The 57671-nt window shown below is 72.2% G+C and carries 47 protein-coding genes (2 of these 47 cut by a window edge); 22 read left to right on the top strand and 25 right to left on the bottom strand.

What is annotated here, in order from left to right; genetic code table 11:
- On the top strand, positions 1 to 333 hold the final stretch of the coding sequence (locus tag ACFZBU_RS30980; RefSeq protein ID WP_391586999.1) for an amidohydrolase. 1260 nt of this gene lie to the left of the window's left edge; only the last 333 of its 1593 coding nucleotides appear in the window; its start codon lies beyond the left edge, outside the window; its stop codon occupies positions 331 to 333.
- Positions 334 to 486: 153 nt separating this feature from the next.
- Here ACFZBU_RS30980 and ACFZBU_RS30975 read toward each other — a convergent pair whose 3' ends face one another.
- Positions 487 to 1146 carry an HAD family hydrolase gene (locus ACFZBU_RS30975; RefSeq protein WP_391586998.1) on the bottom strand — a complete coding sequence of 220 codons (660 nt, stop codon included), beginning with the start codon at positions 1144 to 1146 and terminating at the stop codon, positions 487 to 489.
- A 63-nt stretch (positions 1147 to 1209) separates the two neighbouring features.
- Entirely contained in the window at positions 1210 to 1857 is a 648-nt protein-coding gene (locus ACFZBU_RS30970; RefSeq protein ID WP_391586997.1) for a VOC family protein, read from the bottom strand.
- A gap of 41 nt (positions 1858 to 1898) precedes the next feature.
- Here ACFZBU_RS30970 and ACFZBU_RS30965 point away from each other — a divergent pair, with 41 nt between their 5' ends.
- Positions 1899 to 2987, top strand: a complete 1089-nt coding sequence (locus ACFZBU_RS30965; RefSeq protein ID WP_391586996.1) for a helix-turn-helix transcriptional regulator — start codon at positions 1899 to 1901, stop codon at positions 2985 to 2987.
- On the opposite strand, the gene ACFZBU_RS30960 is transcribed toward ACFZBU_RS30965, so the two are convergent.
- The gene (locus ACFZBU_RS30960) at positions 2936 to 3445 is read right to left on the bottom strand and encodes an inorganic diphosphatase (RefSeq protein ID WP_391586995.1); all 510 of its coding nucleotides are present in this window, start codon (positions 3443 to 3445) and stop codon (positions 2936 to 2938) included. The genes ACFZBU_RS30965 and ACFZBU_RS30960 overlap by 52 nt on opposite strands.
- A gap of 263 nt (positions 3446 to 3708) precedes the next feature.
- Here ACFZBU_RS30960 and ACFZBU_RS30955 point away from each other — a divergent pair, with 263 nt between their 5' ends.
- Together ACFZBU_RS30955 and ACFZBU_RS30950 are read left to right on the top strand one after the other, a co-directional pair.
- Positions 3709 to 4491: an enoyl-CoA hydratase/isomerase family protein gene (locus ACFZBU_RS30955; RefSeq protein ID WP_391586994.1), complete on the top strand. Its 783-nt coding sequence runs from the start codon at positions 3709 to 3711 to the stop codon at positions 4489 to 4491.
- A 202-nt stretch (positions 4492 to 4693) separates the two neighbouring features.
- Positions 4694 to 6172: an amino acid permease gene (locus ACFZBU_RS30950; protein WP_391586993.1), complete on the top strand. Its 1479-nt coding sequence runs from the start codon at positions 4694 to 4696 to the stop codon at positions 6170 to 6172.
- Positions 6173 to 6202: 30 nt separating this feature from the next.
- Here ACFZBU_RS30950 and ACFZBU_RS30945 read toward each other — a convergent pair whose 3' ends face one another.
- Positions 6203 to 7195, bottom strand: coding sequence for a DUF5996 family protein (locus ACFZBU_RS30945; RefSeq protein WP_391586992.1), 993 nt, complete (start codon positions 7193 to 7195; stop codon positions 6203 to 6205).
- 154 nt (positions 7196 to 7349) lie between these two features.
- Here ACFZBU_RS30945 and ACFZBU_RS30940 point away from each other — a divergent pair, with 154 nt between their 5' ends.
- Complete coding sequence (locus tag ACFZBU_RS30940) at positions 7350 to 8477, top strand: FAD-dependent monooxygenase (RefSeq protein WP_391586991.1); 1128 nt, start codon at positions 7350 to 7352, stop codon at positions 8475 to 8477.
- 85 nt (positions 8478 to 8562) lie between these two features.
- On the opposite strand, the gene ACFZBU_RS30935 is transcribed toward ACFZBU_RS30940, so the two are convergent.
- A complete protein-coding gene (locus ACFZBU_RS30935) occupies positions 8563 to 9543 on the bottom strand; it encodes a zinc-binding dehydrogenase (RefSeq protein ID WP_391586990.1) in 981 nt (326 codons plus the stop codon).
- Between the two features lie 437 nt (positions 9544 to 9980).
- On the opposite strand from ACFZBU_RS30935, the gene ACFZBU_RS30930 reads away from it, so the two are divergent.
- From ACFZBU_RS30930 to ACFZBU_RS30920, 3 genes are all read left to right on the top strand, one after another.
- Positions 9981 to 10700, top strand: a complete 720-nt coding sequence (locus ACFZBU_RS30930) for a DNA alkylation repair protein (RefSeq protein WP_391586989.1) — start codon at positions 9981 to 9983, stop codon at positions 10698 to 10700.
- Between the two features lie 40 nt (positions 10701 to 10740).
- A complete protein-coding gene (locus ACFZBU_RS30925) occupies positions 10741 to 11442 on the top strand; it encodes a Type 1 glutamine amidotransferase-like domain-containing protein (RefSeq protein WP_391586988.1) in 702 nt (233 codons plus the stop codon).
- Between the two features lie 298 nt (positions 11443 to 11740).
- Entirely contained in the window at positions 11741 to 12643 is a 903-nt protein-coding gene (locus ACFZBU_RS30920; protein WP_391586987.1) for an NAD(P)-dependent oxidoreductase, read from the top strand.
- Between the two features lie 32 nt (positions 12644 to 12675).
- Here ACFZBU_RS30920 and ACFZBU_RS30915 read toward each other — a convergent pair whose 3' ends face one another.
- The 4 genes from ACFZBU_RS30915 to ACFZBU_RS30900 form a co-directional block, all read right to left on the bottom strand.
- On the bottom strand, positions 12676 to 13320 hold the full coding sequence (locus tag ACFZBU_RS30915) for an SAV_915 family protein (protein WP_391586986.1): 645 nt from the start codon (positions 13318 to 13320) through the stop codon (positions 12676 to 12678).
- A gap of 534 nt (positions 13321 to 13854) precedes the next feature.
- Positions 13855 to 14670: an aldose 1-epimerase gene (locus tag ACFZBU_RS30910; RefSeq protein WP_391586985.1), complete on the bottom strand. Its 816-nt coding sequence runs from the start codon at positions 14668 to 14670 to the stop codon at positions 13855 to 13857.
- 9 nt (positions 14671 to 14679) lie between these two features.
- A complete protein-coding gene (locus tag ACFZBU_RS30905) occupies positions 14680 to 16221 on the bottom strand; it encodes a class I adenylate-forming enzyme family protein (RefSeq protein WP_391586984.1) in 1542 nt (513 codons plus the stop codon).
- Between the two features lie 265 nt (positions 16222 to 16486).
- Complete coding sequence (locus tag ACFZBU_RS30900) at positions 16487 to 17446, bottom strand: hypothetical protein (protein ID WP_391586983.1); 960 nt, start codon at positions 17444 to 17446, stop codon at positions 16487 to 16489.
- Positions 17447 to 17693: 247 nt separating this feature from the next.
- Between ACFZBU_RS30900 and ACFZBU_RS30895 the strand changes: the two genes are divergently transcribed.
- Positions 17694 to 18122, top strand: coding sequence for an SRPBCC family protein (locus ACFZBU_RS30895; protein ID WP_391586982.1), 429 nt, complete (start codon positions 17694 to 17696; stop codon positions 18120 to 18122).
- 329 nt (positions 18123 to 18451) lie between these two features.
- On the opposite strand, the gene ACFZBU_RS30890 is transcribed toward ACFZBU_RS30895, so the two are convergent.
- The gene (locus ACFZBU_RS30890) at positions 18452 to 20656 is read right to left on the bottom strand and encodes a hypothetical protein (RefSeq protein ID WP_391586981.1); all 2205 of its coding nucleotides are present in this window, start codon (positions 20654 to 20656) and stop codon (positions 18452 to 18454) included.
- Between the two features lie 186 nt (positions 20657 to 20842).
- On the opposite strand from ACFZBU_RS30890, the gene ACFZBU_RS30885 reads away from it, so the two are divergent.
- Both ACFZBU_RS30885 and ACFZBU_RS30880 read left to right on the top strand, forming a co-directional pair.
- Positions 20843 to 23218 carry a pyruvate dehydrogenase gene (locus ACFZBU_RS30885; RefSeq protein WP_391586980.1) on the top strand — a complete coding sequence of 792 codons (2376 nt, stop codon included), beginning with the start codon at positions 20843 to 20845 and terminating at the stop codon, positions 23216 to 23218.
- A gap of 167 nt (positions 23219 to 23385) precedes the next feature.
- On the top strand, positions 23386 to 24387 hold the full coding sequence (locus ACFZBU_RS30880) for a hypothetical protein (protein WP_391586979.1): 1002 nt from the start codon (positions 23386 to 23388) through the stop codon (positions 24385 to 24387).
- 60 nt (positions 24388 to 24447) lie between these two features.
- Here the strand turns inward: ACFZBU_RS30880 and idi are convergent, their stop codons facing one another.
- Positions 24448 to 24999, bottom strand: a complete 552-nt coding sequence (idi, locus tag ACFZBU_RS30875; protein WP_391586978.1) for an isopentenyl-diphosphate Delta-isomerase — start codon at positions 24997 to 24999, stop codon at positions 24448 to 24450.
- Between the two features lie 258 nt (positions 25000 to 25257).
- Between idi and ACFZBU_RS30870 the strand changes: the two genes are divergently transcribed.
- Positions 25258 to 25839 carry a hypothetical protein gene (locus ACFZBU_RS30870; protein ID WP_391586977.1) on the top strand — a complete coding sequence of 194 codons (582 nt, stop codon included), beginning with the start codon at positions 25258 to 25260 and terminating at the stop codon, positions 25837 to 25839.
- 130 nt (positions 25840 to 25969) lie between these two features.
- On the opposite strand, the gene ACFZBU_RS30865 is transcribed toward ACFZBU_RS30870, so the two are convergent.
- A complete protein-coding gene (locus ACFZBU_RS30865; RefSeq protein WP_391586976.1) occupies positions 25970 to 26473 on the bottom strand; it encodes a chaplin in 504 nt (167 codons plus the stop codon).
- A 202-nt stretch (positions 26474 to 26675) separates the two neighbouring features.
- The gene (locus ACFZBU_RS30860; RefSeq protein WP_355542352.1) at positions 26676 to 26999 is read right to left on the bottom strand and encodes a chorismate mutase; all 324 of its coding nucleotides are present in this window, start codon (positions 26997 to 26999) and stop codon (positions 26676 to 26678) included.
- Between the two features lie 274 nt (positions 27000 to 27273).
- On the opposite strand from ACFZBU_RS30860, the gene ACFZBU_RS30855 reads away from it, so the two are divergent.
- Positions 27274 to 27669 carry a hypothetical protein gene (locus ACFZBU_RS30855; protein ID WP_391586975.1) on the top strand — a complete coding sequence of 132 codons (396 nt, stop codon included), beginning with the start codon at positions 27274 to 27276 and terminating at the stop codon, positions 27667 to 27669.
- 27 nt (positions 27670 to 27696) lie between these two features.
- On the opposite strand, the gene ACFZBU_RS30850 is transcribed toward ACFZBU_RS30855, so the two are convergent.
- The gene (locus ACFZBU_RS30850; RefSeq protein WP_391586974.1) at positions 27697 to 27996 is read right to left on the bottom strand and encodes a hypothetical protein; all 300 of its coding nucleotides are present in this window, start codon (positions 27994 to 27996) and stop codon (positions 27697 to 27699) included.
- 140 nt (positions 27997 to 28136) lie between these two features.
- On the opposite strand from ACFZBU_RS30850, the gene ACFZBU_RS30845 reads away from it, so the two are divergent.
- Positions 28137 to 28268 carry a hypothetical protein gene (locus ACFZBU_RS30845; RefSeq protein WP_391586973.1) on the top strand — a complete coding sequence of 44 codons (132 nt, stop codon included), beginning with the start codon at positions 28137 to 28139 and terminating at the stop codon, positions 28266 to 28268.
- A gap of 220 nt (positions 28269 to 28488) precedes the next feature.
- Here the strand turns inward: ACFZBU_RS30845 and ACFZBU_RS30840 are convergent, their stop codons facing one another.
- On the bottom strand, positions 28489 to 28899 hold the full coding sequence (locus ACFZBU_RS30840; protein WP_391586972.1) for a Zn-ribbon domain-containing OB-fold protein: 411 nt from the start codon (positions 28897 to 28899) through the stop codon (positions 28489 to 28491).
- 360 nt (positions 28900 to 29259) lie between these two features.
- Here ACFZBU_RS30840 and ACFZBU_RS30835 point away from each other — a divergent pair, with 360 nt between their 5' ends.
- Entirely contained in the window at positions 29260 to 32145 is a 2886-nt protein-coding gene (locus tag ACFZBU_RS30835; protein WP_391586971.1) for an ATP-binding protein, read from the top strand.
- A 101-nt stretch (positions 32146 to 32246) separates the two neighbouring features.
- Positions 32247 to 33242, top strand: coding sequence for a 2,3,4,5-tetrahydropyridine-2,6-dicarboxylate N-succinyltransferase (dapD, locus tag ACFZBU_RS30830; RefSeq protein WP_391586970.1), 996 nt, complete (start codon positions 32247 to 32249; stop codon positions 33240 to 33242).
- Positions 33243 to 33367: 125 nt separating this feature from the next.
- Here dapD and ACFZBU_RS30825 read toward each other — a convergent pair whose 3' ends face one another.
- Both ACFZBU_RS30825 and ACFZBU_RS30820 read right to left on the bottom strand, forming a co-directional pair.
- Positions 33368 to 35068: a class I adenylate-forming enzyme family protein gene (locus tag ACFZBU_RS30825; protein ID WP_391586969.1), complete on the bottom strand. Its 1701-nt coding sequence runs from the start codon at positions 35066 to 35068 to the stop codon at positions 33368 to 33370.
- Positions 35069 to 35348: 280 nt separating this feature from the next.
- Positions 35349 to 35984, bottom strand: a complete 636-nt coding sequence (locus ACFZBU_RS30820; RefSeq protein WP_391586968.1) for a TetR/AcrR family transcriptional regulator — start codon at positions 35982 to 35984, stop codon at positions 35349 to 35351.
- A 106-nt stretch (positions 35985 to 36090) separates the two neighbouring features.
- On the opposite strand from ACFZBU_RS30820, the gene ACFZBU_RS30815 reads away from it, so the two are divergent.
- Positions 36091 to 37620, top strand: coding sequence for an MFS transporter (locus tag ACFZBU_RS30815; protein WP_391586967.1), 1530 nt, complete (start codon positions 36091 to 36093; stop codon positions 37618 to 37620).
- Positions 37621 to 37996: 376 nt separating this feature from the next.
- Positions 37997 to 40321, top strand: coding sequence for a PQQ-binding-like beta-propeller repeat protein (locus tag ACFZBU_RS30810; protein WP_391586966.1), 2325 nt, complete (start codon positions 37997 to 37999; stop codon positions 40319 to 40321).
- A 476-nt stretch (positions 40322 to 40797) separates the two neighbouring features.
- Here the strand turns inward: ACFZBU_RS30810 and ACFZBU_RS30805 are convergent, their stop codons facing one another.
- Positions 40798 to 42087: a citrate synthase gene (locus tag ACFZBU_RS30805; protein WP_020555562.1), complete on the bottom strand. Its 1290-nt coding sequence runs from the start codon at positions 42085 to 42087 to the stop codon at positions 40798 to 40800.
- A 294-nt stretch (positions 42088 to 42381) separates the two neighbouring features.
- Between ACFZBU_RS30805 and ACFZBU_RS30800 the strand changes: the two genes are divergently transcribed.
- On the top strand, positions 42382 to 44343 hold the full coding sequence (locus tag ACFZBU_RS30800) for a protein kinase (protein ID WP_391586965.1): 1962 nt from the start codon (positions 42382 to 42384) through the stop codon (positions 44341 to 44343).
- Between the two features lie 31 nt (positions 44344 to 44374).
- On the opposite strand, the gene ACFZBU_RS30795 is transcribed toward ACFZBU_RS30800, so the two are convergent.
- The gene (locus tag ACFZBU_RS30795; RefSeq protein WP_391586964.1) at positions 44375 to 46312 is read right to left on the bottom strand and encodes an N-6 DNA methylase; all 1938 of its coding nucleotides are present in this window, start codon (positions 46310 to 46312) and stop codon (positions 44375 to 44377) included.
- A gap of 264 nt (positions 46313 to 46576) precedes the next feature.
- On the opposite strand from ACFZBU_RS30795, the gene ACFZBU_RS30790 reads away from it, so the two are divergent.
- Positions 46577 to 47488 carry a hypothetical protein gene (locus tag ACFZBU_RS30790; RefSeq protein ID WP_391586963.1) on the top strand — a complete coding sequence of 304 codons (912 nt, stop codon included), beginning with the start codon at positions 46577 to 46579 and terminating at the stop codon, positions 47486 to 47488.
- A 221-nt stretch (positions 47489 to 47709) separates the two neighbouring features.
- Here ACFZBU_RS30790 and pucL read toward each other — a convergent pair whose 3' ends face one another.
- On the bottom strand, positions 47710 to 48600 hold the full coding sequence (pucL, locus tag ACFZBU_RS30785) for a factor-independent urate hydroxylase (RefSeq protein ID WP_391586962.1): 891 nt from the start codon (positions 48598 to 48600) through the stop codon (positions 47710 to 47712).
- 321 nt (positions 48601 to 48921) lie between these two features.
- On the opposite strand from pucL, the gene ACFZBU_RS30780 reads away from it, so the two are divergent.
- Positions 48922 to 51249, top strand: a complete 2328-nt coding sequence (locus tag ACFZBU_RS30780) for a serine/threonine-protein kinase (protein ID WP_391586961.1) — start codon at positions 48922 to 48924, stop codon at positions 51247 to 51249.
- Between the two features lie 220 nt (positions 51250 to 51469).
- Here the strand turns inward: ACFZBU_RS30780 and ACFZBU_RS30775 are convergent, their stop codons facing one another.
- Both ACFZBU_RS30775 and ACFZBU_RS30770 read right to left on the bottom strand, forming a co-directional pair.
- On the bottom strand, positions 51470 to 52390 hold the full coding sequence (locus tag ACFZBU_RS30775; RefSeq protein ID WP_391586960.1) for a TIGR04222 domain-containing membrane protein: 921 nt from the start codon (positions 52388 to 52390) through the stop codon (positions 51470 to 51472).
- A 162-nt stretch (positions 52391 to 52552) separates the two neighbouring features.
- On the bottom strand, positions 52553 to 53035 hold the full coding sequence (locus ACFZBU_RS30770) for a hypothetical protein (protein ID WP_391586959.1): 483 nt from the start codon (positions 53033 to 53035) through the stop codon (positions 52553 to 52555).
- A gap of 191 nt (positions 53036 to 53226) precedes the next feature.
- Here ACFZBU_RS30770 and ACFZBU_RS30765 point away from each other — a divergent pair, with 191 nt between their 5' ends.
- Positions 53227 to 54228: a glutamate ABC transporter substrate-binding protein gene (locus ACFZBU_RS30765; protein WP_391586958.1), complete on the top strand. Its 1002-nt coding sequence runs from the start codon at positions 53227 to 53229 to the stop codon at positions 54226 to 54228.
- An 81-nt stretch (positions 54229 to 54309) separates the two neighbouring features.
- Here ACFZBU_RS30765 and ACFZBU_RS30760 read toward each other — a convergent pair whose 3' ends face one another.
- The 3 genes from ACFZBU_RS30760 to ACFZBU_RS30750 all read right to left on the bottom strand — a co-directional run.
- On the bottom strand, positions 54310 to 56214 hold the full coding sequence (locus tag ACFZBU_RS30760) for a propionyl-CoA synthetase (RefSeq protein ID WP_391586957.1): 1905 nt from the start codon (positions 56212 to 56214) through the stop codon (positions 54310 to 54312).
- Between the two features lie 121 nt (positions 56215 to 56335).
- Positions 56336 to 57022 (bottom strand): WXG100 family type VII secretion target, encoded by a 687-nt coding sequence (locus ACFZBU_RS30755; protein WP_391586956.1) that lies wholly within the window; start codon positions 57020 to 57022, stop codon positions 56336 to 56338.
- Between the two features lie 129 nt (positions 57023 to 57151).
- Positions 57152 to 57671, bottom strand: the end of a protein-coding gene (locus ACFZBU_RS30750; protein WP_391586955.1) for a hypothetical protein. It continues 1700 nt past the right edge of the window; the window shows 520 of its 2220 coding nt (coding positions 1701-2220); the start codon falls outside the window, past its right edge — the gene reads right to left on this strand; the stop codon is at positions 57152 to 57154.

Genomic DNA, 57671 nt, shown 5'->3' with positions numbered 1-57671 from the left:
GGCCACGTCGCACTCGGTTCGGACTGGCCGGTCGCCGCGTTCGATCCCAGGCGCACCCTGGCCGGCGCGCAACTGCGGCGCCCGGCAGGCGAGATCGGCCGCGCGGCGTACGGCGCCTCGGCCGGCATCTCGGCCCGACGCGCGCTGGCCGGGTACACCACGGAGGCGGCGTACTCGGTGGGCGAGGAGACCGTGGCCGGCCGGATCGCGGTGGGCTGCCACGCCGACCTGGCCGTGTTCGGCGGCGACCCGCTCACCTGCCCGCCGGACGACCTGCCGCAACTCCCGGTCACCGCGACGGTGGTGGCCGGACGGGTGGTACATCGGGCCTGACCGCACGAACGGGACCGCGTCGACCCGGCGCGGTCCCGACAGGGCGGCGGTGCCGGACCGGTGGCGGTCCCGATGCGGGGCCTGCGCGGGACCGGCACGATCCGGATGCCCTCCCGTACCGACGCGATCTCCCCGTGTCGTCCCGGCGCGGGCTCAGGCTCCACCCGTGCGCAGCAGTTCCGGCAGGGCACGCATGTCGTCGAAGAGCACCGCACCCGAATCCGCCAGCCGCTCCGCCGTGGTCAGCCCGCCGATGTAGCCGAACGCCCGCATCCCGGCCGCCCGCGCCGCCCGCACGCCGTAGGCGCTGTCCTCGACCACCGCGCACCGGGCCGGGTCGGCTCCCATCTCCCGGGCCGCGTGCAGGAACAGATCCGGTGCGGGCTTGCCCTCGGCGACATCGTTGGCGCTGAACACCCGGCCCGCGAAGTGGTCGTGCAGCCCGACCAGTTTCAGATTGCGCTCGACGCCCTCGCGCGAGCTGTTCGAGGCGACACACCAGGGCCCGGGTATCTGCTCCAGAGCCGCCACGATGCCGTCCACGGCGGTCAGTTCGGCGTCGAAGGCGGCCAGGTACCGAGGTCGGAACTCGTCGTGCCAGTCCGGGGCCAGGGGGCGGCCCAGGCGCGCCTCGACCAGCGCCGTGTGCTGCTCGCGCGAACACCCGACGAACTGCTCGACGATCTCGGCCTCGGTGAACGTGCAGCCCAACTCGCTCAACACCTGCGCGTCCACCCGAACCGCGATCCGCTCGCTGTCCACGAGCACGCCGTCACAATCGAAGATCACCAAATCGAACCCGGTCAGCGTCATACCCGGCAGCCTACGAGGACCGACCACCGAGCGCGGGCGGGCGGTTGGCGGGCCCGCCCTCCGCTACTCGGCCGACGGCTGCTCCGGAAAGAACCGCGCGCTCTGCACGTAGGCCATCGCCGCGACGAACTCGGGGTCCACCAGCCGCCGTTCCATCTCCTCCGGAGTGACCTCCTCGACCCGGGACTGGATCCACCACAGGTTGCCGAACGGGTCCCGGACCCGCCCGACCCGGTCGCCGAAGAACAGATGGGTGACCTCGGTGACCGAGGTGCCGCCGGCCGCCACCGCGCGGCGGTGCACCTCGTCGGCGTCCTCGACGTACAGCCGCAGGAACGCGGGCGGCGCGGGGATCGTGGGGTCGATGTCGAACATCATCACGATCGCGTCACCGATCCGGACCTCGGCATGTCCGATCCGGCCGTCCGCGCCGACGAACCGCGAGCCGGGCAGCTCCAGGGCGCCGAATGCGTCCGTGAGGTAGTCGATCAGGGCCGCCGTGTCGTGCGACAGGACCCACGGGGTCACGGTGGTGTAGCCGTCGGGAACGGTCTGGACGGTCATCTCGATGCCTCCGAAGAACGAGCGGGTACGAAGCGGGACCCCGGTGGGCCGCACCGGGCGGGCGGCCGTGCCGAAGCCGGACCCACCGAAGCGGGAGCCGGCCGGCACCGGCCGCGCCGTCCCGGTGTCTTCGACGGTAGACGCCATATAGGTCGGATCCTGTCCGCAACGGCCGGCATCCTCGAACCATGACCGCCGCCACGCCCGGCCGCCTGCTCGGCCTGCTGTCCCTGCTCCAGACCCCGCGCGAGTGGCCCGGGAGCGAGTTGTCCGCCCGCCTGGGGGTCAGCGCGCGCACCATCCGGCGCGACATCGAGCGGCTGCGCGAACTCGGCTATCCGGTCGAGGCCACCCGGGGCACCGACGGCGGCTACCGGCTGGTCGCGGGTACGGCGATGCCGCCGCTGCTGCTCGACGACGAGGAGGCGGTGGCGATCGCGGTCGGCCTGCGGACGGCGGCCGGGGGTGCCGTGGCCGGGATCGAGGAGGCGTCCGTACGGGCGCTGGCCAAGCTCGAACAGGTGCTGCCGTCCCGGCTGCGCGCACGGGTGCGGGCCGTCTCCGGCGCCACCGTGCCGCTGGTGCCGTCCGGTCCGACGGTGGATCCCGAGGCGCTGGCCGTGCTCGCGGGCGCGATCGCCAACCGCGAGAAGGTGCGCTTCGTACACCGCGCGGCCGGCGGTGCGCACAGTCGGCGGCTGGTCGAGCCGAACCGGTTGGTGCCGGCCGGGCGCCGCTGGTACTTCGTCGCCTGGGACGTCGACCGCGCCGACTGGCGCACCTTCCGGGTGGATCGCATGCACGAGCTGCGCCCGACCGGGGCCCGGTGTGCGGAGCGGGTCCTGCCCGACCCGGACGCCGCCGCCTATGTCGAGCGCACGCTGCACACCTCGGCGCCGGTGTACCGGGCCGACGTCACCCTGTACGCGCCGGCCGAGCACGTCGCCGTCCGGCTCGGCGACGCACTGGGCGGCGGCGACGCGGAGCCGGACGGCCCCCGGTTGCGTGCGCTCGACGCGGGCAGTTGCCGGCTGACCGGCTACGCCGACACGCTCGAGTGGCTCGCCTTCCGGCTGTCCGTGCTCGGTTGCGAGTTCGACGTGCACGAACCGCCCGAGCTGCGCGAGCACCTGCGTGCGCTGGGCGGTCGGGTCACCCGCGCGGCGGGCGACCCGACGGCCCGAACCCACCCGGCCGCGGCGCGTTCAGCGCCTCGCCCGGATGCTCACCGGCCCTCGAACGGCCAATCGCCGGCGTCGAGTTCGCGCCGTTCGTAAGCCGCCACGATCTCCTTCTCGGCGGCGTCCCGGCCCTCCCAGTGCGAGCCGTCCACCGACTTGCCGCGTTCCAGGTCCTTGTAGACCTCGAAGAAGTGCGCGATCTCGTTGAGTTGGAACGCCGGGACATCGCCGATGTCCTGGATCGGCTGCTTGCGCGGATCGCGGGCGGGCACGCACAGGATCTTCTCGTCCGGCCCCTTCTCGTCGCTCATCACGAACATCCCGACGGTGCGACAACGAATCAGGCAGCCGGGAAAGGTCGGCTCGTCCAGCAACACGAGCACATCGAGCGGGCCGCCGTCGCCGCCCAGGGTGCGATGCACGAATCCGTAGTCGGCGGGATAGGCGGTGGACGTGAACAACATGCGGTCGAGCCTGATGCGTCCCGTGCGGCGGTCCATCTCGTACTTGTTCCGACTGCCCGCGGGAATTTCCACGACGACGTCGAACTCCACGACGGCTCCTTAACGGCCTATGGATCAAGACCCGATATGCGCGGCATTCCGTATTCCTGACGTACCGTCGAGGACTTTCCCACGTCACCGGGCCGTTACGCACGTGAAGCACGGGACAACCGGACCATCGACCCCCCGCGACCACCCGATCGCCCCGACCCTTGACTCGGTCAACTAAGTAAGGTTTCCTGTCCATCGACCCACTCCCGCCTTGCGGGCGCGCCCGAGCCGCGCTCCCCGCGTCCGCACCCCCAGGAGCAACCGTGATCCGGATCGAGGACGTCGACCGCGTCAGGACCATCACCCTCGACCGCCCCGAAGCGCTCAACGCGTTCAACGAGGCGCTGTACGACGCGACCACCGAGGCGCTGATCGACGCGGCGGCCGACCCGACGGTGGCCGTGGTGGTGCTGACCGGGACCGGGCGGGCGTTCTCGGCGGGTACCGACCTGATCGAGATGGCCCAGCTCAACAGCGGGACCAAGATCCGCGGCAAACACGGCTTCGGCGGCATGGTCGACCGGCTCCAGGAGTTCCCCAAGCCGCTGTTGATCGCGGTCAACGGGCTCGGCCTGGGCATCGGCGCGACCATCCTGGGTTTCGCCGACCTCGCCTTCATGGCCGACACCGCGCGGCTGAAGTGCCCGTTCACCTCGCTCGCGGTGGCGCCGGAGGCGGCCAGCAGCGTGACCTTCCCGCAGTTGCTCGGCCGGCAGAACGCGATGTGGGCGCTGCTGAGCAGCGAGTGGCTCAACGCCGCCGAGTGCCTGGAGATGGGCCTGGTGTTCAAGGTCTGCCCGGCCGACGAACTGCTCGACGTGACGATGCGGCACGCCCGGATCCTGGCCGCCAAGTCGATCCCGTCGCTGATCGAATCCAAACGGGCTGTCCTGGAGGGACTCGGCGACCAGGTCGCCCGGGCCCGCCGGCGCGAGGACGCGGCCTTCGGCCGACTGCTCGGCAAGCCCGCCAACATCGAGGCCCTGACCGCGTTCGCCGAACGACGCGAACCCGACTTCGCGGCGATCGACGCCCGCGAGGGGTGAGGCGGGGGCGGGACGGGCGGGCCCGGGAAGGACGCGAGCGGGGCGGGTCGGGCCGGGACCGGTGGGGCCGAGGCGGCCCGGGGTCGGCGGCCTCGGCCGGCTCGAACACCCACGGGTTGTCCGGGTTTGCCGGATGCCTCCGGGACTGCGGAATACTGTCTGCTCCGCACGACCGTCCCAGTCCCCAGGATCAGCGCCACCCATGAGCAGCCCACAGACCCCAGACAGCGCCGCCGACAACGACGGAGACACCGGTCCAGGTCCCGGCTCCGGCCCTGATTCCGGCCGGGCCCACCACGGCCCCGAGGGCACCCACCACCTCGGGCACACCCTCAAGCCCCGGCACATGACCATGCTCGCGCTCGGCGGCGCGATCGGCGCGGGGCTGTTCGTCGGCACCGGCGCCGGCATCCACACCGCCGGGCCGGGCATCCTGATCTCCTACGCGCTCGCCTCGGTGCTGGTGCTCCTGGTGATGCGGATGCTCGGCGAGATGGCGGCGGCCGTACCGCGCAGCGGTTCGTTCTCGGAGTACGCGGGGGCCGCCTTCGGGCGGTGGGCCGGCTTCACCGTGGGCTGGCTGTACTGGTGGATGGTCACCATCGTGCTGGCCGTCGAGGCCTCCGGCGCCGCGGCCATCGCGCACGGGTGGGCCCCGGGCATCCCGATCTGGGTGTTCTCGCTGGTGATCATGCTCGTGTTCACCGGCGCGAACCTGCTCACCGTGCGCTCGTTCGGCGAGTCCGAGTTCTGGTTCGCCACCGTCAAGATCCTGGCCATCGTCGGGTTCCTGGTGCTCGGCGTGCTGGCGATCGTGGGATGGCTGCCGGACGTCGACGCACCCGGACTGAGCAACCTCACCGGCAACGGCGGCTTCCTGCCCAACGGGTGGGACGGGGTGATCACCGGCCTGCTCGCGGTCGCCTTCTCCTTCGGCGGCCTGGAGATCGTCACCATCGCCGCCGCCGAGTCGAACGACCCGGCCCGCAACGTGGCCCGCGCGGTGCGCACCGCGGTATGGCGGATCCTGCTGTTCTACATCGGCTCGGTCGCGATCATCGCGACCCTGCTGCCGTGGGATTCCGACCGACTCGGCAGCCCGTACGTCTCGGTCCTGGAGGACATCGGCATCCCGGGCGCCGCACACGTGATGGACGTGGTCGTCTTCACCGCGCTGCTCTCCGCGCTGAACTCGATGTTGTACGGCGCGTCCCGGATGGCGTTCTCGCTGTCCCGGCGCGGCGAGGGCCCTCGGCAGCTGTCCCGGGTGGCGGGCAACGGCGTCCCGCGGACCGCCGTACTGGCGTCCTCGGCATTCGGCTTCCTGGCCGCGCTGCTCAACGTGTGGTGGCCCGAGCAGGTGTTCAAGCACCTGCTGAACTCGGTCGGCGCGATGCTGCTGTTCGTCTGGTTCGCGATCGCCGCATCGCAGCTGGTGCTGCGCCGCCGGATCGAGCGCGAGGACCCGGGCCGCCTGCTGGTGCGGATGTGGGGCTTCCCGTACCTGACCTGGTTCGTGATGCTCGCCCTCGCGGCGGTGTCGATCCTGATGGTGTTCGACGCCACCGCCCGCCCCCAGTTGCTCTCCTCGGTCGTCGTGGTGGCCGTCGTGCTGGGCTTCGCCCTGGTCCGCGAGGCCCGCCGGCGCGACCTGCGCAGGCGGGCCGGCGGTCGGTTCTGACCCGATGTCGCGCCCGCCCGGCTCCGGCGCTCACAGCCCGGCGCGGGCCAGGGCCTGGAGCTGCTCACTGGTCGGACACCAGTTGGACCGCATCTCGTCGGTCGGCCAACCCGCCAGGGTCGCGCTCGCGGCGAAGTTGGACTGGAGGTAGCCCAGCAGGGTGCGGCGCGGGTCCTCGGCCAGCCGGACCGCGTCGTAGGGCAGCGTCGACCGCGAGCCGTCCGGCAGCCAGACCGCCTCGCGCGGCGACAGCGGCTGCTTCTCGACGCCGTCCGGCTTGGGCGCGGCATAGGAGTAGTAGGCCGGATAGGTGACGTTCGGGTCGCCGGCCCAGAAGCCGAACGAGATCACCTCGTGCGAGTAGGCCTCGGCGGTCACCGGATCCACGCCGCTCATCGGCGGCTCGACCCGCTTGCCGGAGAACCGGGTCAGCGCGAGGTCGAACGAGTGCCAGAACAGCTGCACGGGCGAGGTCTTGCCGTCGAACCAGCCCATGAACTCCTCGAACACGTCCGCCGACCAGGTCAGGATCCGCCAGAAGCGCTGCGCGTACTCGGCCTGGTAGCTCGCGTGCTCGGTGTCCTCACGGAACGGCGTGCGCAGGTGCGGGATGCCGAACGGCTGCTCCAGCAACGGCACGTCGATGCCCAGCTCGGCCAACACCCCGTGCACCGCGACATCGAACTCGGTCACGCTCAGCCCGTCCACGAGGGCGATCTCGCGCACGTCGCCGCGGTCGGTGCGAAAGACCACGCGGTGATCGAGGAAGTCGAACGCGATGTCGAACGCAACGCCCGCCACGGCCATCCGGCGCGTGGTGAAGCCTCGGGCGTCCACCGTGAAGGTGATGTTCCACCAGTGGTTCTGCGGATGACTCGCGGCGAGCTTGACCTTGCCGACGATCTGCGCGAACAGGTGCAGCGTGTCGAGAGTGTCCACCCACGCGTCGTAAGGGAGTTCGGGAAGCGCAGGCGGCTCGGCCGGCTCGGCGGCCCGCGCCCGATTGCTCGAAGGGATGCCCATGCGCCGATTCTCCCCTCCCGACACCCCATCCGCCCCGTTTTGCTCCGCCGTCCGAGCCGGTCCGGGCGATTGCCTACCACCCCCCGAACGGGTGAGCACAGCCGGCGCGTACCCTGCGTGCGACAACATCCCAACCACCTGTACAGGGGCCCTCGTGCGCATTGTCGTCGGTGGAGCCGGCATCGGCGGGCTGGCCACAGCCCTGAGTCTGCACGCGGCGGGTATCACCGACGTGACCGTGTACGAGGCGGTCGAGGAAATCCGCCCGCTCGGCGTCGGCATCGACCTGCTGCCGTACGCGGTACGCGAACTGACCGAACTGGGCCTGTACGACGACGTCGCCGAGATCTCGGTGGCGACGACCGAGTCGGTCCACCACGACCGCTTCGGCAAACGCGTGCGATCCGAACCGCGCGGGCTGGCCGCCGGCTACGCGTGGCCGCAATTCTCGGTGCATCGGGGCGAGTTGCAAATGCTCCTCCTGCGCGCCCAACTGGCTTGGCTGGGCGCCGAGTCGCTGCGCACGGGCCTGCGGCTGAGCGGATACGCGCAGACCGCCGACGGAGTCACCGTCGAGTTCACCGACCCCGCGGGCAACACCGTCACCGACGAGGCCGACGTACTGATCGCCGCCGACGGCATCGACTCGGCGGGCCGCGCCCTGATGTACCCGAGCGAGGGCCCGCCCACCCCGCACGCCCGGGTCCTGTGGCGCGGCGTGTCGCCCGCACCGGCCCTGCTCACCGGCCACACCACGATCGTGGCGGGAGACGGCGACCAGACGTTCGTCGCCCACCCCCTGCGAGCAGCCGAGGGCGAACGCCCCGCGCTCCTGAACTGGCTCGCCGAACGCCCCCATCCGGGCCCGCCCGCCGAACCCCGAGACTGGCAACGACCGGCCGAACTCGACACGATCCTGGCCCACTTCGCCGACTGGGAGTTCGACTGGCTGGACGTCCCGGCGCTGATCGCAAACGCCGACGTCGCGTACGAGTACCCGGTGGTCCACCGCGCCCCCCTGCCGAGCTGGTCCGACGGCCGCGTGACCCTCCTCGGCGACGCCGCCCACGCCACCTTCCCGACCGGCACCGAAGGCGCCTCCCGAGCCATCCTGGACGCCCGCGTCCTGGCCCACGCCCTGGCCACCCACCCCGACCCCCTCGACGCCCTCGCCCACTACGAGGAAGTCCGGCGCCCGGCAACGACGACGCCATCCCCCACGCCCGACACAGACGCGAACTCCCTGAACAACCGAGCGTCCTACTCGACAACCACCCCCTGACTTCGGCACCGGCCACCACAGCCGAACCCGCCCCTGTGCCCACCGGACGAACCGGCAAACCATCCCACCGGCCGCCCACCACCCGTCACGGCAACAAAACGACCTTTCCCACCGTCTTCCGGGCGGTCAGGGCCGTGTGGGCGTCGGCTGCGTCGGACAGGGCGAACGTCGTCACGGCCGGGCGGAGTTCCCCCGCCGCGGCAGCGGCGAGTGCGGTTTCGGCGAGGGCCTTGATGCCGCCCGGCCGGTTCGTCATTCGCGGGCCGAGCGGGTTCTCCACGGTCACGTCGGCGGCGGCCGCGACCTCCGCGAGGTCGGCGATGGGCGTGCCCGAGGACCAGCCGAACGTGACCAACCGCCCACCCCGGCCGAGCAGGTCCAGCGCGTCCCGGCCGATCTCGCCGCCGACGCTCTCCAGGACCACCGTGACCGACCGTCCGGCGAGTTCCTCGCGGACCCGTCCGGCCCAGTCGGCGGCGGTGTAGTCCACCGCGAGGTCGGCGCCCGACCCACGCACCGCCTCGACCTTGGCCGCGCCGCCGGCCGCCCCCACCACCACCGCGCCGACCCGCCGGGCCGCCTGGACCAACAGCGTGCCCAGGCCGCCCGCCGCGGCGGTGATCAGCACGATGTCGTCGGCGGTGATCGCGGCCACTTCCAGGATGCCGAGCGCGGTCCGCCCGGTGCCCACCATCGCCACCGCGACCTCCGCGGAAAGGCCGTCCGGCAGCTCCAGCAACGCCTGGTCGTCGATGATCACGAACTCCGCGTACCCGCCGTTCCCGTTGCCCAGATGCGCCACCACCCGCCGGCCGACCAGGGCCGGATCCACGCCGGCGCCGACCGCGTCCACCGTCCCGGCCACCTCACGGCCGAGCGTTGCGGGCAAATCCGGCTGGGGGAAGGGGCCCATCACCTCACCCGAGCGCAACATCACGTCGACAAGGTGAACTCCCGCCGCGGCCACCGCAATCCGCACCTCTCCGGGCCCGGGTTGCGGAGTCGCCACCTCCTCGTATCGCAGGTTCTCGGCCGGACCGAACTCGTTCAAACGAATCGCACGCATCGAAACACTCCGGGACTTGGTCACAGAACAACGGGAGAACGAAGGAACACGGGAAGAGCAGGAGAGCGGAGGAACAAAGGAACCAAAAAGACGGAAACGGGGCGAACGAGGGAACGGCGGCACGAGCGAAGGACCGCCACCGCACCCTCCGATCGAACCCGCGAGCCGAGCCCCCGCCCCGCCCTCGCCCCATCCCACCCCGCGCCCCTACCCCCGTCTCGTCACATGCGAACAGTCTCAAACCTCAAGCCCACTTGATGTCAAGCATCCCGCCCGGCAACACGCCGACCAACCGGCCCCACACCACCCGCGTCGACTCGAACCATCTCCCGCCAAGGCCCCGTACCGGCTCCGGCCCCACCCGGCCCCGTACCGCCGGCTCGCCATACCGTCACACCGCGTACCGCCGGCTCGCCGTACCGCCGTACCGTGGACCGATGTTCGATGCCGAGGAAGCCGCCGCCGCACTCGTCGCCGCGCTCGCCGCACTGGGCACACCTGAGCGCGCCGAGGCGGAGAAGGCGTACCTGAAGAGCGACCTGACCTTCCTCGGCGTCACCGTGCCGGTGCTGCGCAAGGCGGTGACCTCGGCGGCCCGCGCCCGTCCGGAGCCGTCCCGGGTCGAACTCCTCGCCTGGATCGACGCGTTGTGGTCCCGACCCGTACACGAGAGCCGGTTCGCCGCGATCGAGTCGATGCGGATCCACGTGCGCGTGCTCACCCGCGCGGACCTGCCGCTCGTCGAGCGGCTGATCCGGGACGCGGCCGGCTGGGTGTACGTGGACACCCTCGCGGAGAAGATCGCCGGAGTACTCATGCGCCGGACGCCCGCGGACTTCGGCACCGCCGACGCATGGGCCGGCGACCGGGACTTCTGGGTCCGCCGCGCGGCCCTGCTCAGCCTGCTTCCGGGCGTCCGGGCGGGCGATCCCGACCTGGTCCGGTTCGACCGTTACGCGGACGCGATGCTGGACGAACGGGAGTTCTTCATCCGCAAGGCGATCGGCTGGCTGCTCCGGGAGATCTCCAGGCGCGACCCGGCCTACGTGATCGCCTGGACCAACGCACATCGGGCCCGGATGTCCGGGGTGACCTTCCGCGAGGCGGTCCGCCGGCTCCCCGCCGCCGACGCGGACCGGTTGCGGGCGGCCGGTTGATCCGCGCCGGCCGGAGTCGGCGGCAGGGCAGGATGTGCCGATGACGACTCATCTGGTGGCCATGGGCGGCGGCGGTTTCTCGATGAACGAGGGCCCCTCCGCCCTCGACCGATACGTGCTCGGCCTTGCCGGTCGGGCCCACCCCCGTGTGTGCTTCATACCCACCGCCTCCGGCGACTCGGCCGCCTACGTGGACCGCTTCCTCCGCTCGTTCGGCGAACTCGACTGCACGGCGGGCGAGTTGAGCCTATTTCAGCGCACCGGCGTCGATCTCGCGGACGCGCTCGCCGATCAGGACGTGATCTACGTGGGCGGCGGATCCACCGCGAACCTGCTCGCGCTCTGGCGCCTGCACGGTCTCGACGTCGCACTCGCGACCCGGGCCGCCGCGGGCAACCTGGTGGTCTGCGGCCTGAGCGCGGGTGCGCTGTGCTGGTTCGAGGGCGGCATCACCGACTCGTTCGGCCCGCACCTACGCCCGCTCGCGGACGGCCTGGGCTGGGCCGCGGGCAGCGCCTGTCCGCACTACGACGGCGAGGCGGGTCGCCGCCCGGCGTATCACGCGGCCCTCGCGGCAGGCATTCTGCCACCCGGCTACGCGCTGGACGACGGCGCCGCGATCCACCTCGTCGACGGCAAGGTACACGGCTTCGTCGCCGAGCGGGCCGAGGCGCACGCGTACCGGGTCGAGTGCGATATGGACGGCGTACGCGAGTTCCCCCTGCCGATGACCAGGCTGTGACCTGGATACTAACCATTGTTCCGGTACCTGAATTCCAGGTAGGTACTTGAGCGGAATGCAGCGTTGGAGCAGCATCGATACCGCGAGCCGACCACCCGCCGAGGCCCCCTCCGGGCCCAGGCACCCCCAGGCTCCCGGTGTCCGGATACACCGCACGCGTCGTGTCGTGTCGTGCCACACCGTGGCCACATCGCGTCGCACCACGTCGTGTCGCGTCGCGTCCGCGTTCCGGACCATCCCGGCGAGGCCCGAACGTGCCCGGCTCGCGCTCCCACCCCTGCCACGGAACGAGTTCGACATGCCTGCTTCCCCTCACCGGCCCGACACCTCGGTGACCGTCCTCGGCCTGGGTGCGATGGGTACCGCACTGGCCGACGCGCTCCTCTCCGCCGGCCATCCCGTCACGGTCTGGAACCGATCCCCGGCCCGCGCGGACGACCTGGTCGCGCGCGGCGCCGTGCGTGCCGACTCGGCCGCCCGCGCGGTCGCCGCGAGTGCGCTGGTGATCGTATGCGTCACCGACTACGACATCGCGAACACGATCCTGACCGCCGCGAGCACCACCGGCGACGCCGACCCGTGGGCGGGCCGCACCCTGGTCAACCTGACCTCGGACACCCCCGAGCGCGCCCGGGAGGCCGCCGCCTGGGCCGCGAAGCGGGACATCGACTACCTCGACGGCGCGGTCATGGTGCCCACTTCGGTCGTGGGCACCACCAACGGCCTTGTGCTCTACAGCGGTTCCCGCGCCGCATTCGAGGCGCACGAGGCGACGCTGCGGGCGTTCGGCCCCAACACGCCGTTCCTGGGCGAGGATCACGGCCTGGCCGCGGTCTACGACCTCGGCATGCTGGACTTCTTCTACACCGCGATGGCGGGCCTGACCCACGCATTCGGCCTGGTCGGCGCGGACGGTGTATCCGCACGCGAGTTCCTGCCGTTCGCCGACATCATCTTCGGCATCCTGCCGAACATCACGACCGGCATGGCCGCCGCCATCGACGCCCGCACCCACCCCGGCGACCAGGGCAACCTGACCATGGAAGCCGCGGGCATCGACCACATCCTCACCGCCGCCAAGACCCGCGGCCTCGACGTCGGCGTCCTGGAAGCGGTCCGACACCTCACCACCCGCACCATCGCCCGAGGCCACGGAACCAACGGCTTCACCGCCACCATCGAAACAATCCGCAACCCCTGACACCACCACTCACCGGCAGGACCTCGAAGGTCTCACGGCGGAGCAGGATGCGCGCACCGCCGTCCCGTACGACCACCACCCGGGGGCGGCCGACCAGGTTGTACGTGGAGGTCCATGGCCTGCTGACAGGCGCCGGCGGCAGACATCGCGACGAGGTCGCCGGTGCCACCGATGTCACCGTCCGCACCGCCTCGATGCGCACCCCCAGACGCATCCGCAGGCACATCCGCCGGCGAACGCACCGCCCCGACACGGGCCGCCGGCCGTGCGGCCTCGGCGAGCGTGCCCCCGGCCGCGACCGGTACCACCGCCACCCCCGGCACATCCGACGCACCCGATCCCCCCGGCACAGCGGCCCCGCACCCCGCACCCATCAACGCCTCCCGCCGCACCGGCGGCGCCGAGAGCCCCGGGTCGACCAGCATGCGTTCGCCGCCGACCTCGTCCACGAGCGTGCGAACCGCGCCCGCCCCGAGTCGGATCCACTCCTGCTCGACGCCCAGCACCGCGCGCAACCGCGCCACCGACGTGAACGCGACCACGACCCGGACGCCCAGGGGATCCCGGCACAGCCGGACCACCCGAGCCCCGTCCACCGACCGCACCGGCACGATCAATACGCGCCGGGCGGTGGTCGTAGTGGCGGGTTCCTCATCGGTGATCAACACATCCGACACGACAGCCTCCGAAGTCCGGCTCCGCAGCCAACCGCGAGCCCCACTTCAGACGCTACGACGCCCCAGACCGGGCGCCCCCGCCCCTACCGCGCCCTTGACCATCCCCACCCCGTTGTTGACGCCCCCCTGACGCCTTCGAGCAAAACGCGGGAAATCCCCGCAGGTCGGCGTCCGTCCGGGCAGCCGGCCGGGCTGGCGAGCGGATGAACGCCCGGGCGGGCCGGTGGGCGGGTGAGCACCCGGGACGGGCGGGTCTGTCGAGTCAGCGCCCGGGCGGGTGGACTGCCGGACGGGTCAACGCCGGGGGCGGGGCCAGGGGCGGGGCCGAGGGCGAGCCAATGCCGGGCGGGCCAACGCCGGGCGGGCAGCCCTTGGGCGGGTGGCCTGCCGGGCTGGTGCGCCCTGAGCAGGCAGTTTGCCAATCAGGTAGGGGCAGGCGATGCGCCGCGGGTCGCGGGCAGTCGCACTTGCCAGACGGCAGATTCCGGAGGCCGGATGCCGGACTGCGAACGAAACCCGCCCTCCCCCGGCGACCTACGCCGTCCCCGCTCCCACCCACGTCCAACTCGTCGTCGCCACCAACGGATCCCCCGGCCGCACCAGTTGCTGCGGCGGGCCGACGAGGCCGTTCGGTGGGCCGGTTTGCGGCTCCACGCACACGTGCTCGGGGGGCAGGTCGTATACCACCGTGTAGTCGCAGTCCGAGGTCATCCGCAGCCGCAACGCACCCGGCCACACCAGCGTCGCGTCCACCCCGCCGGGGGTCCCGTAGCAGTCGTCCCGAGGCCCCGGCAGCGGGGGTATCCGGCGTCCCGTCGGCAGGTAGTCGGCGCCGCGCTCCTCCTGCCACGCGGGCGTGAAGGACAGCTCCAGCTCACCACCGACCGCCAACTGCCGCCGGAACCACGGGTGCCACCCGGCCTGCGCGGGGAAGGTCGCATCCTCCGACTCGATCCGCAACACCGTGATCAGCCCGTCGGGTATCAAGGTGAAGGTCTGCTCGACTCGCCCCGCGAACGGCCACGGGTCGGTCAGCACGAACTCGAAAGCCGCCGAAGTCGCGTCCCCGTCCACCTGCTTCCAGGACCCCCGATAGCCGAGCCCGTGCAGCGCGTGCGGCGCCGCGTCTGCCGGGAACTCGTGGACCGCGCCGTCGAATTCGAACCGGGCGCCACCCATCCGCCCCACCCACGGCACCATCGGGTAGCTGCCCCACTCGGCCGGCCGCTCGCCCTCGGTCCGCAACAGTTCCAGCCCTTGCACCCGCAGCGAGCCGAGCCGGCACCCGGCGTCCGGCAGAATCCGCGCCTCGGCACCTTCGGAACGCAACCACACTTCGCCGTCGATCATGGTCGCAGATTACGCGTAGCGTTCCCGAAGCTGCTTCTTGAGCACCTTTCCGGACGGATTCCGCGGCAGCTCGGAGACGATCTCGATACGCTCCGGAAACTTCTGCCGCATCACTTCCCGAGTGTCCAGGAAATCCCGCACCGTACCCACATCCGGCAAAATCGCCGGATCCGTCGGCACGATCACCGCGCACACCAATTCACCCCGTTCGGCGTCGGGCAGGCCGATCACGGTGACCTCCGCAATGGCCGGGTGTGCGTCGAGCAGGTCCTCGACCTCCTTGGCGCTGATCGTCTCGCCCTTGCGCAGGATGACGTCCTTGAGCCGCCCGGTGATGTACACGTTGCCCTGCTCGTCCACCCGGCCCAGGTCGCCCGTGCGCACCCGCCCGACCTCGTCGAACGCCTCGGCGTCCAGCCTCTTGTCCACATAGCCGCGCATCACCTGCGGCCCGCGCACCCGCAACTCGCCCTCCGCGCCCACCGGCACCGCCGCGCCGTCCGGTCCGACCACGGTGACCTCCACCCCGCGGGTGGGCCGGCCCTCGGCCCGGGCCAGCGCGTCGTCCGGGTCGTCCGGGCCCGCCATGGTCAGGATCGGCGCCTCGGTCATCCCCCATCCGGCCAGGATGCCCACGCCGCCCAGTTCGTTCTTGATCTCGTGGTGCAGCCCCGGCGGCTTGGGCGCGCCGCCGCCCGGGCAACTGCGCAGTTCCGGAAACAGCGGGTCGCCGGCCGGCCGGCGGCGCTGCGCGGCCAGCCATGCCTGGTGGAAGACGGTGCCCGCGCCGGCCAGCGTGACCCGCTCGCGGCGCAGCAGTTCGGGCGTCTCCTCGGGGTGGAATGCCTCGGTCAGGATCATCGTGACGCCGTGGGTGAGCGCCGCGGTCAGCCACGTCGTACAGCCGCCGATGTGCGCGAACGGGAAGACCAGGGCGACCCGGTCCCGCTCGTTCGCGCCGATCCGGTCCGCCATGCCGACGCCCGCGGCCATGATCGTCGCGTCGGTGTGCCGGGCGCCCTTGGGGTCGGCGGTGGTTCCGGAGGTGTAGAAGTACCAGCGCACCGGGGCGTCCTCGGGCGTGCCGGGCACGGTCGGCGGAGGCGGCAGTACGGCCGGGTCGCCGGTGGGCAGCGGTTCGTCCAGGACGAGCAGTTCCAGGCCCGGGACCCGGTCGCGCACCCGGCGGGCCAGTTCCGGGTAGTCGTAGCCGCGCCACACCGGCGGCACGATCAGCATCGAGGCGCCGGTCTGCCGGGTGACGAAGACGAGTTCGCGTTCGCGCTGGACGGGCATCACCGGGTTCTGGATCACGCCGAGCCGGGACAGCGCTCCGACCAGGACGACGGATTCGAGCCGGGTGGGCAACTGCCAGGTGACCGTGTCGCCGGCGCCGAGGCCCTGGGTGTGCAGGAACGCCGCGGTGGCCTCGGCCGCGTCGTGGAACTCGCGGTGGGTCAACCGTCGGCCGCGCTCGTCGACCAGCAGCTCACCGTCGGGCGACCGGGCCGCCCGCGCCTCGATGGCCGCCCAGAGGCTCGTATGTGTCACCGTCGTGCCCTCCTCGCCCCGCCCGTCCCGAATACCTATCAGGAACGGTCGCGACCCGACAGAGCACCGACACCGGGCCCGGCCGCGGCCCGCACTCCGACCCGCGCGCCCGCCCGACACGCACACCGGTTCGACCGCTCACGGTTTCCCCGGCCGAGACGGATACTCGCACGGGCCTCACAGGCCTCATGGATCACACAAATCGCGTAGGCCGCACAAGTCACACAGGCTGCGCAGGTCTCACAGGCCCGCGGGCCCGCAGGCCTCACAAGTACAGAAAATGCGGCGAAACCACGATCGCCGAAGGCACCAGCAGCGCCGCCGCGGTCAGCAGCCGCAGCCCGGCGGAGGCAACCGGAGCGCCCACCCGGACGCCGGCGACGGCCACCTCGGGGTGTGCGGTCGCCTGCACCTGATGCACCGTGAGCTCCTCCTGGCGCTGTTGCGGCCACGCGAAGCACGGACAGAACGGCCCGCCCGCCTGCCCGGGCCCGGACAGCTTGACGATCGCCCGGCGCAGATTGACCCGGGCGATCGAGCCGCGCACGTCCGCGTCCGCGGCCTTCTCCGACAGTTCCGCCGCGTGGTCGGCCCACTCACCGAAGAACCGCAGCGTCGGGTAGGCGTCGGCCAGCGTCTCGGCACAGACCATCCACTGTGCGTCGCGCCGGCGCAGGTGCCCCGCCATGTGGGTGAGCACCGCGTTCAGCTCCTCCGGGCGAAGCAGGTCCAGGGCCCGCGTGGTGGCCTCCACGCGCGGCGGTCGGGACGGCAGCAGCACCAGGCGCGGCGCCTCGTCCTCGACGATCACCAGACGCGGTCGACCGCCGGCCTCCTCGTCCAGGAGCGGTGCGCAGTTCTCCAGCCGGTCCAATTGCACGCGCAGCGCCCGTCGGTAGTCGCGGGTGGCGCCCGCGCCCCGGCGCCAGCCGAGTGCGAGGACCACCAGCGCCAGCACGGCGACCACGATCTGCACGACCAGCGGCACGTGCGGCATGCCGATGCGCGGGTCGAAGCCGGCCGCCCGCATCGGGGCGATCCACAGGTCGGGCGTATAGACCGGCACGGCCAGCGCGAACGAGGCGAGTACACCGCCGGCGGCGGCCCGCCAGGCGCGTTGCACGTGACGCGGGCTGAAGCCGCTGCGTTCGGCCCGGCGCAGGACGCGGGGGGCGGTCACCAGGATGGCCGCCGCGAAAGCCGTCAGCACAAGTCCGTACAACACGTCCTCGCCGCCCCTTTCTGGCCTCGTCACCGCCGTGCCCGTTCGGCCCTGCAACGGTTCTAGGCGCCAAGTGGTTTCCGCGTCCAGGAGACAGGCCACATCGGGCGGGTGATTTATTCGGCGGATACCAACCACCCGGTGGTATTGCGGACCCGATGCGAACCCGGATCGAATCGGTGTGGAAACCGAATCGAATTGCATCGTCCCATCTCCACGCGCGTAATTTCGAACCCTTGGGAGTGCCTTCATGCACGAGATCTCACGTTCTGCTGTGATCGCTGCCACACCGGACAAGGTCTGGGCGGTAATCGGCGACTTCGGCGCCCTGGGCGACTGGCACCCGGTGGTGCCGCCCAGCACGATCGAGGGCGGCGGCGACGCCAACACCCCGGGCGCGGTGCGGGCGTTCGCAATCGACGGTGACGTGGTCTCGCGCGAGGAACTGCTCGGCCACGACGCGGACGCGCACCGGATGACATATCGCCTGATCCAGGCGCCGTTGGCGGTGAGCGACTACGTCGGCTCCCTGGTGGTGCACCCGCACCCGGACGGCAGCGAAGTGATCTGGTCGGCCACCTACGAGGCCGACGACGACCTGGTGGAGACCATCGACGCGGTGTTCGCCGACGGCACCTACGGCGCGGGTCTGACCGCCCTGCAGGAGCGCTTCGCGTAGGGCCCGCCCCGGCGCATCCCGGCGGGTCCACGTCCGGCAAGTCCGGACGGGCCCACGTCCCGGTGGATGGCGGGCCCGTCCCGGCGGGCCCGCCTCCCGGCGGATGCGACCCCGCTCCGGCCGACGCAGCTCCCGGCAGCTCCCGCCCGGTCCCGGACGGTCTCGGCCGGCCCACCGGGCTCCCTCGGACCAGGCCCGTCCCACCCGCCGTGCTCCGCCCCGCCCGCGTCGCCCCGCTCCGGTGATACCCGTCGGCCCCGGCGCCCGGACCCGCCCGGGACGACCCCCTGGGCGCCCCGACCCGAACGTCGGGAGCGCCCGAGCAGGCGTCACATCCGAGCCTGGCCCACCACCCGCACCCCCTCGTCCGCCGCGCGCCAGGCGATCCGCAGGCATCCGCTTTCGTCGAGCACCGGCACCGGCACCGGTTCCGGCACCCGCACCGGGCCGCTCGCCGAGTCCGCGGCGAGCGAGACGAACTCGTTCCACTCGTCGCCCTCCGGCCCGGTCTGATCGCTGACCCACAACCGGCCGTCCGCGCCGCCGACGACGACCACGACCCGACCGTCACCCGCGCCGATCGCCCGCACCCCGCCGACGTCCCCATCGGTCCCGCCGACCCCACCGGGCAGCGGCTCGGGCTCGCTCCAGCCGTCCTTGCCCCGGGTCGAGGCCCACAGCGCTCCGTCGTTGCCGAGGGCCACAACCTGCACGCGCCCGTCCGCACGCACCGCGAGGGTCGGCGCGCGGTCCCCCATCGCGCCGTCGAAGGCGTGCTCGAAGTCCTCCCAGTAGCCGTCCGGCCCCTGTTGCCGGATCGACCACACCCGGCCCGACGTGGTCACGTGCACGACCACCTGCCGCCCCTCGCCGTCCCGGACGCCGGCGATCCCGGCGATCGAGTCGCCACCGAGGCGTTCGGCACCGGACCAGCGGCCTTCCGGGTCGGCGGTGTCCGACCACACGTGCCACAACGCGCCGTCGGTGCCCTCGTAGAAGACCTCCGGCCGACCCGACGCACCGAAACCGACGATCGGATCACCGACCAGATTGTCCGCGAGGGTTTGGCCAGCGAGCCAGGTCACGTCGTCGGCGGCCCGGCGCAGCAGGCGCAGCGCGTGTTCCTCGGCGCGGAAGAAGACCATGATCCGTCCGTCGAGGGAACGGGCCGCGACCGGAGCGCCGTCGATCGGCTCCCCCAGGTCGACCCACGGCGTCCACTCCCCGTCCGGCTGCTCGGTGCGCGACCACACGTGGTGCCCACCGGCGTCGTGCCCGAAGACCGAGGCCCGCCCGTGTCGATCGATCGCCATGCCGGGAAGCCCCACGGTCGTGCCGCCGAGATCGGTCGGCGCGGCCCAACTCGCCGGCCGGGCCACCGGCAGCGCCCCCGCCGACCCGACGAACGCCTGCCGAAACGAACCCCGCCCGAGCGCCACCACGGACGGCACCGCGTCGCCCGCCCCAACACCGGCCTCGTCGCCGGCCGTAACCCCGGCCCCGTCGCCGACCGCATCGCCGCTCCCATCGCCGGCCGTAACGTCGGCGGCATCGACGACCCCGCCGCCGGCCGCATCCCCAGTCGTGTCACCGGCCGTATCACCGCCCACGTCACCGGCCATTTCGCCCGCCGAATCGACGATCGACACAACCACACCATCTCCCGCCGCCGTGCCGATCACCACCGCCCGGGTTCCCCCCGAAGTGACCTCGACCGCACCGGCGTTCGGCGTGTCCACGCTGCCGATCACCGCGCGCGCGAGCGGGTCCACGATCCACAGGTCGCGGGCATCGCCGGGCACCACGTACAGCCGGGAGCCGTCCGGTGCGACCGCGACGTCGGTGGCGCCGCCGTCGATCGCGATCGTGCCGAGGGAGCCCAGCGTGGCCGCGTCCAGGATGTGCACGCCGGCCGCGCCGGCGACGTACAGGGCCGCGCCGTCCGGCGAGCACGCCACGCCCCGAGGCGCCCTGGTCGTGCCGACGACCGTGGCGCCGGTAGCGAGATCCAGCCCGGCAATCGAATCCGTGTCGCACATGCCCAGATAAAGCCTGCCCCCACCGGGAGCCACCGCCACCGACGTCACCCGAGCCCCCGGAGCCGCCGGAGCCGAGGGAGCCACCGAAGCGGGCAACGGATGACTGCGCACCACCGTGTTCAACGTGGGACTGAGCACCTCGACCGTGTTCGACCCGGAGCCCTGGTCGTCGTCGGCCGGATGGGACACGAAGTAGACGGCACTCCCGTCCGGTGCCACGACCGGCAGGTGCGGGCGATCCGCGGCGATCCGGCCCAGCACCACCGGCATCTCGGTATCGATCACGGTGATCACGCCGTGCTCCGGGGAGGTGACGTACACGGATCCGCCCGGGACCGCGGCCACCCCGTGTGCGCCGGGCACGTCGATGGTCGCGAGTGCCGTGCCGGTGACCACGTCCAGGACGGTGACCGTGTCGGATCGGTGGTCGGTGACGTACGACTTGAGCGTCGCGAACGGCGGCGGTCCGCCGGGTATCGCGATCGAGTGGGCCATGGCATGCCTCCGCAGGCGTCGTGGCGGTCCATCGGGTACGTGCTGCCGGCGCTCGGGACAGACCAACAGCCCGCGGACGCACTGTCAATGGACCGCCACCGACAGCGACCTCGATCGGCCGCGCGTATCGCATGGTGAGACGATCGCCGTATGCTTCGGCCACCCCGAACCGATCTTGAGGTAACCATGCATCGCAGCGACACGGACCACGCCGCGGCCGCGCTCGGCATCGACCTGCCCGTCCTGGAGGCGGTCCAGCGCCGGATCCTGTGGCTCGCCACGCGCATCGTCGACTCCGCCAACCACGACCGGCCGAACGCGGACGGCATCAAGGTCGGCGGCCACCAGGCGTCCTCCGCGTCGCTGGTGTCCGCGATGACCGCGCTGTGGTTCGCGCACCTCGACGGCCCGGACCGGATCAGCGTCAAGCCGCACGCGTCGCCGGTCTTCCACGCGATCCAGTACCTGCTCGGCAATCTGGACCGGTCCTACCTGACCACGCTGCGCGCCAAGGGCGGGCTCCAGTCGTACCCCTCCCGGACCAAGGACCCGGACCGCGAGTGGGTGGACTTCTCCACCGGCTCGGTCGGCCTGGGCGCGGCGGCCCCGCTGTTCGGCGCGGCCACCCGACGCTACGTGGACGCGCACTTCGGAGCCCGCCCCGCGTCCCGCTTCGTCGCCCTCCTCGGCGATGCCGAGCTGGACGAGGGCAACATCTGGGAGGCCATCGCGGACCCGGCCACCCAGGGCCTGGGCAACGTGATGTGGCTGGTCGACTTCAACCGGCAGTCGCTGGACCGGGTGGTGCCCGGGGTGCGGATCGACCAGTGGCGCGGCCAGTTCGAGGCGGCCGGCTGGCACGTGGTCGAGGTCAAGTACGGCCGCCGGCTCCAGGCCGCGTTCGAGCGGCCCGGCGGCGCGGCGCTCAAGGCGTGGATCGACGCGATGCCCAACGAGCAGTACCAGGCCCTGTTCGGCCTCGCCGACAAGGACGTGCGCGCGCACTTCCTGGACGGCGCCCCGGCCGACGTCGCGGACACCGTCGCGGATGTGCCCGACGCCGAACTGCACGCGCTGGTCACCGACCTCGGCGGGCACGACATCGCCGCGCTGCTGGACGCCTACCGGCGCTGCGACGAGGTCACCGACCGGCCCAGCGTGGTCTTCGCCTACACCGTCAAGGGCTGGGGCCTGCCCATCGCGGGCAACCCGCGCAACCACTCGGCGCTGCTGAGCACCGATCAGGTCGCCACGCTGCGCGCCGGGTTCGGGCTGACCGAGCGCACCGAGTGGGACCGCTTCGACGCCGCCACCCCCGAGGGCATCCTGGCCGGGCAGCGCCGCGAACACCTGGCCCGCGCGCCCAAGCCGGGCCCGCTCGGCGTCCCGGTCGCCGCCGCCACCGGTCAGCGGATGACCAAGCCGGTCTCCACCCAGGAGACCTTCGGCCGGGTCCTGGTCGACCTCTCCCGCGACCCGGCGTTGGCGCCCTACCTGGTGACCACCGCACCCGACGTGGCCACCTCCACGAACCTGGCCGGCTTCATCAACCGCACCGGCGTCTTCGCCCCCACCGATCGCCGCGCGTGGTCCGGCGAGGGCGCGCTGAAGTGGATCGAGGGCCCGAGCGGGCAGCACATCGAACTGGGCATCTCCGAGATGAACCTGTTCCTGCTGCTCGAACAGCTCGGCCTGGCAGGCGACTTGTCCGGGCAGCCGCTGATCCCGATCGGCACCGTCTACGACCCGTTCGTGTGCCGCGGCCTGGACGCGTTCATCCACGCCGTCTACTCCGGCTCGCGGTTCATCGTGGCCGGCACCCCCTCCGGCGTCACGCTCGCCCCCGAGGGCGGCGCGCACCAGTCCACGATCACCGCGTCGATCGGGCTCGAACTGCCCGGCACCACGCTGATCGAGCCCGCGTACGGGACCGCGCTGGACTGGCTGCTGTGCGACGCGGTGGGCCGGATCGCCGGCGGCCCGGACCACGGCGTCGAACCGGACAACGGCGCCTACTACTTCCGGCTCACCACCCGGCCGATCGACCAGGCGCCGTTCGAGGCCGCCCGGACCCGACTCGGCGACGCGCTGCTGCGCCGCCAGGTGCTCGCGGGGGCGTATCGGCTTCTGGAGGCGCCCGATCTGCCGGGCGCGCCGAGCGTGTACCTGGCCGCCTCCGGCGCGGTGTTGCCCGAGGTACTGACCGCCGCGCACGAGCTGCGCGACGAGGGCATCGCCGCGCACGTGGTGGACATCACCTCGGCCGACCGGCTCTACGGCGCCTGGCAGCGCACCCTGCGTCAGGGAGTGCGCACCGCGACCACGCCGTCCGCGCCGGGGGCGCTGCGCACCGCGTTCCCGCATCGGGCGCCGGTGGTCACCGTGCACGACTCGTCCTCGCACACGCTCGCCTGGCTCGGTTCGGCGCTCGGCGTGCCGAGCGTGCCGCTGGGCGTGGACCAGTTCGGCCAGACCGGCCGGATCGAGGACCTGTACGAACTGCACGACCTGCTGCCCGGTTCGATCGTCAACGCGGCGCTGGCCGCGCTCTCGCTCGCCTGACCGGACCCTCACCCGACCGAACCGCCGCCCGACCCCCGCCCGACCGAACCGCCGCCAACCGCCGCCGGCCGCCGACCCGGGGCCGGCGGCCGCCCCGGCACGCCCCGGCTCGCTCACGCGTACGGTATGCCTGCTGACGGAGCGTCCGACGATTCGAGGAGCTGTGCATGCGTCACGGGGGCATGGGACGACGGTGGAGCACCCGGGCGGCGGCGGGCCTGACCGCCGCCGTCGTCCTGACGGGGTGCTCGTCCGACTCAGGCGACAAGAACGACAAGGGCGACAAGGACAGGAAGGCGGGCGGCACGGGGGCGCCGACCGGCGGCGCCGCGGCGCCCGGCGGGAAGGGCGACCAGGACCCGAAGGCGGTCTGGGCCGCGCTGCTGGCCGCGACCACCACGCAGCAGGTGGTCGAGTACCGCGGGGTGCGGACCTCGACCGGTGACACCGCCAAGGAGCAGACGGTCCGCGAGGACCTGTGGTCCTGGTACGACGCCGCCGGCAAGGCGGCTTTCACCGACCGCGCGTACCAGGTCGCCGCGGGCGCGCCGGTCAAGCGCGCCTCGTGCGAGGCGGGCCGGGAGTGGAGCTACAACAACGCGCTCAAGCAGTGGACGGACACCAAGCGGCCGTGCGTCGTGGACATGGCCCGCGAGGGCAAGTACGTCGGCGACGGCATCCTGCCGACCGGGCTTACCGTCGAGCAGGCCAAGACCTTCGCCGGCCAACTCGACGCCACGCCGGGCTGGTTGACTCCCTCGGCGGTGGAACCGGCGCAGCAGAACGGCAAGTCCTACCTGCGGCTGACCGTGGACCTCAAGCCGCAGCCGAGCGGCTCCGGTTCGAGTGTGAACACCGATCTGCTCCTCAAGGCGTTCCGCGCCACCGTCGCCGACTTCACCAAGGGGCCCTACCAGATCGAGAACTTCGGCCAACAGAGCGGTTCGCCGGTGCGCGCGGTGTTCTGGCTCGACCCGGCCACGCACCTGCCCGCGTATTCGGAGGTGAGCACGACCGTGGTGGACAAGGGCGTGGCCACCGGCGCGGTTCGGCATCTGCGCACGGAGTACCTCTTCGGCGCGCCGGCGCCCAGGCCGGATCGCGGCACGCTGGTCCCGGTGCCCGCCCCGAGTTGGCCGGAGCAGGGCACGAAGCCGCCGCAGGTCTGAGCGCCGGGCACGACGCGCGAAGGGCGGGTCCGGGGTCCGGACCCGCCCTTCGCGGTGTGCTCAGCGTGCGGCGAGCGCCGCGAGCGGTTCCCGAACCGGGTCGAGCACCGCGCTCAGCCACGCGGTGTGTTCGTGTGCGGCCAGCCACGCGTCCAGCTCGGCCAGCGGCACGTACGCGACGTCGTCGACCTCCTCCGGGTTGAGCCCGAGGTCGTCACCGGCCAGGCCGACGAAGAGGTGGTTGAACTCCTTCTCGACCAGGCCGGAGACCTCGTCGGTGACGTCGTAGGTCACCAGGCCGGCCGATTCGAGCACGGTGGGCTTGACGCCCAGCTCCTCGGTCAGTCTGCGCAGCACCGCCTCCTTGGGTTCCTCGCCCGGGAAGGGGTGGCTGCAACACGTGTTGGACCATCGGCCCGGCGAGTGATACTTCGTCAACGCCCGACGCTGCATCAACACCCGGCCCTCGTCGTCGAGGAGGAAGACCGAGAACGCGCGGTGCAGTCGGCCCGGCGGCTGATGAGCCTCCAGTTTCTCCGCGAGGCCGATCGTGTTCCCTTGTGGGTCCACCAACTCGACCATGACCCGACCGTCCGGCTGCTCCTGCGCCATGTGCTCTCCCTGCTGTTTCGGCCTTGCCTGCACAGTATCCGGCGGGCGAGTCACGGGTCCGCGATACCGCGCCGACGCCCGCCCCATCGTTGTCCGGCCCACTACATCGTTGTCTGTACGGCGGAATCCCACCTGCCGACGATCCCCCGGCGGCCTGCGCGGGACAGGCTGGTGGAGTCCGCTCGCCGGCGCCCTCGTCCCACCGGGGCGACCGGCCGGGCACCCACTCCCGCTCCCACTCCCGAGGAGGAGATCGCCGTGGTCGTCGCCATGATCGTGGCCTGCGAGGTTGGCTTTTGGGTGTTGATCGCCCTGGGCCTGCTGAGCCGCTACGCACTGCGTCGCCGCCGGCTGAGCAACGTGTTCCTGTACGGCACGCCGCTGCTGGAGGTGATCCTGCTCGTGGTCGCCGTGGTGGACCTGCGCGGCGGCGCCACCGCCGGAGCGCGGCACGGGATCGCCGCGTTGTACATCGGGACCACCGTGATGTTCGGCCACCGGGCGATCCGGTGGGTGGACCAGCGGGTGGGCTATCACTTCCTCGGCGGACCGCTGCCGTGGCGGCCGCCGCGGCGCGGCGTGGACCGGGTCCGCTACGAGGCGATCGAGTTCGCCCGCACGCTGGGCGCGATGGCGATCGCCGGTGCGCTGCTGGGCCTGCTGATCCTGATCACCGGGGACGCGGAGCGGACCGAGGCGCTGACCGGATTCTTCGGCGCACTCGGCGCGATCACCGCGATCTCCCTGGTGATCTCGGTGGTGGGTGTGTTCGAGGCCTTCGGCAAGCCGCCCAAGCCCAAGCCCGCGCCGCGCAGGCTGCGCGATCGCGTACACGCCTGACCCGCCCGGCGCCCGGGTCCCGGGGTCGGCCCGGATGCCGTCCCGCAGCCCGGCCCGGGTCCCGGACAGGCCTCGGCCCCGGAACACGTGGGAGGTGTTCCGGGGCCGAGGCGCAAACGGTGGTGGGCGTTCAGCCCATCATCGCACCGGCCATGTTCGCCGCACCGGCGAGGAAGTCGGCCGGCGCCGCGGAGTCGCCGCCCCGGGCGTGGTGCGACTGCTGCTCCGGGCCGCAGTCGTCGCTCGGCGCGTGGTGCGGCGGCGGCGGGAGCTCGGGCGGACAGTCGTCGACCGGCGGGGCCGGCGGCGGGCAGTCGTCGACCGGGGGAGCGTGGTGCGGCGGCGTGTGGTTGCCCGGGTGCCCGGTGGGCATCGGGGTGACGTGGTCGCTACCGTCGGCGTTGATGCAGGTGTTGCCGAAGGTCGGGTTCAGCGCCGCGATGATGTTGACGCTGTTGCCGCACACGTTGACCGGAATGTGCACCGGCACCTGGATGTTGTTGCCGGAGAGCACGCCGGGCGAGTCCACGGCGGCGCCGTCCGCCTCGGCCGACGCGAACGCCTGGCCCCCCATCGCAACCGAACCGCCGAGAATGGCGGCGGTGACGACCGCACCCTTGGTGAGCTTGTTCACTGGTAGTTATTCCCATCGATCGATAGACGGTGGAACCGAAGTTCCGGGACGTCCAACGCCCGAGGGGGCGGACCGGTGACGGGGGGCGCGCGAACTTCCCCCGTAAGTAGCAACCCGCGTGTGACGAGACGTCAGACCGCGCTACCGACGGGGGAATCCGGGCACTGCACGCAATCGGCTCAACGAGCCGGGTGTCGCTCGATCACGCGCGGGCGATTGCCTCGTGATGGTGAATCACCTCGGCGACCAGGAAGTTGAGGAACTTCTCCGCGAAATCGGGGTCCAGCTTGGCGCTCTCGGCCAGTGCGCGCAGGCGGCGGATCTGCACCGCCTCGCGGGCCGGATCGGCCGGCGGCAGCTTGTGCTCGGCCTTGAGCACGCCCACCCGCTTGGTGCACTTGAACCGTTCGGCCAGCAAATGGATCAGGGCGGCGTCGATGTTGTCGATGCTGTCCCGCAGGTCGAGCAGCTCGGCGGGCTTGCCGGGCGCCTCGCCCGACGTTTCGTCAGTGGTTCCGTTGGCCATAACGGGTGACCCTACCCGGCGACGTCACACCGGCGAACGGACGGCGTTCCGGAGTCGGGCGCGAGATCCCCGAGGCGCTCGCCGTCGTCGCCTCATCGCGTGATCGGAGGAAATATCACCACCTGTCATCTCTCGTTCTGCCAGGTGTCACATCGCCACCTGCGGGGGACCCTCTGAGTACGGTCCGCGCCGTCGGCTGTCCCTGCCCCGGCGCAACGACCGTTCGGCGGTGCTCAAGGGGATGCGGCCGGGGCTGCAGTAGGGGGCGAGCGACATGATGGAGGAAGTGCGTCTGACGCCGAGCGAGCGGCGGATGCTGGAGGAGATCGAGTACGAACTGCGCAAGGACCAGGAACTGGATCTCGCGCTGCGTACCATGCGCCCCTCCCGCAACCGCCGACGGACCGGCGCGCGCGGCCGTGTCGTTCCGGGCGCGGGCTCGATGCCGGCCTCGAAGCGGGCCCGCCGCAGGCTGCGTCGACCCACGCTCTCCGGCACGTGGCACGTGCTGCTGGTGGTGGTGCTGTTCGCGGCGGTCTTCGCGGCCCTGGCCACCACGTCCGGCGTCTACCTGCTGGTGATCGCGTTCGCGCTGATCATCATGGGCTGCACCACCACGCTGGTCTGGCTGTGCGTGACCTTCCTGTTGCGGCGCGGCGGCAAGACCTGACCGCACATCGTTCGACGCGGGCCCCGATCACGGCGCCGGTCGGCGGGCCCGGTGGTTGCGGCTGCCGGTCACCCGGCTGAGCCCGCGCCCGCGTGCCGCGACCATCAGCGTGCCCGCCGGGGCCGCGACGCCGAGCATCAGGGCCGCGTCCAGCGCGCCCATGCCCCCCTGGCCGATCGAGTAGAACACCAGCGCCAGCGCCGCGAACATGCACATCAGCACCGCGGCGGTCATCCGCTCGGCGCGGCGCCCTCGGGTGAGCAGCCACAGGCAACCGACCAGACCGACGCACAGCGTGACCAATGCGGCGATAGCGGTGGTGGTCATCGCGCCTCCTCGTCGTGCTGCCTGCGACCCCGGACGGGCCCTGTCCGACCGATTACCCCAGGTGATCGCGTCGAAGCCGCAATCCCACCGGAATCGAATCCTAACCGGCACCTACCCCCACCGGGTATACGATCGGCGACGTGACACCCACCGCACCCCCCTGCGGGGGCCTCGCCCGGCTGGATCTGCTCAGGCGCCTGGGCGCCGCGACCGTGCGGGTGACGCTCGCCGTCGAGCGCTGCCGCCGCACCTGCCCCCGCCACCCTGCGTGATGTCGCCGTGACGGTCGCGTCGAAAGCGGGAAACGACCGCGCGGTCCGCTCCGGGCGGCATCGCCTCCGGCGACAACGGCCGGCCGCCGCGGGCCGGCCGCCGCACCGCGGCGGGCTCCGACCAAGTGTTCGCATCCGGGCGGGAGTTCGATCTCGGCCGGGGATTCCGACCCCGGCCGGCGGTTCGGCTGCGATCGACGATCGGGCTCCGATCGCGGTGTCAGCTCCGATCGGGCGTGAAGAACGGCAACACCCGCTCCTCGCCCGTCGGCCGCAGATCCACCCGTACCCGCATGCCCGAGTGGATCTCGGTCGGTTCCACCTCGACCAGATTGGTGAGCATGCGATAGCCCTCGTCCAGGTCCACGATCGCCACCGCGTACGGGTCGCCGACTTCGCGCGCGGCGGGCCGGCGCACCACGGTCCAGCTGTACACACTGCCGCGCCCGGCGCTGGTGGCCCACTGCAACGCGCGCGACGAGCAGCCGCGGCACATCTCGGTGGGGGCGAAGTTCGCCGTCTCGCACGCGCTGCAGCGCTGATAGCGCAACTCCCCCGATTCCGGGGGCACCCGCATCGAGGCGGCGGGGGTCACGGGTACACCGATCTGCGGTCCCAACACGGGTGTCACGGCCTTTCCGTTCGGTCGTACTTGCTCCGGCCCGTCGATGTTCGAAACGAGCGTCGCTGCATGCTCGCGCACCAAGCACGCGGTTGCCGAATCGGCCGCGTCTCGGTTCCCGTTCGCCGATCACACCCCCCGTGGGGAGGACGTCGACAGGACTTCTCGGCCAAGTCGGGGACAGGGCTTGCGTGATTGGCGCAGGATGGGTAGCGCAAGTGATCCGCCACGGCGCGTAATCGTTCCGCGCGGGCTCGGGGTGGGGACGCACGGCAGAGAGGTTGCGCGATGAGGGCACCACGCATGGCACCGCGCCCGGGTGACCTGGGGCGCGAGAACACACCCGACCCCGTTGTCCGGACGGAGCCCATGCCTCTCGTCGAGCGCGATTTCATCCAACGCGAACTGCGCGAACATCTGGCCGCGGTCCGCGACACCGGCGAGGGCCGGGTCGCGGTGGTCACCGGCCAGGCGGGCATGGGCAAGTCCGCCGTACTCGAATGGGCCCGGCACACGGCCGAGTCCGAGGGCTTCACCTCGCTCCACGTGATCGGCTACGACCTGGAGAAGGTCCGGGTCTACGGTCTGGTGAAACGGCTGTTCAAGGACCTGTCCACGCTCGCCCCCGAGGCCCGGAAGGAACGGCTCGGCGAGTGGCACGGCATCCTCGGGCCGATCTTCGGCGGTCCGCGCCAACCCGGGGAGGCGCCGGACACAGAGGATGTGCTGTCCGCCCTCGACGCCGTCGTCCGCGGCTACGTGCGGGAGCGTGCGCCGCTGATCATGGTCATCGACGACGCGCATTGGGGCGACCCCCCGTCGATGGAGTGGCTTGCCCAATTCACCATCAAGGTGCGCGATTTCCCGATCCTGATCGTGGTGTCCTACCGCCCGGACGAGTACGTCCCCGCTCTGGAGCCATCGCTGCGCACGCTCGACCACGTCGCCGGTCGAACGGCGACCAGATTGACGGCGTTGGGCCTCGAGAGCACCGCGGCGGTCGTCCGGCACCGTTTCCCCGACCGGCCGGTCGACGACGCGTTCGCCGAGCACTGCCATCACTGCTGCGGCGGAGAGCCGCAGACTCTGCGGGAACTGCTGCGGTTCGTCGAGGCGTCCCGGATCGAGCCGCTCGCGTCCTCGCTGCCCCGGCACGGCGTCGCGATGGAGCAGCACGCGGCCCTCGCGTACGTCGACAAGCACTTCAAGAAGCGATTCTCCCGGCTCGCGCCGGACTCCCGCCGGCTGGCGCTGGCCGCCGCGATCCTGACGCCGCACGTGACGATCGGTCGCGCTTCCCGGCTCACCGGGTTGACCCCGGAAGCGATCATCGCCGCCGCCGAGGACCTGTACCGGCAGGAGATCCTCACGTCGGTCGACGACCCGCGCTCGAACTGGGGTTTCACCCACCCGCTGGTCCGACTCGCGGTCTACCGCCATTGCTTCGAGGCGAACGAGCGCAGTGCGATGCACCACGAGGCGGCCCGACTGTTGCGCGCGGACCGCTTCTCCGCGCAGACCGCGGCGACACACGCGTTGAAGGTGTTCGGCGTCCGGGACGAGTGGGCGGCGAACGTGATGGTGGACGCGGCCCGCGAGTGTCTGGCCTCCGGTGTCCCGAAGGCCGGCGTGACCTACCTCGAACACGCGTTGGCGGAGCTCGCGCCGACGCACATGCGCGCCTGGCTCTACTACAACATCGGCCGCGCGCTCTTCGTCAACGACCCCACCGCCAGCCTCGAACCGCTGACCAAGGCGCTCCAGGAGGCCGACGAACCGGGCACGGAGTTGCGCACCCACATCGTCGTCGAACTCGGCCGCTCGTACGCGTTCAGCGGACAACTGCCCAAGAGCATCGCGCTCTTGGAGCGAGAGATCCAGATCACCCCGGTCGGGAAACGACCGAGGCTGTATGCCGACCTGTTCATGTGGGCCGCGTTCTGGGAGGACGACGCCGGTTTCGCCTCACGCGCGCACAACCTGCAGCGGCTGACCGTACGCCTGAACACCGAGGGCGCCACGACCCGGACGAACTACTCGCTGTTCGCTCTGGTCGCCTGGTACGGAGTGCTCACGGGACGGCGGTTGCAGACGACCACCAAGTTCGCCCGCGCGGCACTGGGACCGGAGGCGGCGAACAAGGAGCGCCCCGGATTCAGTTGGGTCGAGGACGGCTGGGGCTTCGAGATCCCGATGGTGCTCACCCTGACGTTCATCTACTGCGACCTGTTCAAGGAGGCGCACGAACTCCTGGAGAGCGGCATGGCCGAACTCCGGGACAACGGTCGCCAACGCGCACACCTGTCCTACGGCCACGCCTTTCGGGCGATGTTGTCCTACCGACAGGGCAAGCTCAAGGAGGCCCGCAAGCAGGCCGAGACCGGCTTGGACATGGCCCGCAAACTGGGCGAGGGCACGCCGTCGCAGTGGTACGCGGCCGGTGTGCTGATCCAGACCCTGATCGCGCTGGGCGATCTCGACGAGGCCGAGAAGATCGCGCACCGGATCGGCTTCGACGATCCGGCGAAGGCCGAACAGGCCACCCGCGTCCTGCCGGTCCCGGCCATCGTGCTCGCCGAACTGCGGATCGCCCAGGGCAGGCACGACGAGGTGATCCGGCCGCTGACCGAGCTCGGCGCCCGGCTGCGCGCCCGCGGCATGGACAACCCGGCGTGGTGTCCGTGGGGCCTGCTGCTGGCCGAGGCGTTGAACGCCGAGGGGCCACAGCAGAACAAGAAGCTGGCCCGCGAGGTGGCCAAGCAGGCCGTCGCCCGGGCGGACACGTTCTACGCCCCGGTGGCCGCCGGCCAGGCCAAACGGGTGGCCGGGATGATCGAGGACAACGTCAACGCCCAACAGGCGCTGTGGGACGCGGCGGTCGCCTTGGAGGGCGTCGGCGCCAACTACGAATACGCCAAGGCGCTGCTCGCCTACGGCGACCGGCTGCGCAAGGACGGCCACAAGCCGGACGCCATCGGCGAGTTGGAGCGGGCCCGGGACACCGCGATGGCCTGTGGCGCGATCCCGGTGCAGACCCGGGCCGCGGCGATGGTGGAGGCCCTGGTCGGTGCCACCGCACTGCCGCCGGTCGACCACGAGCGCGCGGATGCGGACGAGTGGGTGGACGAGTACACCGGCGGATACAGCCCGTTCGGGATCCCGCATCGCGACGAGGCCCGCCCCGACGCGGACGGCGATCGTTCCGAGACCTGGCCGTTCCGCGAGGGCCCGACCCGTCGGCCGGAGCCGGAGTAGCCGCGCGCGGACCCGGCCGCGCACCGGCGACGGGGAAACCGGATCGGGACGCGAACGCACCGGCGATCGGCGGCGGCGCGCGGTCCCGGTACGGTAGCGGGGTGATCGACACTGCTGCTTCCTCCCCCGTTGGTGCCGTCGCCGCTGGTCTCGCGACGATCGCCGCAGACGGCACCGTCCTGGACACCTGGTACCCCGCACCCGAGCTGACCTCGGGCGACGTCGACGGCAAGGCCGAGACCGTTCGCCTGTCCGCCGACGAGGCGATCGAGGCGCTCGGCGCCGACGCCGCGGCCGGCCTGGGCACCGACGCGGTGCGCGGGGTCGAGGTCGTCGCCGTGCGTACGGTGATCGCGTCCCTGGCCGCCGGCCCGGTGGACACCCACGACGCGTACCTGCGTCTGCATCTGCTCAGCCACCGCCTGGTCCGCCCGCACGGGCAGAGCCTGGACGGACTGTTCGGCGTGCTCCCGAACGTCGCGTGGACCAACCTGGGCGCCGTCCCGGTCGACGGCGTGGACGCCGCCCGGCTGCGGGCCCGGGCCGCGCGGGTGCCGTTCGAGGTGGCCGGCGTGGACAAGTTCCCCCGGATGACCGAGTTCGTGGTGCCCAGTGGCGTGCGCATCGCCGACACCACCCGGGTCCGCCTGGGCGCGCACCTGGCGCCCGGCACCACCGTGATGCACGAGGGCTTCTGCAACTTCAACGCGGGCACCCTGGGCGCGTCGATGGTCGAGGGCCGGATCAGCGCGGGCGTCGTGGTGGGCGACCACAGCGACATCGGCGGCGGCTCGTCGATCATGGGCACGCTCTCCGGCGGCGGCAAGGAGACCATCTCGGTCGGCGAGCGCTGCCTGCTGGGCGCCAACGCGGGCATCGGCATCTCGCTCGGCGACGACTGTGTGGTCGAGGCGGGCTGCTACATCACCGCCGGCACCCGGGTGACCACCCCGGACGGCAAGGTGGTCAAGGCCGCCGAGCTCTCCGGCCGGGACGGCCTGCTCTTCCGCCGCAACTCGGTCACCGGCACGATCGAGGCGATCGCCCGGACCAAGTCTTGGGGCGCGCTGAACGAGGAACTGCACAAGAACGACTGACCCGCTCCCGGGCGGGGCCGGCGGAATCTCCGCCGCCCCGCCCGGGGTTGCTCACTCCGCGGTCGGGTCCGGGGCTGCCCGGGTGCCCACTCCCCGATCGGGGCGGGAGCCGCCCACTCCTCGGCTCACTCCTCGACCAGGTCGGCCGGCTTGGCACCGGTGGCCACGGCGCGGATCACCTTGCCGGTGGGCGTGCGCGGCAGCGGCTCGGTGCGCAGTTCCCAGTGCGCGGGCACCTTGAAATGCGCCAGGCGCTCCGCGACGTACGCGCCGAGCAGCTCGGCGGTGAGCACCGCGCCGGGCGCGGGCACCACGATCGCCTTGACCTCCTCGCCCCACTCCGGATGCGGCACGCCGACCACCACCGACTCGGCCACGTCGGGGTGCGCGTCCAGGCAGTGTTCGATCTCCGCCGGGTAGACGTTCTCCCCACCGCGCAGGATCAGGTCGCTGCGCCGGGTGGCCAGGTGGAACCGGCCGTTCCGGGTGTAGCCGAGGTCGCCGGTGCGCAGCCGGCGGTCCGGCGTGAGCGCCTTGGCGGTGGCCTCGTCGTTGCCCCAGTAGCCGAGCATCACCAGCGGGCTGCGGATCCACAGCTCGCCCTCCACGCCCTCCGGCTGCGGCCGACCGTCCTGGTCGTGGACGGTCACCTCCACGGTCGGCACGGCCGCCCCGATCGCGCCCGGCTCCTCCTGGAGCTGCGCGGCGCCCGCGGTGGTGGCCACCCCGCCGGACTCGGTCAGCCCGTATCCGACGCCGAGCGCGCCCTTCGCGTTCGGGAACACCTCCTGGAGCCGGCGCACCAGTTCGGGGGAGAAGGCCGCGCTGCCGCCGCCCAGCCGGGTGACCGAGGACAGGTCGTACCTCGGGGTGTCCGGGTGGTTGGCGACCCGCCAGCCCAGCGTGGGCACCAGCGACCACGTGGTGCAGCGCTCGCGCTCGATCAGGTCGAGCAGTCGGGGCACCTCGAACCGGCCGCTGTAGAGCACCATGGTCTGCCCGCCGGCCAGCGCGGCCACCGCGCCCGCGAGCAGTCCCGAGACATGGAAGAACGGGCTGTTCACCAGCCACCGCCCGGGCGGCGCCTGGGCGAGCACCTCGGCGGGCAGGTGTGCGGTCGCCCGGGCGGCGAGCAGCGCCTGGAGGTTCTGCATCGCAACCACGTTGCGATGGGTGAGCACGGCGCCCTTGGGCCGGCCGGTGGTGCCGGAGGTGTACAGGATCAGTGCGGGGTCGTCCTCGTCGGCGGCGCCCGGCGGCAGCTCGGCATCGGGCGCGTAGGCCGCCAGGGCGGCGCACTGGGCCTCGATCTCCAGCACCGGCACACCCAGGCTCCGCTCGGCCTCCGACGCCCCGCCCAGGCGCTCCAGCCGACGCCGGTCGGCGACCAGCAGCGCGGGGGCGCAGTCGCGTACGCCGTAGCGGATCTCGTCGGCGGCCCACCATCCGTTCATGCCGACGGTGATCGCACCCAGCGCCGCGGCGGCCTGAAACACCGTCAGCCACTCGGGCCGGTTGGCGGCCAGGATCGCGACCCGATCCCCCGGGCCGATTCCGTATCGCTCGCGCAGTGCGAGTGCGGTCGAGGCGATGTCGCGCACGTGTTCGGCGAAGCCGATCCGGCGGTCCTCGTACACGAGGTACTCGCGGTCGCCGAACCGACGGGCCCGCTCGACGAACGCGGTGATCGACCGTGGGCGATCGGCCAGGACGCGCAACGGCACGCCGAGCACGTCCTCTTCGACGAGCGCGAACGGTCCGCCGGGGGCGGTCAGGGCGAGAAGGGCGGCGTCGGGTGCGGGCGCGGCGGAGTTCGTGGTGGCCATGGGGCGGACCCTAGAACTGCTTGACCGAGTCATTCAAGTGAGCGGGGGTGTGATCTGACACGTGTTCAGGTGGAGAGCGCGTGGGGACGGGGCGCAGCCCACCCACCCGACGGCGGCACCCCACACCGGGCGCCACGGGGCCCGGGCAGGTCGCCCCCGGTGCCCGTGAAACCGCAGCCTCGGCGCCGGACGCGACGGGTGGAGCCGGTGGGTACACACCCGGACCGGGCCGAATCGCGACCGCACCGCGGAGGCGGCCGGCGGCACACCCGCGCTCGGGTCAGTCCCTGGCCACCATCATCGGCATCAGGGCGTTGTCGACCAGGGATTCGATCTCGGCCCGGGACATCGGCACACCGGTGAGGGTGAACCGTTGGCACAGGACGGAGGGGCCGGCGAGCACGCATTCGGGGGCGAGCGCGCCCGTGCGGGCCTCGCCGCGGGCGATCGCGTCGGTGATCAGCTCCACGAGGAGGGACTGCCAGGGCCCGATCACCCGGTGCTCCCACATCTCGGCGAACTCGTGGTGGCGGCACATCTCGCCGCTGAGCACCCGCATGCCCAGGCCGAGCGCTCCGTGCATGCCGTGGGCGACGGTCTCCAGGTAGACGACCAGGTCGGCGCGCAACGCGCCGGGCAGCGTCAGCGATTGCGGATCGGGCAGCGCGGCGGAGAGTGCGTCGGCGACCATGCCCATCTTGTCCGCCCAGCGGCGATACAGGGCCGACTTGCCGGTCCCGGCTCGGGTCGCGACACCTTCGAAGGTCAGGGCGCCGTAGCCGCGCTCGCCGAGCTCGGCGAGCACCGCCTCGGTGATCGCTCGCTCCAGCGTGACGCCGCGCTTTCGGGGCCGCTGTCTGTAGTCGGTGACCAGCAGGGCTGTCTCGACGTGACCCGCGCGTACTCCTGTGCTCACTCTCGCCTCCGCTCGCCATGGTACAGAAAACGTTTGCGTTCTCTAAGGCAAAAGCCCTAGATTCGCGTAGAGAACGCTCACGTCCACTAGTAATGCGAGGCAATCCATGACGACGGCACCTTCCGAGGTCGCCGGCTCGACCGGATCCCCGTCCGTCGACGCGCCCCACGCGCGCCGCGGATTGGCCTTGGCCCTGTTGGCAGGGGCCCAGTTGATGATCGTGCTCGACGCGACCATCGTGAACATCGCCCTGCCCGACATGGGCAAGGCGCTCGACATCAGTGAAACATCGCTCTCGTGGGTGATGAACGCGTACATGCTGACCTTCGGCGGCCTGCTGCTGCTGGGTGGTCGGCTCGGTGACCTCTTCGGCCGACGCCGCCTGCTGGCGCTCGGCCTGATCGTGTTCACCGTCGCGAGCCTGCTCGGCGGGTTCGCCACCAGCGAGGCGCTGTTGTTGGCCGCGCGGGCCCTGCAGGGCGTCGGTGGCGCGATGGTGGCCCCCGCGGTCCTGTCGCTGGTGACCACCACCTTCGAGGAAGGCCCGGAACGCAACAAGGCGTTCGGTGTCTATGCGGCGGTGTCGGGCATGGGTTCGGCGGTCGGCCTGCTCATGGGTGGCCTCCTGGTCGAGTACCTGTCCTGGCGTTGGGTCATGTTCGTCAACGTGCCCATCGGCATCGCGCTCGTCGCGGCGTTGCCGCTGGCGATACCCGACGACGCGAAGACCGGCGAGAAGGCGATCTGGCGCGGCCGGTTGGACATCCCCGGCGCGCTGACCTCCACCCTCGGTGTGACCGCCCTGGTCTACGGCGTCATCCGCGCCGCGGAAAAGAGTTGGACCGACGGGCTGACGGTGGGTTCGCTGATCGTCTCGGCGGTGCTGCTCGCGGCCTTCATCGCGATCGAGCTTCGGGTCGAACGGCCGCTGATGCCGATGCGGCTGTTCCGCAACCGCAACCGCTCGGCGAGCTACGTGGTGATGGCGCTCGCGGCGGGCGGCATGATGGGCGCGTTCTTCTTCATCACGCTCTACATGCAGATCGTCGCGGGCTACTCGCCGATCAAGGCCGGTCTGGCCTATCTCCCGCTGTGCGCGGGCGTGATGATCTCGGCCCAGTTCACCAGCGTGATGCTGCCCAAGATCGGGCCGCGGGTGCTGCTGACCGTGGGTCCGATCCTGGCCGGTCTGGGTCTGTTCTACCTGTCCCTGCTCGAGGTCGACTCGACCTACGTCGTGGGCCTGCTGCCCGCGATGCTGGTGTTCGGTCTGGGCATGGGCCTGATCTTCGTCGCGATCATGGCCACCGCGGTGGCCGGGATCGCCCCGGAGGACGCGGGGATCGGCTCCGCGATGCTCAACGTCACCCAGCAGGTGGGCGGAGCGGTGGCGATCGCGGTCCTGACCACGATCTACACGAACGCCCGGGACGACGAGTTCAAGCACCAGTTCGGCAAGCTCGGCGAGAAGGCGATCAACAACGAGGCGGTCCGCAACCTGGCCCTCACCGAGGGCTACACGGCCGGCTTCCTGACCGCCTCGATCCTGCTCGGCATCGCCGCCGTGGTCGCCGTGACGGTGCTGCGGGTCGGCAAGTCCGACCTGCCCACCGACGCTCCCGGCGGCCTGCACTAGGCCGACGTGCAGACATGCTGACAAACCGTCGGTACTGCGACACCCGGGCCCGGTTCGATCCGAACCGAGTCCGGGTGTTCGTGTCCGTGGCCGCCGTTCGTCCGATTCGAACCGATCGGAGCGGGAATTTCCGCTTCCGCGGCCACTCTTCGTGATCGGCGTCTGGGGGAATCCCCTGTGTTTCGGCCGAAGCGGGACGCGGCGTGGGCGGCAGACCGGGCAGGCGGGTACCCTGCGACAGGCAGCGGGTGCTCCACCCCGGGGCACCTCTATCGCGACGACGGGACGACCGGCGCCGTGGCACTCCTCCCGCCTGTTCCTGTCGAAACGGCCGCTCGGCGGGGATGATGGGCGGTGGGGCGACTTCGGGGGGATTGTGACGGAACACGGATGGCCGGGTGAGCCACCGGCCAAGGGGGATCCGGAACGGATCGGTCCCTATGTGGTGCTCGGCCGACTCGGTGCCGGTGGCATGGGCCGCATCTATCTGGGGCGTTCGCCCTTCGGGCGACTCGTCGCGATCAAGACGATCCGTTCCGAGTTGGGTGGCGACCCGGGCTTCCGCGCGCGCTTCGCGCAGGAGGTGGCCGCGGCCCGCCGGGTCAGCGGCGTGTTCACCGCCGCCGTGGTCAACGCCGATCCGGACGCCGCGGTGCCCTGGCTGGCCACCGCGTACGTGCCCGCGCCCTCGCTCGAATCCCTGGTCCGCGCATGCGGCCCGCTGCCGCCGCGCGCGGTGCGCTGGATGGCCGCGGGCATCGCCGAGGCGCTGGAGTCCGTGCACGCCGCCGGGCTGGTGCACCGCGACCTGAAGCCGTCCAACGTCCTGGTGGCCAGTGACGGGCCCAAGGTGATCGACTTCGGCATCTCGCGCGCCGCCGACTTCGGCTCGCTCACCATGACCGGCGTCGCGGTCGGGACACCGGCCTACATGTCGCCGGAACAGGCCCAGGGCGTCCGCGACATCACTCCCGCGAGCGACATGTTCTCGCTCGGCGCGACGCTGGTGTACGCCGCGACCGGGCATTCGCCCTACCCCGACCGCAAGCCCGCCGAGGCGCTGTTGCGCCTGGTCACCGGCTCCCCCGACCTGGACGGGCTGCCGCCGGAGCTGACCGGTCTGGTCAACCTGTGCATGCAGCGCGCCGCGGAACACCGGCCGAGCCCGACCCAGTTGCTCAACCAGCTCGCGCCGCTCCTGGACGACAGCGATGCGGACAGCCAACTGCCGGACAACGCGTCGGCGATGGTGCAGCGGTTCGAGAGCCAGTACCGGCCGACCATGGGCCCGCGCACTCCGCCCGTGCGCGAAGTGGTCGAGCCGGAGCGTCCCGAGGTGCCGGAGAACGTGCGCCCGGACCCGAACAACATGGGCAAGCTGCCGAACCAGGTGCGCGAGGAGCCGCGCCCGGCACCGCGCCCCGAGCCGCACCGGTCCGCGCCGCCACCGCCGCAGCGCCCGCCGACCAACCCGACCCGCAAGCCCCCGCCCCGGCCGCCGGCGCCACCGACGAACACGCCGGTGACCGGGCAGCCGGGCGGCCCGCGACCGGTCGGGCGACAGGTGTCCACGTCGTCCCCGTCGCCGGCGCTGCCGACCGAACGGGTGGCCAGGCCGCCGGCGCCGATACCCAACTCTCCGGTCACGTGGCCGGAGAGCGGGCCCGACGTGCCGCGCCAGCACCCCACTCCGCCGCGCACCCCCACCGGCGGTCTGGAGACCTCGCCGGTGTGGCGGTTCACCGCGACCGGGGAGATCCTCACTCCGCCGGTGCGCGCGGGTTCCGGTCGAACCGCCCGCGTCCACGTGCACAGCAACGACAACGGGCTGCACACCCTGCATCTGGCCACCCGCGAGTGGCGGTTCGACTCGTCGGGCTGGTCGCACCCGCCCGCCGTGGACGGCGAGCTGATGTACCTCAGCAGCCAGGACAACCATGTCTACGCCCTGGAGCTGACCTCGCGTCAGTGGCGCTGGAGCTTCCCCACCGGCGGCGAAGTGGTGGCCGCCCCCGTGGTCGCCGACGGCACCGTGTACTTCGGCTCCAGCGACAACGCGCTGTACGCCGTGGACGCGGCCACCGGGCGATGTCGCTGGCGCTTCCCCACCGGCGGCTGGGCCACCTCGCCCACCGTCGTGGACGGCACGGTCTACTTCGGCTCCAGCGACCGCTGCGTGTACGCGCTGGACGCCGCGACCGGCTGGTGTCGGTGGCGCTTCGCCACGGGCGGCTGGGTGTCCTCGCCGACCGTGGCGAACGGCATCGTGCACGTCGGCAGCACCGACCAGTACCTGTACCTGCTCAACGCCACCGACGGCGCGATGCGCGGGTGGTTCGGCGCGGGCGGCCCGGTCGCCCAGCCCGCCACGGCCGGCAACCTGTCCTTCTTCGGCAGCGGCGACGGCGGGCTGTACGCGGTCGACGTCAACACCACGCGCTGCGTGTGGCGGTTCGGCGCCGAAGGGTGGGTCACCTCGCCGGTGGTCGCCGACGACATCGTGTACGCGGGCAGCAGCAACGGCTCGGTGATAGCGGTGGGCCTGGGCGGCGAACCCCGCTGGCGCTTCACCACCGGCGGCCGGGTGACCTCGCCGGTCGTGGCCGACGGGCTGCTCTTCGTGGGCAGCGCCGATCGGCATCTGTACGTGCTCGACGCGGCCACCGGAAAGGGCCCCTCGGTGGCGACGCCCACCGGCTGATCACGACGCGGGTTCGGTCGACTCCCCCTGGGGGCGGATCCGCGTCGTCGATCACGTTAAGGTAACAAAACTACCGATCGATCGGGAGTCGTCGTACAGTCTCCCGCGCCGGAGTCGATCGGGTGCGCTGCACCGCCCACGAGCGACTCCGGCACGATTGCGGCACGCCCGCACCACCGCGCCGGGCCGGCCCGCACACTCGGGGCCGGCCCGGCGACTCGTTCCGCCTCGCCCTGCCGGTACGACCGGCCGTCCGTACCTCGCGCCCCGCAGCACCGCCGCCGCCCGCCCGGACACCTGCCGCGGCACCCGTTCCGCGATCCGATCCGCGAGCGCACGCATCGCCCGAGTACCGCGAGCCCGCCCGCCGCACGGGAGTTCGGCCCGGAAAAAAACAAAACGATCTCGGAGCCGAATACCTCGAACCACGGTCCGAGACCCTCGACTCCAAGATCGTTTCCGGGTGTTCCCTGCGGTCAGCGGGCACCGATGGGGGTGTAGTCGCGCAGCGCGACGCCGGTGTACACCTGGCGCGGGCGGCCGATCTTCGCCTTCGGGTCGGCGATCATCTCCTGCCAGTGGGCAATCCAGCCCGGCAGCCGACCGATCGCGAACAGCACCGTGAACATCTCGGTGGGGAAACCCATCGCCCGGTAGATGAGGCCGGTGTAGAAGTCCACGTTCGGGTAGAGCTTGCGCTCGACGAAGTAGTCGTCGGCGAGGGCGCGCTCTTCCAACTGCATCGCGAGGTCGAGCAGTTCGTCCTTCTTGCCCATCCGGGACAGGACGTCGTCGGCGGCCTTCTTGATGATCGTCGCGCGCGGGTCGCGGCTCTTGTACACCCGGTGGCCGAAGCCCATCAGGCGCACGCCGTCTTCCTTGTTCTTCACCTTGTTCACGAACGAGTCGATGTCGCCACCGTCGTTCTTGATCTGCTCCAGCATCTCCAGCACCTGCTGGTTGGCGCCGCCGTGCAGCGGACCCCACAGCGCGTTGATGCCGGCCGAGATGGACGCGAACATGTTCGCCTGGCTGGAGCCGACCAGTCGCACCGTCGAGGTCGAGCAGTTCTGCTCGTGGTCGCCGTGCAGGATCAGCAGCTTGTCGAGCGCGTCCACCACGACCGGGTCGGCCTTGTAGGACTCGGCCGGGACCGCGAAGGTCATCCGCAGGAAGTTCTCGACGTAGCCGAGCGAGTTGTCCGGGTAGAGCATCGGCTGGCCGACCGACTTCTTGAACGCGTAGGCCGCGATCGTCGGCAGCTTCGCCAACAGCCTTATCGCCGAGAGCCGGACCTGCTCCTCGTCGAACGGGTTGTGGCTGTCCTGGTAGAACGTGGACAGCGCGGACACCACGGACGACAACATCGCCATCGGGTGCGCATCGCGCGGGAAGCCGTCGTAGAACCGCTTGACGTCCTCGTGCAGCAGGGTGTGCTGGGTGATCTCGTCGCGGAAGTTGTCCAGCGCGCTCGCGGACGGCAGTTCGCCGTAGATCAGCAGGTATGCCGTCTCCAGGAACGTACCCTGCTCGGCGATCTGCTCGATCGGGTAACCGCGGTAGCGGAGGATGCCCTCCTCGCCGTCGATGAAGGTGATCGCCGATTTACACGCGGCGGTGTTGACGAACCCTCCGTCGTAGGTCACCAGCCCCGTCTTGGCGCGAAGTGTCGAGATGTCCACGGCGGTGTCGCCGATGGTGCCCTCGACCAGCGGAAGGGTGTGCTCGTTTCCTTGGTGGCGCAGTACTACCGAGTCCTCGCTCATGGGGGTCCCCTACTTCTCGGCTCAGGCTCCGGCAGCCACCCGGATCGTGTCCGTGCGGTTCCGGTCTTTGTGACATGTGTGCATCAGTACGAATAGCAGGCGCGCGAGGCGACCTCGCAGCCACCTCCCACACGAACGACAAACCGTGAGCCGCGTCACCTGACCCAGGGTGGCGGGTCGTGGTGCCCAGAGTCATCGTCGCAACGGTGCACGCGTTTGGGCTTCCCGCTACGAGTGTCACCCATGCGGCGCCATGATGAGGGCACACGATCCGGTGGTTCGGGGGGACGTTGCGTGACCGATGTCAGGAGGCGGGGCCCGGCCCCGCTGGACGCGTACGATCCGCGCCGGATCGGCCCCTACCGGGTGCTCTCCCGGCTCGGTCGGGGCGGCATGGCCCGGGTCTTCCTCGGCCTGTCCCCCGCCGGCCGCCTGGTCGCGATCAAGACCATCCTGGCCGAGCTGGACCACGACCCGGACTTCCGCCGCCGCTTCGCCCGCGAGGTGCACGCGGCCCGACTGGTCAGCGGGGTGTTCACGGCCGCGGTGGTGGCCGCCGACCCGGAGGCGGCCCGGCCGTGGCTGGCCACCGCGTACGTGCCCGCGCCGTCGCTGCGCGAGGTGGTCGACGAGTGCGGCCCGCTGCCGCCGGACGCGGTGCGCTGGCTGGCCGCCGGCGTGGCCGAGGCACTCGGCGCGATCCACGGCGCCGGCCTGGTGCACCGCGACCTGGCGCCGGGCAACATCCTGGTCACCCTGGACGGACCCAAGGTGATCGACTTCGGGCTCGCGCTGGCCGAGGACCAGGACACCGTCAACCTGGTCGGCACGATCGCGTACATGGCCCCCGAACAGATCGAGGGCGAGTCCGGCACCGTGCGCTCGGACGTGTACGCGATGGGCGCCACGCTGCTGTTCGCGGGCACCGGTCACGCACCGTACGAGGGCAGCGCGATGCGGGTGATGAACGCCGTACGCACCCGCGATCCGGACCTGACCGGGCTGCCGGACGCGCTGCTGCCGCTGGTCGAGTCGTGCCTGCGCCGCCGCGCCGATCGACGGCCGACGCCGGACCGGGTGCTCGCCGACTTCGCCGACCTGCTGGGCAACCGCCGGCGACCGCACGAGGCGGCCACGTGGCTGCCGCGCCCCGTGCTCGACCTGCTCCACGAGCAGGAGCGGCGGCTCGGGCGTTGGTCGCGCGGACCCGCCGACGAACCGGCCGGCGGCTCCGCCCGTCCGGCGCCCGAGCCGGAACCCGTGCGGGCCCCCTCCGCCGAACGCCCGCGCCCGACCCGACCCGCACCCCGACGGTCCGCCGAACCCACCGTGGACCGGCCCGCGCCGGCCCCGACCAAGCGCTACACCGAGGACCCGTACGCTCGCGCGCCGATGCTCGACCGGATCCACTACGCGGTGAGCGACACGGGCGCGGCGACCGTGTCCGCCTCGTCGCTGTCCGAACCGGCCCTGCGTCGCTGGCACGCCGTGCTGGCTCCGCTGGTCGGGCCCGCGTTGGGCGCCGGGTACTACGGGCCGCGTCGCTCCGCGGTCCGCTTCGGGACGCTCGGCGGCCGAGCGACCGTGATCCGGCGCACCGCCGCGCACGCGCTGGTCCTGATCGCCCCGGCCCGGCTCGACTCCGGATCGGCCCCGCCGGTCGGGCCCCGGCACGCGCTCGCCCTGGGGGCGGCCCCGATCGAGCCGCCCGACCCGGACCACCCGGCCGGCCGGCTCCTGCCCCGCCTCGACCCGGCGGTGCCGGCCGCCGAGCTGGCCCGCCGCGAGGTCGGGCTGCGGCAACGCGCCGGCCGGCATCCGGACGTGCTGACGGACGTGGTCTCGGCGGTGCTCACCCGGCCGGAGGAGACGTTCGCGCTGTCCGAGGCGGACGGCGTGCCCGATCCGGACGCGGTGCTGTGGGGCCTGTGCGAGCTGGTCGGCCCGCTGCTCCCGTACCCGCTGTCGTTCTCCACGCTGAGTGCGCCGGAGCCCGCGGACGAACCCCGGGTGGTGGTGCACCGCCAGTGGCCGGCCGACGACCCGCGGGGCACCCGGCGGCAACGGATCGTCCCGGGCGAGCAGCTGTACTCGATGGGCGACGTGCACCGCGCCGCCGCCGAGGCCCTGGTGCGCTGCTACACCGGTCCGCACCGGGCCGCCATGCCGGCCGCGTTGAGCCCGGCCGGCCCGTTCCGCTCGGCCGAGCCCGCCGCCCGCTCGCAAGCCGTCCTGCGGGCCCTGGAGGGGCGTTAGGAGCCCGTCCACCCGCGGCGGCCTGCCCGGCCTACTCCGGCGGCCGGAGCAGCCCGGCGGTGAGGCCCTCCAACAGGCCCCGGCCCAGGTCCTCGCCGAGCGCCGCCGCGCCGCGCAGGTCGGTCACGAAGGCGCGCAGCGCCCGGAAGGTCTCGCCGTACGCGCGCTGCCGGGCGGGCGGCAGCAGCGGGATCTCGATCCGGCGCACGTCGACCCGAACGATGCTGGATCCGTATCCGGCCCGCTTGGCGTGCGCCGGGTCGGTCAGGAACCCGGCCAGGAACCACGGGTCGAGGGTGGCCGGATCGGGACGCAGCAGGTGCAGGTTGGGCCCGAGCACCGCGTCCTGCTCGGCGGGCCCGGCCACCCGCACCGCGCCCGCCCAGCCGCTCTCGCCGCTGCCGAGCAGGGTCGGCACGATCACGTCGCCGGCCCGGATCCGCGGATGTTGCGCCTCGTCCGCCTCGGCCACGGACAGCCGGGCGCTCGGCGGCACGGCGGCGGCGAGGTCGGTGGTGGTGAGCATCGGCACGGTCGGTCCGGTCGGCGTCTCCTGGCCGCCGCGGCCGGAGCGGGAGGCGCTGCGGTACAGGGTGACCGCGCCGGTGCGGGCCAGGTCGGCGAGTGCGACCGAGCGCCAGGTCGGCGCGCCCGGCTCGGCGGCGGGCACGGCCGGCACCAGCCCCGGGAGCCGGGTCAGCAGGGCGAGCAGGCGTTCCCGGGTGTCGTGCACCCGTTCGGCCACGTTCAGGTCGGCGCGTTCGGGCAGATTGTGCGCCGGGGTCAGGTCCACGTTGTCGTCGAGCAGTTCGATCAGCGGCACGGCGCGGTGCCGACCCGGCACCTCGGCCAGGCCGCCCGGGTCGGTGCCGAACTCGCGCCAGGCGGCCACGGTTTCGTCCGCCCGGGCCGGGTCCTCGATCGCGGCGAACAGCACGTGTGAGGGCATCAGCGTGCCGGAGGGCCGTTCCAGGATCCACAGATGCAGGGCGACCCCGAACGGCGGCGCGGCACCCGCGGGCAGCGCGATCACCGCGCGCAGCGCGCCCCGGCGCAGCAGTTCGGCCCGGATCCGGCGCCCCGAGCCGCGGGCCGCCACGGCCGGCGGCATCAGCAGCACCACCCGGCCGCCGGCCGCCGTGTGGGCGAGCGCGTGCTGGACCCACGCGAGTTCGGATTCGGTGCGTGGCGGCAGGCCGTACTCCCAGCGCGGGTCGTAGGCAAGCTCGTCGTGGCCCCAATTGCGGTCGTTGAACGGCGGGTTGCCCACGACGGTGTCGTACGGCTCGCCGGGCCACGCGTCCGCGCGCAGCGCGTCGCCCTCGGCGATGGCGATGTCCACGTCCGCTCCCGCGTCCGGGTGCAGCGCGATCCGGGCCCGGACCAGTCGGGCCAGGGCCGGCGCCTCGGTCTGCCCGCGCAGCGTGCGGGCGGACCGCACGAAGCCGAGCAACAGATCGCCGTGCGTGGTCGCCGGGTTCAGCACCGAAGTCGCGGATTCGCGCCCCACGCCCGCAAGTTCGGCGATCAGTGCGACGGTGGCCGCGGGCGTGACGCCGCCGGGGCCGGCCGCCGATTCGGCGAACCGGGCGTAGAGGTCGGCGAACACCGCGGGCGCCCCGCGGGTGTCGGCCAGATCGCTCGCGGCGCGCAGCAGCGCCGCGTGCGGGCCGGCCGGCGCGGGTGAGCCGGCCAGCAGGTGGTCACCGAGGTCGGCGAGCCGCTCGGGGATGTCGCCCGAGGCGGCGACCATGCGCCACAGGTGCTCCTCGGGGGCCACCTCGGCGATCTTGCCCTGTGCCCGCAACCAACTCTCCACCTGGGACAGCGCAAAGGTGGGGCTCGCGTCGCTGCCGCCCACGGGCCGCGGGAAGTCGTCGAAGCGCCGACGCCAGTTGCTCACGGCGGCGCGCCCGACACCCGCGATGCGGGCGATCTCGGCAGCGGTGACCTGGGGGCTGGTGGGCACCGTCTCCTCCTCATGGGCCGGGGGTGTGAACCTTCCGGAGTTAACCATAGTGAAGCGACGCAATGCGCGAGCAAAGTCGTTGTTGACACCGTTCACAGGCACTGCTTGTATTGACCCCGACAGCACGGGGCAACCCCGGAAACTTACGCACCGCACTGTCGTCCCCCACGCTCGGCCGTTCGGGCCGACCGACTCGATCGGCGCTGTCCGGGCTCCGAGCCCGCAGTGCCGTCGAACCCGCAGTGCCACCGAAGGGAATCCCTCATGTCCGCGCTCGCTCCCCGGCCGACCGTCCCGCCGCAGTCCGCTTCGACCGCGACTGTGCGGGGACGTCGCCGCGGCCTGATCACCACCGTGGCCGTGGCCGCGACGATCGCCCTGACCGGCTCGCTCGCCGCCTGCGGACCCGAGAAGAAGGAAGAGGGCAAGGCGGCCAGTGCCGCGGTCGAGTCGCCCAAGACCACCGGCGCGGCCGACGCGAGCGCGGCACCCAAGGGCGAATCACCCAAGGGCGAATCGCCCAAGGCGGACGACAAGGGCGACGGCAAGGGCGGCGCCGACAAGGCCGCCCAGGACCTGCTGGCCCACCTCAAGACCACCAAGCACGGCGGCCTGGTGTCCGAGGTCCGGATCGCGAAGCAGTACGACCGCTACGAGATCACCGTCAACACGACGCTGCCCGCCGAGGTCTCCATCACCGAGGACATCAAGGGCGCGAACGCCCGGATGGACAAGGGACAGAAGCTCGCCGTCGAGGCCATGCACTGGGCGCAGGACTCGTCGAGCCTGAACATCTCCTCGGTGTCGGTGCTCGACAAGGAGAAGGGCACCGCCGGCATCGAGAACGGCGCGGAGAAGGACACCGACAAGGCCGGCTCGCAGAAGTACGCCGCCGACCTGCTCGCCAAGCTCAAGACCACGACGTACGGCTCGCTGGTCACCAAGGTCCGGATCGCCAAGACCTACAGCGGCTACGACATCACCGTGCTCACCACGCTGCCGGCCGAGGTCTCGCTCTCCGAGAACCTGTCCGCCGAGTCCGCCCGGATGGACAAGGGCGGCAAGCTCGCCACCGAGGCCAAGCAGTGGGCCGAGAGCAACACCACCCGCAAGGTCTCCTCCGTCGAGGTCCTCGACGTCGAGAAGGGCACCGCGGGGATCGAGAACCTCGGCTGACGAATGCTCGGCCCCGCAGGGGCGACGAGAACGTTCATCCGAACGAAGACTTTCATCCGGGGGGATGAGGGGGGACGCGGGGGCGGGGTGCCATGGGGCGCCCCGCCCCCGCGGCATGTGCGGCGTGTACGGCATGCGCGGCGCGCGGCATGCCGTGCGCCGCGTCGTCGCACCACGGGACCACCGGGTTCACCGGCTCACGGGCTCACGGGCTGCACCGGTCACCGCCACGGCAGGTCGGCAAGCGCCGGCGCTGCGTCGTCGCGCAGGACCGTGCCTTCGATCAGACCGTACGGCCGGTCCGTCGCGTGGTAGACCCCGCCCGCGTCGGGCCGGCCGAACGCGCTCGAGTCGACCGGCACATGGTGCTTGTTCGGCAACTCCAGGCGCACCTCGACCAGGTCCCCCTGCTCGGTCAACACCGCCTCGCCCATCGCGTACAGGGTCTGTTGCAGGGACAGACTGTGCGTCTCGGCGAACGTCCGCAACAACGTGTCGCGGGCCGCGCCGAACGACGCGTCCCAGTCGGTCGACGCGTCGTCGTCGCGCCGATGCCGCCAGCGCGCGTGCACGTTCGTGGCCAAAACCCGGTCCCAAGTGGGCGCCAGCGTGGTGTAACGGTCCGTCAGGAAGCCGTGGAATTCCGACCCGGTGGACTTGAGCACGGTGACGTCCGCGAGACCCGAGCAGATCTCGGTGCCGGCCGGCCCGTGCAGGACACCGGCGTACCGGGAGCCGGCCGCCCGGGTCCACGCGTGTGGATGCGGCCCGTGGGCGGCGGGGATCCGGATCCAGGGATACTCCAGGACACGCACGCGCGCGGTGTCGATCGGGTCGTACGCGTCGACGAAGTGCCGGGCCAGACGCAGCCCGAACGCCTCGATCGCGGGCAGCGGTTCGTCCTGGGCGAAGGCGAACACCACGGCTCGCATCGTGTCGGTCGGGATCACATGGGCGTTGTCGCCGCGCAGATGGGTGTCCGCGAGGTCGCCGGACAGCGACACGGACACGTTGAGATCGCACAGTTCGTGCTCGGTCGCGGTGGTCCGGGTGACCCGGACCAGTCGAACCTCGGCCTTGCCATATCGATTCGGCCCCAGAACGATCGCCATCGGTTCAGCTCCCTCGCCGTGCCGGGTGATGTCGCCGGGTGTCACCGCGTTTTCGCCGTGAAGCCAGGCCCTCTCCGGCGGATCCTGCCGGGCGCGCGGAGCATGGTCAAAGACGCGGATCCGGACATGTCGCGGTGATCCGCGGATGTCGCGGCGCAGGTGGCGGGCGGGCGACGGGCCGGTCCGGGGCCTCGGTGGGGCCTCGCCTCGAAGGGTAGGCTGCGGCACAGTCCGCGGGGAGGCGAGACAGACAGGGCCGGTGGTATGCCCTGGGGCCGCTCCCTGCCTTGGCACAGCACGCACGTAGAGGGGGCGGCAGTCATGGATCCGCTGAAGCCGGGCGATCCCGGGGTTGTCGGGCGGTACCGACTGTCGGCCCGACTGGGTCAGGGCGGCCTGGGGACGGTGTTCCTCGGGCGCGCACCCGGCGGTGACCACGTCACGGTCAAGTTGGTGCGACCGGATCTGGCGTCCGACAAGACATTCCTCGAACGTTTTCGCAAGGACGTCACGACCGCGCGGGAGGTCGGCGGTACCCACGTCGCACACGTCCTGGACGCGGACCCGGACGGCACACCGCCGTGGCTGGTGGTCGAGCATGTGGCCGGCCCGTCCCTGGAGGCGGCGGTCGCGGCGCACGGACCGCTTCCGGAACACACGTTGCGCGCGCTCGGCGCGGGGTTGGCCGAGGGACTCGCGGCGATCCACGAGGCCGATCTGACGCACCGTGACCTCAAGCCCGCGAACGTGTTGCTCGCGGCGGACGGCCCGCGGGTCGCGGACTACGCGCTGGCTCGGGCACTCGGTTCGGCCGGGATGACCCGGACGGGCGTCGTGGACGTACCCGGGTTGCCCGCGCCGGAACAGGTCACCGGCGGCTCCATCGGCCCGGCGATCGACGTGTTCGCACTGGGCGGGGTGCTGTGTCATGCGGCCGGCGTGGCGCCGTTCGGTGCGGGGACGGTCGCCGAGATCGCGCAGAAGGTCGTGCGCGAGATGCCGGATCTGACGGAACTCCCGGACTGGCTGCGCGAGATCGTCGCCGACTGCCTGAAGAAGCGCCCCACCGCACGGCCTTCGGCGGCCGACCTGGTGGCCCGGTTCGCCGCCGCGGAGCCGGGGGCGGATTGGCTTCCGAAGGAGGTGGCCGCGCTCGTCGCACTCGCCGCGTCCGCGGGTGTCGGTTCGGATTCGGATTCGGATGCTGCCGACGGTGCCGCGGAGGAGCCCGGCGACGGGGACGAGGCGGAGGAGTCGGAGGAGACGGCCGAGGTGCCGGTGGCGGACGCGCCGGCGACCGCGGAGCCGGGCGATGCGGACCCGATACCGGCGGCGATACCCGCGGCCGGGGACGAGGACGCCGACGACGACGCGACCCCCGTGGCCACGCCCGCCGTGCGCGCAGGCGGGAAGGGCCCCGGGAAGGCGGGCGCAGACGCGGACGATGCGAAGCCGGCGGTGACACCCGCGGCATCCGCAGGCAAGGGTCGCGATGCGAAGCCGGCGGCACCCGCCGTCGAGGGCGACGACGACGCGACTCCGGTGGCCACGCCCGCCGTACGAACGGGCGGGAAGGGTGCCGGGAAGCCGGCCGCGAAGGCCGGCGCCGGCAAGGCGAAAGACGGGGCAAAGTCGGTCGCGCCTGCGACCGAAGGCGAGGCCGGGGCCGAGGCCGCCGACGCGAAGCCGGTCGGCACACCCGCCGCGCGGGCGGCCGAGAAGGCTGCCGGCAAGCCCGCGGCCGGTCCCGCAGCGGCCGACGACGACGCGACCCCGGTGGCGACGCCCGCGGTGGGCACCGGCAAGAAGGGTGCCGCGAAGTCCGGCGGGAAGTCCGGCACAGCGGACGACGCGAAGCCGGCGGCACCTACGGGCGGTGACGGCGACGCGAAGCCGGTCGTCGCACGGGGCGAGGTCGACCCGGACGCGGACGCGACGACTCCCGTGGTGACGCCCGCCGTTCGGATCGGGAAGGACGACGAGGCGCCCGCGGCCGACAAGCCCGCGGCCAAGAAGCCCTACGACGGTGGCGCGCCGGTTCGGTTGCCGGCCATCCGGCGCGGCACCGACGACGAGACCGTCGAGGTCGCCCGGGACTCGGAGACACCGGCGCCCGCCGGCACGGACGACGCGACGGTCCTGGTCGCCCCCGAGTCCGGTGCGCCCGCGCCCGGACGTACCGGTGACGAGACCGTCAAGGTCGCCCACGGGGCTGCGCCGCAGGCGACTCCGCGCCTGAGCACGTGGGACGAAATGGTGCCCGCGGCCCCGCCGATCCCGACCGGCGCGCCGCCCGTAGCCGCCGCGCCCCAGGCGTTGCCGCTCCCGACCGGAGCGCCGTTCCCGTCGGCCTCCGCACCGGCAGCCGACCCACGCCCGGCCAACCCGGTGATCTGGCACGCGGTGATCGCACTCCTGGGCGTGACCGCGGTCGGGATAGGGCTGTTCCGGTTGACCGACTCCGCGTGGCGGGATGCGCAGAACGTCGTCATGGGCGTGGTCCTGCCCGGCATCTCGGTATTGGCGGGCCTGGCCGGCCTGGCCTCGCTGGTCCTGGCCGTGCTCGGCGCACGCGCCAACGCCGCCGGCTCCCCACCCTCCCCCGCCACCCCCGAGCACTCCCCGGCCGACCCGAACCACGCCCGATAGCCCACCCCAGGGCCCGCCACCGAACCGGCGGGCCCTGCCGACCCCACGCCCTCGTACCGGCCACCCGCTCCGGGCCAACCGCCCACCCGAGCCGGAGCAGGCGGCACGACGGCGGCTCGCCCGTCCCGAGCCACATACCCCGGCCGACCCGCGGGCCCGATCGCCTCGCGCCCGCAGGACCCGGGGGCGCTCGGTCGCCGGCGCGGACGGCGTCGTCGAGTCAGTCGTTGCCGCCGGCGCATGACGAACCGCAGCCCGATCCCGTGTCGTCGTGGGTGCCGGTCATGTGGCTCCGGCCCAGGCGGGGTTTGTATCCCGAACTCGGATCGAAGTCGCGTCGCCCGCCGCCGTCCGAGAGTCGGCGCCGCCGAGTGTGACCCCGCAGTCTGCGGATCCGGGCATCGGAGCCGCGGAAGACTCCGGTCAACCCGGAGTCGTGCAGCCCCCGACGGGCAAACAGGGCGGCTCCGCCGATCGCGTCGGGTGGGCCCTCCCGATCCCAGTCGCGCCGGCCCCACTCCCTGCGGGCTCGGCCCAGGCAGCGAAGGCCGGCCGGGGTCGCCGGCGCCGGTGCCTCTGCGGACAGCGCGAACACGGCCACACCGGCGGCCGAGGTGACCGGCACGCCGACCACGATCGCGATGCCGAGCTCGAACAGGGCGGCGCACCAGACCAATGCGACCAGCACCACCCATCCGGCGGTCAGGGCCCGGCGGGCGAGCGGTGTGGGCCGGCGCCGAGCGAGCCCGGCCGCCACGAGTCGATCCGCGAGCGTCCGGATCGCCGGATCCCGGGCCGCCGCGATCCGTATCTCGGTCAGGTCGGCGCCACCCTCGGTTCGGGCCGCGGCCAGTACCGCGTCCTCGATCGCACCGGTGCCGGTCGATGCCGTCGTGGTCAGTCGACCGTCGCGGGACACGCGCAGGTCGTCCCGGGCATGCAACCGCACGATCGCGGTATCCACGACCTGCCGCGGGCCGCCGGCCAGGAACGCGAGTTCGTAGGTTTCGAGCGGCTCCGCCCCGAACGGCTCGGCCGGCCGCGTGCGTCCGAGCGGGCCGCCGGTCAGGACCTGTCGGGTCCGGAAACCGAGCACCATCGTCGCGAGGATCGCGAGCAGGACGAAGAGGGAGGTCTCCATGATCCAGGTCTACCGGCCCGGGCCGCACAATCGAATGCGCGGCCGGGAATCGCGGGCAACTCCCTCGCCCCGCCACGTGTTGTGGGCACGCCTCCGGGGCCGCAACCCACGGTTCCGGCCCTGGCCACAGGTCCGGGGCCGGTTCCGGGACCGGGACCGGGTTCAGGTTCGGGTGGATCCCGGGGGCCACAGGACGTGGATTCGTTTGCCGGCCGAGCGGGCCTTTTCGACCATCTCCGCGGTGCCGCCGCGGGACCGGTCGGGGCGGCCGTCCCAGACGGCGAGTACCACGTCGACCTCCGCCAACAGTGCGTCGTTCGCCGCGGCGTAGGCGTCGCCGGAGGCTCGGCTGAAGGGCATCACCCGGACCTCGGCGGCGGCGGCGATCAGTTGCTCGAAGCTCGCTCGGTACGCCGGGGCGACCTTGGCCTCGCGGTAGTCCGCCGACGGCAGCAGTGCCACCAGCCGGCCGCCCAGGTCCAGCACGGCGTGCGCGAAGATCGCGTCCGCACCGGCCGCGAGGCAGCTGTAGCCGACGAGTTCGTCCGGCGCGACCACCGCGAGCAGGTCTCGAACGGCCCGGTCGACCAGCGGTACGGTGCCGGCCGAGATGTTGATGTGGCCCGTGATGCCAATGCTCGTCACGCGTTTCCGTCCTGATCGAAACGGTTGAGGGAAGCCCCCATTCTTTGCCCGATCACCCCGGATTTCAGCCGGAGTCGGCCGATACTCGGAGAACTTCGACGACGCGGATCGTCGAGCGGCGGTGTCGGAGGGGCCGGTGGCCTCTGCGACGGCCGCTTCGTCGACGCGCGCACCGGCACCCAGGGGGCTGCATGCACCGGAGATCCCGCCGAATCGCGACCACGGCCTTCGCGGTGGTCCTGGCCGCGACCCCGGTCGCCTGCTCCGGCGGGTCGAGCCGCGTACCCGCCGACGCGGCAACTCCCGGCGCCGAGCCGCTGATCTCCGGTGCGCATCCGGCGAGGCCGGAGGACTATCCCAAACCCTCCGTCGCCCCGCCCTGCGATCCGCGCGAGAGCCTCACCCCGCCCGCCACGCTGCCCGCTCCCGGGCGGATGCCTGCCGGGTCCACGATGGACGCCATCCACCGGCGCGGACACCTGATCGTCGGCGTGGACCAGAACACCCGCTTCTTCGGCGAGTTGGACCGGCGCACCGGTCTGATCAAGGGCTTCGACATCGAGATGGCCAAGGCCCTGGCCCGGGCCATCTTCGGCGACACCGACGACGCGCGCATCCGGTACAAGGTGATCACCCAGGCCCAGCGGCCCGAGGTGTTGCGGTCCGGCGAGGTGGACGTGGTGATCGACACGATGACCATCACCTGCGAACGCAGGCGCGAAGTGGCCTTCAGCAGCGACTACTACACCGATGGCCAGCGGGTGCTGGTCCGGACCGACTCCGGCGTGGAGGGGCTCCCGGATCTGCGCGGCAAGCGGGTGTGCACGGTTCGTGGCACCACCTCGATCGTGTTCCTGCGCGACGATCCGGCGGGGGTGTTGCCGTACGCGGTGGAGAACTGGACGGACTGCCTGGTCGCGTTGCAGCAGGGCGAGGTGGACGCGGTCTCGACCACCTCCGCGCTGCTTCGAGGACTTCAGGCGCAGGACTCGGACACCAAGGTGGTCGGTCCCGCGTTCAGCGACGAACCGCACGGGATGGCCTTCCCGCTACCGCACCAGGACTTCGTGCGATTCGCCAACGGGCTGCTGGAGCGAATGAAGCGGGACGGCTCGTGGCAGCGGCTTTACGACACGTGGCTGGGCGGGCCGTTGGGGCCGCAGCCCCCGCCGCGCGCGAGCTATGCCGGCTGAGCGATCACCGGCCCGTCCGCGCCCTGTTCCCCGGTCGACCACCCGTGCGGTCGCCGGCTCGTTCGCCGGGCCGTCGCCTCCTCAGCCGTCCGGTTGTTCGCCGGTCAGGGTCGGCCGCAGGGTGTCCAGCACGCCCGGATCCTCGATCGTGGAGGGCGGTTCGGACCGCCTGCCGTCGGCGATGTCGCGCATCGTGCGGCGCAGGATCTTGCCCGACCGGGTCTTGGGCAGCGCGGGGACCACGTCCACCCGGCGCAGCGCCGCGACCGCACCGATCGTCTCGCGCACCCGGAGCACCAACTCGGCGGCCACCTGGGCCGGTTCCCGGTCCACTCCGGCCTTGAGCACGACCAGGCCGCGCGGCACCTGACCCTTGAGTTCGTCGGCCACCCCGATCACCGCACACTCGGCCACGTCCGGGTGAGCGGCCAGGACCTCCTCCATCGAACCGGTGGACAACCGGTGGCCGGCGACGTTGATCACGTCGTCGGTGCGGCCCATCACGTAGACGTAGCCGTCCTCGTCCTTGCGCCCGCCGTCGCCGCTGAGGTAGTAGCCGGGGTAGGTGCTCAGATAGGAGGCGATGCAGCGCTCGTCGTCGCCCCACAGCGTGGTCAGCGTGCCGGGCGGCATGGGCAGTTTGAGCACCACCGCACCGTCCACGCCGGGCGGCACCTCGTTGCCCTGCGGGTCCAGGATCCGCACGTCGTAGCCGGGCACCGGCAGGGTCGGCGAACCGGGTTTGGTCGGGTGCGGCTCCAGGCCCATCGGGTCGGCCACGATCGGCCAGCCGGTCTCGGTCTGCCACCAGTTGTCCACCACGGGGATGCCGAGCAGGTCGCCGGCCCAGCGGTAGGTCTCCGGGTCGAGCCGTTCACCCGCCAGGAACAGCGTGCGCAGCGCGGAGAGGTCGTGCCCTGCGCGCAGTTTCCCGTCCGGGTCCTCCTTCTTGATCGCCCGGAACGCGGTGGGTGCGGTGAACAACATGGTCGCCCGGTGCTCCGCGGCCACCCGCCAGAACGCGCCCGCGTCCGGTGTACCGACCGGCTTGCCCTCGTACAGCACGGAGGTGCAGCCGGTGAGCAGCGGCGCGTAGACGATGTACGAGTGACCGACCACCCAGCCGACGTCGGAGGCGGTCCAGCTCACCTCGCCGGGCCGCACGCCGTAGACGTTCTCCATCGACCAGCGCAGCGCGACCGCGTGCCCGCCGTTGTCGCGCACGATGCCCTTGGGCGGTCCGGTGGTGCCGGAGGTGTAGAGGATGTAGAGCGGATCGGTCGCCGCGACCGGCACACACTCGGCGGGCTCGGCCCTGGCCATCGCGGTGTCCCAGTCCAGGTCGCGTTCGGACAACTCGGCTACCAGCTCCGGGCGTTGCAGGATCACGACACGTTCGGGGCGATGGCTCGCCTCGGCCAGGGCCGCGTCCACGAGCGGCTTGTAGGCGATCGTCCGGGTCGGCTCGATCCCGCAGGACGCGGCCACCACGACCTTGGGGCGGGCGTCGTCGATCCGCACCGCCAATTCGTGCGCGGCGAAGCCGCCGAAGACGACCGAGTGCACCGCGCCGAGCCGGGCGCAGGCCAGCATCGCCACCACGGCCTCGGGCACCATCGGCAGGTAGAGCACCACCCGATCGCCCCGGCCCACCCCGAGCCCGCGCAGCACACCGGCGAACCGGGCGGTCAGGTTCAGCAGTTCGGCGTAGCTGAGGGCGCGCCGCGTCCCGGTCACCGGTGAGTCGTACACGATCGCGGCCTGTTCGGCCCGCCCGCCCGCGACATGGCGGTCCAGCGCGTTGAAACACGTGTTCAGCGTGCCGTCCGGGAACCAGCGGTACAGCGGCGCGGCACTGTCGTCCAGTGCCCGGGTGGGCGGCGTCACCCAGTCGATCGCGGCGGCGGCCTCCAGCCAGAAGCCGTCCGGATCCTCCAGGCTGCGCCGATGGGCCCTCTCGTACGCCCCGCCGGTGTCGCGGCTCATTCGCGGTTCCTCCCGGTAGTCCCGGGGCGGCACCGGGTGACCGTGCCGCCCGCCGGCAGGATCCCGACGCGGCGGCACGAAGTCAAGGTGGCCGTACCTGCGTTCGAAGCCCCGTGGCCGGTCAGGTCACCGGGTTCAGGGTCGTGGTGATGCTGGACACGGTCGGCATCGCGTCCTGTCCGCCCTGTTTGCCGGCGTCGATCGCGGCGTCGAGGTCGTAGCCGTTGCGGGCCCCGAGTTCGTTCTCCACGAGTTGGGACAGCAGTTCGTTGGCCGTGCCCTCGAGCGCGGCCACCGCGGGCGCGGTGGCGATCTCGACGACGCGCGCCATGAGTTCCTCTTCGAGTTCCTTGAAGATGCGTTTGACCGCGGTGCGCACGATGGCCACCTCGGCGAGACCGGCGATCGCGGACAGGCCCAAGGTGAAGGTGGCGGCAGCCGCCGCGGCGGCGATCGCGTCGGCCAGGATGATCAGTTGGGCGATCGCTCTGCCCTTGGCGACCTCGATCACCACCGCCGCCGCGTCCAGCGCCTTGGCCAGCATGCGGGCGCCCTCGGCCAGATCGTGCAGGTGTTCGTTGTTCAGCTTGCCGAAGTGCGCCTCGAAGGCCTCGGCGGCCATCCCGCTGGTGCCGGACAGGATCCAGGCCGCGCCGTTCTTCCCGTCGGCTCTGGCCTCGTCGATCTCGTCGGCGAACTCGCGGTAGGCCTGCGCCAGTTCCTTGAACTCGTCCTCGTCGAGGTTGGGCCAGTCGACGCCGATGACGTCCAACGCCGTGTCCAGATAGCCCGGTATGGTGATGCCCACAATCGACCCCCGTCGTCGTCGCGCACGCCCGAACCGGAGGGCGCGCCGTCTCGACGTTACGCCCCTTCCCGGTCCGGTACATCGATTCGCGGCATCCTCGATCCGGATCCCGCGCCCGCCGAAATCCCGTCACCGCGCCGGGGGTTCCAGGCGCAGACCGACCACGCCCCCGGCCATGCCCAGCACGATGTAGCCCTGCACCGACACCGCGATCCCGGTCACCGGTGCGCCCAGGTTCAGGTCGACGGCCGTGTCGTCGCCCGGTCGGCGCAGCCGGACCAGGCCGTCCGCCCAGGCCGCCGCGATCAGCACGCCCTCGGTGGTCTGTTCGCAGGCCAGCGCGGTCACCGCGGTCGCCCGGGCGTCGAGCGGATCCGGCGCCGGCTCCGCGCCCGGGCTCCACATCCGCACCCGGCCGTCCCGGCCGCCACTGATCAGCAACGGCGGCGCGCCGTCCGAACCGGTGCGCACCGCGGCGAGTGCGGTGACCGGGCCGGTGTGCAGCGGAGCGGACAACACTCCGCGCGGCGGTGGTTCGCCGCCGGGCAGGCCCGGCGGCGAACCATGGCACCAGACACCGCCCTCGACGTCGCCGACCGCAGGCAGCGGATGTGCGCACAGCACGGTCAGCTCGGCCCCGCACGTGTTG

Origin of the sequence: Embleya sp. NPDC008237, from assembly GCF_042956465.1 — a bacterium.
Classification (GTDB): Bacteria; Actinomycetota; Actinomycetes; order Streptomycetales; family Streptomycetaceae; genus Embleya.
The sequence above is the reverse complement of the archived record's forward strand: the minus strand, read 5'-3'. Positions and strand labels throughout refer to the sequence as shown.

Excerpts from the sequence above, each read along its gene's own strand:
- ACFZBU_RS30765 (WP_391586958.1), top strand. The coding sequence starts at position 53,227 with ATGCACCGGAGATCCCGCCGAATCGCGACCACGGCCTTCGCGGTGGTC.
- ACFZBU_RS30855 (WP_391586975.1), top strand. The coding sequence starts at position 27,274 with ATGATGGAGGAAGTGCGTCTGACGCCGAGCGAGCGGCGGATGCTGGAG.
- ACFZBU_RS30850 (WP_391586974.1), bottom strand. The coding sequence starts at position 27,996 with ATGACCACCACCGCTATCGCCGCATTGGTCACGCTGTGCGTCGGTCTG.
- ACFZBU_RS30910 (WP_391586985.1), bottom strand. The coding sequence starts at position 14,670 with ATGATCGACGGCGAAGTGTGGTTGCGTTCCGAAGGTGCCGAGGCGCGG.
- ACFZBU_RS30860 (WP_355542352.1), bottom strand. The coding sequence starts at position 26,999 with ATGGCCAACGGAACCACTGACGAAACGTCGGGCGAGGCGCCCGGCAAG.
- ACFZBU_RS30920 (WP_391586987.1), top strand. The coding sequence starts at position 11,741 with ATGCCTGCTTCCCCTCACCGGCCCGACACCTCGGTGACCGTCCTCGGC.
- ACFZBU_RS30935 (WP_391586990.1), bottom strand. The coding sequence starts at position 9,543 with ATGCGTGCGATTCGTTTGAACGAGTTCGGTCCGGCCGAGAACCTGCGA.
- ACFZBU_RS30930 (WP_391586989.1), top strand. The coding sequence starts at position 9,981 with ATGTTCGATGCCGAGGAAGCCGCCGCCGCACTCGTCGCCGCGCTCGCC.
- ACFZBU_RS30895 (WP_391586982.1), top strand. The coding sequence starts at position 17,694 with ATGCACGAGATCTCACGTTCTGCTGTGATCGCTGCCACACCGGACAAG.
- ACFZBU_RS30885 (WP_391586980.1), top strand. The coding sequence starts at position 20,843 with ATGCATCGCAGCGACACGGACCACGCCGCGGCCGCGCTCGGCATCGAC.
- ACFZBU_RS30965 (WP_391586996.1), top strand. The coding sequence starts at position 1,899 with ATGACCGCCGCCACGCCCGGCCGCCTGCTCGGCCTGCTGTCCCTGCTC.
- ACFZBU_RS30925 (WP_391586988.1), top strand. The coding sequence starts at position 10,741 with ATGACGACTCATCTGGTGGCCATGGGCGGCGGCGGTTTCTCGATGAAC.
- ACFZBU_RS30825 (WP_391586969.1), bottom strand. The coding sequence starts at position 35,068 with ATGGCCACCACGAACTCCGCCGCGCCCGCACCCGACGCCGCCCTTCTC.
- ACFZBU_RS30890 (WP_391586981.1), bottom strand. The coding sequence starts at position 20,656 with ATGGCCCACTCGATCGCGATACCCGGCGGACCGCCGCCGTTCGCGACG.
- ACFZBU_RS30805 (WP_020555562.1), bottom strand. The coding sequence starts at position 42,087 with ATGAGCGAGGACTCGGTAGTACTGCGCCACCAAGGAAACGAGCACACC.
- ACFZBU_RS30760 (WP_391586957.1), bottom strand. The coding sequence starts at position 56,214 with ATGAGCCGCGACACCGGCGGGGCGTACGAGAGGGCCCATCGGCGCAGC.
- pucL (WP_391586962.1), bottom strand. The coding sequence starts at position 48,600 with ATGGCGATCGTTCTGGGGCCGAATCGATATGGCAAGGCCGAGGTTCGA.
- idi (WP_391586978.1), bottom strand. The coding sequence starts at position 24,999 with ATGGCGCAGGAGCAGCCGGACGGTCGGGTCATGGTCGAGTTGGTGGAC.
- ACFZBU_RS30835 (WP_391586971.1), top strand. The coding sequence starts at position 29,260 with ATGCCTCTCGTCGAGCGCGATTTCATCCAACGCGAACTGCGCGAACAT.
- ACFZBU_RS30975 (WP_391586998.1), bottom strand. The coding sequence starts at position 1,146 with ATGACGCTGACCGGGTTCGATTTGGTGATCTTCGATTGTGACGGCGTG.
- ACFZBU_RS30775 (WP_391586960.1), bottom strand. The coding sequence starts at position 52,390 with ATGGAGACCTCCCTCTTCGTCCTGCTCGCGATCCTCGCGACGATGGTG.
- ACFZBU_RS30970 (WP_391586997.1), bottom strand. The coding sequence starts at position 1,857 with ATGGCGTCTACCGTCGAAGACACCGGGACGGCGCGGCCGGTGCCGGCC.
- ACFZBU_RS30950 (WP_391586993.1), top strand. The coding sequence starts at position 4,694 with ATGAGCAGCCCACAGACCCCAGACAGCGCCGCCGACAACGACGGAGAC.
- ACFZBU_RS30945 (WP_391586992.1), bottom strand. The coding sequence starts at position 7,195 with ATGGGCATCCCTTCGAGCAATCGGGCGCGGGCCGCCGAGCCGGCCGAG.
- ACFZBU_RS30790 (WP_391586963.1), top strand. The coding sequence starts at position 46,577 with ATGTCCGCGCTCGCTCCCCGGCCGACCGTCCCGCCGCAGTCCGCTTCG.
- ACFZBU_RS30780 (WP_391586961.1), top strand. The coding sequence starts at position 48,922 with ATGGATCCGCTGAAGCCGGGCGATCCCGGGGTTGTCGGGCGGTACCGA.
- ACFZBU_RS30880 (WP_391586979.1), top strand. The coding sequence starts at position 23,386 with ATGCGTCACGGGGGCATGGGACGACGGTGGAGCACCCGGGCGGCGGCG.
- ACFZBU_RS30815 (WP_391586967.1), top strand. The coding sequence starts at position 36,091 with ATGACGACGGCACCTTCCGAGGTCGCCGGCTCGACCGGATCCCCGTCC.